The organism is Veillonella infantium, assembly GCF_002959895.1.
Taxonomy (GTDB): Bacteria; Bacillota; Negativicutes; order Veillonellales; family Veillonellaceae; genus Veillonella; species Veillonella infantium.
Map to the genome: position 1 here is coordinate 57,672 of NZ_PPDD01000014.1, position 57,671 is coordinate 115,342.

The 57,671-nt window shown below is 38.6% G+C and carries 49 protein-coding genes (2 of these 49 cut by a window edge); 46 read left to right on the top strand and 3 right to left on the bottom strand.

Annotation, left to right across the window (positions count from 1 at the left end):
* From VCHSUH03_RS08785 to VCHSUH03_RS08990, 42 genes are all read left to right on the top strand, one after another.
* A protein-coding gene (locus VCHSUH03_RS08785; RefSeq protein WP_105094761.1) for a TolC family protein crosses the window boundary here: on the top strand, positions 1-309 show its end. It extends 1,152 nt beyond the left edge of the window; only the last 309 of its 1,461 coding nucleotides appear in the window; the start codon falls outside the window, past its left edge; it ends in the stop codon at positions 307-309.
* Positions 310-639: 330 nt separating this feature from the next.
* On the top strand, positions 640-4,926 hold the full coding sequence (locus VCHSUH03_RS08790; RefSeq protein WP_105094762.1) for a translocation/assembly module TamB domain-containing protein: 4,287 nt from the start codon (positions 640-642) through the stop codon (positions 4,924-4,926).
* A 177-nt stretch (positions 4,927-5,103) separates the two neighbouring features.
* Positions 5,104-7,305 (top strand): BamA/OMP85 family outer membrane protein, encoded by a 2,202-nt coding sequence (locus tag VCHSUH03_RS08795; protein ID WP_105086179.1) that lies wholly within the window; start codon positions 5,104-5,106, stop codon positions 7,303-7,305.
* 107 nt (positions 7,306-7,412) lie between these two features.
* Positions 7,413-7,901: an OmpH/Skp family outer membrane protein gene (locus VCHSUH03_RS08800; RefSeq protein WP_105086180.1), complete on the top strand. Its 489-nt coding sequence runs from the start codon at positions 7,413-7,415 to the stop codon at positions 7,899-7,901.
* A gap of 29 nt (positions 7,902-7,930) precedes the next feature.
* Positions 7,931-8,902, top strand: a complete 972-nt coding sequence (locus VCHSUH03_RS08805) for a coiled-coil domain-containing protein (protein WP_105086181.1) — start codon at positions 7,931-7,933, stop codon at positions 8,900-8,902.
* 11 nt (positions 8,903-8,913) lie between these two features.
* On the top strand, positions 8,914-9,444 hold the full coding sequence (locus tag VCHSUH03_RS08810; protein WP_105086182.1) for an OmpH/Skp family outer membrane protein: 531 nt from the start codon (positions 8,914-8,916) through the stop codon (positions 9,442-9,444).
* A 31-nt stretch (positions 9,445-9,475) separates the two neighbouring features.
* The gene (gene lpxD, locus VCHSUH03_RS08815) at positions 9,476-10,507 is read left to right on the top strand and encodes a UDP-3-O-(3-hydroxymyristoyl)glucosamine N-acyltransferase (protein ID WP_105094763.1); all 1,032 of its coding nucleotides are present in this window, start codon (positions 9,476-9,478) and stop codon (positions 10,505-10,507) included.
* A 6-nt stretch (positions 10,508-10,513) separates the two neighbouring features.
* Entirely contained in the window at positions 10,514-11,416 is a 903-nt protein-coding gene (locus VCHSUH03_RS08820) for a lysophospholipid acyltransferase family protein (RefSeq protein ID WP_105086184.1), read from the top strand.
* A gap of 262 nt (positions 11,417-11,678) precedes the next feature.
* Positions 11,679-12,518 (top strand): UDP-3-O-acyl-N-acetylglucosamine deacetylase, encoded by an 840-nt coding sequence (gene lpxC / locus VCHSUH03_RS08825; RefSeq protein WP_105086185.1) that lies wholly within the window; start codon positions 11,679-11,681, stop codon positions 12,516-12,518.
* Positions 12,515-12,940 (top strand): 3-hydroxyacyl-ACP dehydratase FabZ, encoded by a 426-nt coding sequence (gene fabZ / locus VCHSUH03_RS08830; RefSeq protein WP_004695477.1) that lies wholly within the window; start codon positions 12,515-12,517, stop codon positions 12,938-12,940. Before lpxC ends, fabZ begins: the two co-directional genes overlap by 4 nt.
* Positions 12,941-12,959: 19 nt before the next feature.
* Positions 12,960-13,772 carry an acyl-ACP--UDP-N-acetylglucosamine O-acyltransferase gene (gene lpxA, locus VCHSUH03_RS08835; protein WP_174683260.1) on the top strand — a complete coding sequence of 271 codons (813 nt, stop codon included), beginning with the start codon at positions 12,960-12,962 and terminating at the stop codon, positions 13,770-13,772.
* Positions 13,773-14,139: 367 nt separating this feature from the next.
* Positions 14,140-14,976: an LpxI family protein gene (locus VCHSUH03_RS08840; protein ID WP_105086186.1), complete on the top strand. Its 837-nt coding sequence runs from the start codon at positions 14,140-14,142 to the stop codon at positions 14,974-14,976.
* Entirely contained in the window at positions 14,976-16,118 is a 1,143-nt protein-coding gene (gene lpxB / locus VCHSUH03_RS08845; RefSeq protein WP_105086187.1) for a lipid-A-disaccharide synthase, read from the top strand. The genes VCHSUH03_RS08840 and lpxB overlap by 1 nt, the downstream gene beginning before the upstream one ends.
* Positions 16,111-17,841: an ABC transporter ATP-binding protein gene (locus tag VCHSUH03_RS08850; RefSeq protein ID WP_105086188.1), complete on the top strand. Its 1,731-nt coding sequence runs from the start codon at positions 16,111-16,113 to the stop codon at positions 17,839-17,841. Before lpxB ends, VCHSUH03_RS08850 begins: the two co-directional genes overlap by 8 nt.
* Positions 17,842-17,843: 2 nt before the next feature.
* A complete protein-coding gene (locus VCHSUH03_RS08855; protein ID WP_105094764.1) occupies positions 17,844-19,148 on the top strand; it encodes a 3-deoxy-D-manno-octulosonic acid transferase in 1,305 nt (434 codons plus the stop codon).
* A 56-nt stretch (positions 19,149-19,204) separates the two neighbouring features.
* On the top strand, positions 19,205-20,317 hold the full coding sequence (lpxK, locus tag VCHSUH03_RS08860) for a tetraacyldisaccharide 4'-kinase (RefSeq protein ID WP_105094765.1): 1,113 nt from the start codon (positions 19,205-19,207) through the stop codon (positions 20,315-20,317).
* Positions 20,318-20,361: 44 nt separating this feature from the next.
* Positions 20,362-21,093 carry a 3-deoxy-manno-octulosonate cytidylyltransferase gene (gene kdsB / locus VCHSUH03_RS08865; protein WP_105094766.1) on the top strand — a complete coding sequence of 244 codons (732 nt, stop codon included), beginning with the start codon at positions 20,362-20,364 and terminating at the stop codon, positions 21,091-21,093.
* Positions 21,094-21,912: a 3-deoxy-8-phosphooctulonate synthase gene (gene kdsA / locus VCHSUH03_RS08870; RefSeq protein ID WP_024065882.1), complete on the top strand. Its 819-nt coding sequence runs from the start codon at positions 21,094-21,096 to the stop codon at positions 21,910-21,912.
* Positions 21,913-21,923: 11 nt separating this feature from the next.
* Positions 21,924-22,895 carry a KpsF/GutQ family sugar-phosphate isomerase gene (locus VCHSUH03_RS08875; RefSeq protein WP_060924938.1) on the top strand — a complete coding sequence of 324 codons (972 nt, stop codon included), beginning with the start codon at positions 21,924-21,926 and terminating at the stop codon, positions 22,893-22,895.
* A complete protein-coding gene (locus VCHSUH03_RS08880) occupies positions 22,895-23,416 on the top strand; it encodes a KdsC family phosphatase (RefSeq protein WP_105086193.1) in 522 nt (173 codons plus the stop codon). The genes VCHSUH03_RS08875 and VCHSUH03_RS08880 overlap by 1 nt, the downstream gene beginning before the upstream one ends.
* A gap of 14 nt (positions 23,417-23,430) precedes the next feature.
* A complete protein-coding gene (locus VCHSUH03_RS08885) occupies positions 23,431-24,360 on the top strand; it encodes a lysophospholipid acyltransferase family protein (protein WP_105086194.1) in 930 nt (309 codons plus the stop codon).
* Positions 24,350-24,886: an LPS export ABC transporter periplasmic protein LptC gene (gene lptC, locus VCHSUH03_RS08890; protein WP_105094767.1), complete on the top strand. Its 537-nt coding sequence runs from the start codon at positions 24,350-24,352 to the stop codon at positions 24,884-24,886. Before VCHSUH03_RS08885 ends, lptC begins: the two co-directional genes overlap by 11 nt.
* Positions 24,887-24,898: 12 nt before the next feature.
* Positions 24,899-25,621, top strand: a complete 723-nt coding sequence (locus VCHSUH03_RS08895) for an LptA/OstA family protein (protein ID WP_105086196.1) — start codon at positions 24,899-24,901, stop codon at positions 25,619-25,621.
* A gap of 9 nt (positions 25,622-25,630) precedes the next feature.
* A complete protein-coding gene (lptB, locus tag VCHSUH03_RS08900; protein WP_105086197.1) occupies positions 25,631-26,350 on the top strand; it encodes an LPS export ABC transporter ATP-binding protein in 720 nt (239 codons plus the stop codon).
* Between the two features lie 9 nt (positions 26,351-26,359).
* Positions 26,360-27,451 (top strand): LptF/LptG family permease, encoded by a 1,092-nt coding sequence (locus VCHSUH03_RS08905; RefSeq protein ID WP_105086198.1) that lies wholly within the window; start codon positions 26,360-26,362, stop codon positions 27,449-27,451.
* Between the two features lie 83 nt (positions 27,452-27,534).
* Complete coding sequence (locus VCHSUH03_RS08910; RefSeq protein ID WP_105086199.1) at positions 27,535-28,749, top strand: DUF3084 domain-containing protein; 1,215 nt, start codon at positions 27,535-27,537, stop codon at positions 28,747-28,749.
* Positions 28,750-28,863: 114 nt separating this feature from the next.
* Complete coding sequence (locus tag VCHSUH03_RS08915; protein WP_105086200.1) at positions 28,864-29,391, top strand: RuvC family protein; 528 nt, start codon at positions 28,864-28,866, stop codon at positions 29,389-29,391.
* Entirely contained in the window at positions 29,381-30,250 is an 870-nt protein-coding gene (locus tag VCHSUH03_RS08920; protein WP_105090307.1) for a YitT family protein, read from the top strand. The genes VCHSUH03_RS08915 and VCHSUH03_RS08920 overlap by 11 nt, the downstream gene beginning before the upstream one ends.
* Positions 30,251-30,259: 9 nt before the next feature.
* Entirely contained in the window at positions 30,260-30,832 is a 573-nt protein-coding gene (gene lepB / locus VCHSUH03_RS08925) for a signal peptidase I (protein ID WP_105094768.1), read from the top strand.
* A 611-nt stretch (positions 30,833-31,443) separates the two neighbouring features.
* Positions 31,444-32,706: an S-layer homology domain-containing protein gene (locus tag VCHSUH03_RS08930; RefSeq protein ID WP_105094769.1), complete on the top strand. Its 1,263-nt coding sequence runs from the start codon at positions 31,444-31,446 to the stop codon at positions 32,704-32,706.
* 607 nt (positions 32,707-33,313) lie between these two features.
* The gene (locus VCHSUH03_RS08935; RefSeq protein WP_105086203.1) at positions 33,314-34,525 is read left to right on the top strand and encodes a putative porin; all 1,212 of its coding nucleotides are present in this window, start codon (positions 33,314-33,316) and stop codon (positions 34,523-34,525) included.
* A 288-nt stretch (positions 34,526-34,813) separates the two neighbouring features.
* A complete protein-coding gene (locus tag VCHSUH03_RS08940; protein WP_105086204.1) occupies positions 34,814-35,626 on the top strand; it encodes a Cof-type HAD-IIB family hydrolase in 813 nt (270 codons plus the stop codon).
* Between the two features lie 12 nt (positions 35,627-35,638).
* On the top strand, positions 35,639-36,553 hold the full coding sequence (gene rapZ, locus VCHSUH03_RS08945; RefSeq protein ID WP_105086205.1) for an RNase adapter RapZ: 915 nt from the start codon (positions 35,639-35,641) through the stop codon (positions 36,551-36,553).
* Between the two features lie 12 nt (positions 36,554-36,565).
* Entirely contained in the window at positions 36,566-37,915 is a 1,350-nt protein-coding gene (locus VCHSUH03_RS08950) for a gluconeogenesis factor YvcK family protein (protein WP_105086206.1), read from the top strand.
* Between the two features lie 15 nt (positions 37,916-37,930).
* Entirely contained in the window at positions 37,931-38,878 is a 948-nt protein-coding gene (gene whiA / locus VCHSUH03_RS08955) for a DNA-binding protein WhiA (protein WP_105094770.1), read from the top strand.
* Between the two features lie 12 nt (positions 38,879-38,890).
* Positions 38,891-41,872 carry an ATPase gene (locus VCHSUH03_RS08960; RefSeq protein ID WP_105094771.1) on the top strand — a complete coding sequence of 994 codons (2,982 nt, stop codon included), beginning with the start codon at positions 38,891-38,893 and terminating at the stop codon, positions 41,870-41,872.
* Between the two features lie 352 nt (positions 41,873-42,224).
* Positions 42,225-43,175, top strand: a complete 951-nt coding sequence (locus VCHSUH03_RS08965) for an aspartate carbamoyltransferase catalytic subunit (RefSeq protein WP_105094772.1) — start codon at positions 42,225-42,227, stop codon at positions 43,173-43,175.
* Positions 43,159-44,445, top strand: coding sequence for a dihydroorotase (locus tag VCHSUH03_RS08970; RefSeq protein ID WP_039969456.1), 1,287 nt, complete (start codon positions 43,159-43,161; stop codon positions 44,443-44,445). Before VCHSUH03_RS08965 ends, VCHSUH03_RS08970 begins: the two co-directional genes overlap by 17 nt.
* On the top strand, positions 44,445-45,512 hold the full coding sequence (gene carA, locus VCHSUH03_RS08975) for a glutamine-hydrolyzing carbamoyl-phosphate synthase small subunit (protein WP_105086210.1): 1,068 nt from the start codon (positions 44,445-44,447) through the stop codon (positions 45,510-45,512). Before VCHSUH03_RS08970 ends, carA begins: the two co-directional genes overlap by 1 nt.
* A gap of 1 nt (position 45,513) precedes the next feature.
* Positions 45,514-48,714, top strand: a complete 3,201-nt coding sequence (carB, locus tag VCHSUH03_RS08980) for a carbamoyl-phosphate synthase large subunit (protein ID WP_105094773.1) — start codon at positions 45,514-45,516, stop codon at positions 48,712-48,714.
* 4 nt (positions 48,715-48,718) lie between these two features.
* A complete protein-coding gene (locus VCHSUH03_RS08985) occupies positions 48,719-49,486 on the top strand; it encodes a dihydroorotate dehydrogenase electron transfer subunit (protein WP_105094774.1) in 768 nt (255 codons plus the stop codon).
* Positions 49,486-50,436 carry a dihydroorotate dehydrogenase gene (locus VCHSUH03_RS08990; protein WP_105094775.1) on the top strand — a complete coding sequence of 317 codons (951 nt, stop codon included), beginning with the start codon at positions 49,486-49,488 and terminating at the stop codon, positions 50,434-50,436. The genes VCHSUH03_RS08985 and VCHSUH03_RS08990 overlap by 1 nt, the downstream gene beginning before the upstream one ends.
* Positions 50,437-50,643: 207 nt before the next feature.
* Here VCHSUH03_RS08990 and VCHSUH03_RS08995 read toward each other — a convergent pair whose 3' ends face one another.
* Complete coding sequence (locus VCHSUH03_RS08995) at positions 50,644-51,534, bottom strand: LysR family transcriptional regulator (protein WP_105094776.1); 891 nt, start codon at positions 51,532-51,534, stop codon at positions 50,644-50,646.
* 195 nt (positions 51,535-51,729) lie between these two features.
* On the opposite strand from VCHSUH03_RS08995, the gene VCHSUH03_RS09000 reads away from it, so the two are divergent.
* Positions 51,730-51,918, top strand: a complete 189-nt coding sequence (locus VCHSUH03_RS09000) for a hypothetical protein (RefSeq protein WP_105094777.1) — start codon at positions 51,730-51,732, stop codon at positions 51,916-51,918.
* A gap of 21 nt (positions 51,919-51,939) precedes the next feature.
* Here VCHSUH03_RS09000 and VCHSUH03_RS09005 read toward each other — a convergent pair whose 3' ends face one another.
* Entirely contained in the window at positions 51,940-52,593 is a 654-nt protein-coding gene (locus VCHSUH03_RS09005; protein WP_105094778.1) for a YigZ family protein, read from the bottom strand.
* Between the two features lie 402 nt (positions 52,594-52,995).
* Here VCHSUH03_RS09005 and VCHSUH03_RS09010 point away from each other — a divergent pair, with 402 nt between their 5' ends.
* Entirely contained in the window at positions 52,996-55,170 is a 2,175-nt protein-coding gene (locus VCHSUH03_RS09010) for a heavy metal translocating P-type ATPase (RefSeq protein WP_105094779.1), read from the top strand.
* A 198-nt stretch (positions 55,171-55,368) separates the two neighbouring features.
* Positions 55,369-55,896 (top strand): ECF transporter S component, encoded by a 528-nt coding sequence (locus VCHSUH03_RS09015; RefSeq protein WP_005383003.1) that lies wholly within the window; start codon positions 55,369-55,371, stop codon positions 55,894-55,896.
* A 126-nt stretch (positions 55,897-56,022) separates the two neighbouring features.
* Here the strand turns inward: VCHSUH03_RS09015 and VCHSUH03_RS09020 are convergent, their stop codons facing one another.
* Positions 56,023-57,348, bottom strand: coding sequence for an FAD-containing oxidoreductase (locus VCHSUH03_RS09020; protein WP_105094780.1), 1,326 nt, complete (start codon positions 57,346-57,348; stop codon positions 56,023-56,025).
* A 189-nt stretch (positions 57,349-57,537) separates the two neighbouring features.
* Between VCHSUH03_RS09020 and ylxM the strand changes: the two genes are divergently transcribed.
* Positions 57,538-57,671: the beginning of a YlxM family DNA-binding protein gene (gene ylxM, locus VCHSUH03_RS09025; RefSeq protein WP_105094781.1), read on the top strand. Its footprint extends 202 nt past the window's final position; 134 of the gene's 336 nt are visible here — the first part of the coding sequence; the start codon lies at positions 57,538-57,540; the stop codon falls past the right edge of the window.

The window sequence follows — 57,671 nt, forward strand, 5'->3', positions numbered from 1 at the left end:
TTGCGTTCTGCTGAACAAACTATTCAAAGTACACAAACTGCAGTAGCTCAAGGTCAAGAAAGCTTCCGTATCGCTACACTTCGTTATCGTGCAGGCGTTGGTACTAACCTAGACGTTCTTGATGCAGAAACTAAATTGACAACAGCTCGTAACAATTATGTACAAGCTCTTTATAACTACAATATTAGCATTGCAGCGCTTGAGCAATTAACAGGTGTTCCATTGAATACTCCAGTTGGCCAAAGTGGTGAGGTTATTGCTAATAGTGGTGCCCTTGAACAATTAGCAAAACTTGGTAGCAATCAATAATATAATATGTAACCTAAAAAGACGACTTCGGTCGTCTTTTTTGTTATTGCAGTATTTACTTGAGTAGTTTATATGTGTATTTCATATTAGCTCAGATTGGTTGTGGTATGGTAAACAAGTAATTAATTGCCCATATATGTATAGTCGTATAACTCAACGTACTTATATTAGAGCGATTGTATTAGCTGTGTACTTATAGCAGAAATTGATTAGTGTGAAATAATATTAGTTTTATAAAATTTACCCCTAAAACACTATGGTTATTACTGTGTCTGTGGTAAGATTAGTATATATATTTATATTATTCATAATGTGTATGGGAGTATCATTATGACCCGTAAAAAGTGGTGCCTTATAGGTGCAGCGATTTTAGGTTTATCTGGTATTGGTGCCAGCATTAATCCTATCGCTCAAACTTATGTAGCACCTATGGTTAAAGAACAAGTAAATAATGCCATAAACGGCTCGGTGGACTATGATTCTCTTCGTATCAATTGGAATGGCGATGTAGTTCTGAACGATGTGGTGATTAAAGATCGGGATGGTCATTTAGTAGGAACTGCACAAGATGTAGCTGTTGGGGTTAAATTATCAGCGTTGCCAAGCATAATTGGTGGTAATACATCAGGGGCAACAGCTATATCTAGTGTCAAAGTGGAGTCACCTGATCTTCACATATGGCAATTGGTCGATGGATCTTGGAGTGTAGAAAAGTTAGTAAAACCATCAGATCCGAATCAGTCCGGCAGTTTTGATGGCGATATTACCATTAATAACGGTCGTGTAGCGCTACGTACTAAAGATGGGATAAAGAGAAATGTTGAAAAGCTTGATGGCACTATTGCACTCAATATGAGTGGTATGTCTAAAGGTGCTTTTACTGCTGATGTGGATGGTTCATCTGTTCTTGTAAATGGCAACATAGACATGGATGATGTATCTAATTTTGATGTGTTTGTACAAGCCGATGAAATTGATACGGCTGGTATCATGAGTTTTGTACCACTTCGTAAAGATTTATCTGTAACGGGTGGGAAATTACAAGATTTACATCTTAATGTTAAAAGTAAAGATGGCCAATATGTTATGAGTGGCAATGTAGGCTTTAAAGGCTTAACGGGTACTTATAAACGGGGAAATACGCTTTATACTATTACTGATGGTGAAGGCCGCATTATGCTAAATCATGACCAGATCGTTATTAGTCACAGCTCTTGGCGTATTAATGATCAGGAAGCAAAGCTGAATGGTCTCATTACATTGGGAAAAGAGGAAGAGTATTTAAATCTTAATGTTGTAGCTGATAAGGTGAATTTAGAAGCCATTACCGATGTTGGGGTTACTGGTATTGTTGGCGGTCGCGCGCATATTGGCGGAACCACTGTAGCGCCTCGAGTAGATGCAACAATAGGTAGCGATGGCATTTCTTATAAAGGGTATCATGTTGATCGCCTGCAAGGCGATATTGTTTATGATGATGGATTAGTTCGTCTTGAAAATACTCGCCTATCAGTTGGCGAAGGTAATGCTAAGGTCAATGGTCAATATGTAGTTGATACAGGTGACTTTGATGCTACCGTAAAGGCTCAGAATTTACCTTTGGATACTTTTACAAAAGATATGTCCACTCCGGTTACTGGTAATGTGGATGGTGAGGTTCGTATCTTAGGTAAAAACAATCAAGTTACGGATGTAGTGGGCGCAGTTGAAGGGCGTCAAATTGGCATTCGTGGTGTAGTAGTTGATGCAGCAAAAGCTAATTTTACCCATAGTGATAATCGAACAAATCTTACTCTTGTAGGCAATATGGGAGATGGTGTGTTTAGCGGATATGGCTATATCCAAAACGGCAATGTAGATGCTACAGTTTCTGGTGATGCATTACCATTGGCATCGTTAAGCCCAATTATCGGACAAGATGTAGATGGTACGTTGAATACGTCTATTACAATAAAAGGTGTTTTGGACAATCCAAATGTGATCGGCACTGTATGGGGCCAAGAGGTTCACTATAAAGGGGCTCGATTTGATAATATCCATGGGGATATTCAGTTGGATAATCATGTTCTTACCATCACAAGTGGACATGTTGGAGATGCTAGTGGCGGCTATGATGTAACAGGGTGGTATAACATTAATACTGATGCATTAGACTTAAATGCACGAGCTCGAGCAGTACGCATTGAAAACCTAATCCGTACAGTTACAAATATTCCAATTACAGGCTGGTTTGAATCAGATAATCATATTACAGGCACTGCGGCGAATCCTATTATAGAAGGTCGTGCTCATTTATGGGATGGTTCTGCCTATGGCAAGCTCGTAACAAATGCCTTTGTAAAATACAACTATAAAAATGACATATTAGAGCTGTATCGATTTGATATCGAAGGTTATGGTGCGACTATCACTGGTGGCGGTACAATCTCTAAAGATGCCATTAATGTAGACTTTGAAGGTAAGAAAATTGATATGGGTAGATTGCTCATCAATACAGACTATCACGTTGATGGTTTATTATCGGGGCGCGGAATTATCACGGGCTCTATGGATAACCCTCAATTTAATGGATACATATTATCTGATGCACTATCGATTAATGGGGAATTATTAAATGATATTCATGGTCATGTGTATGCAGATAAAACGGTAGTGAATGTACAAGACTTTACCTTTGCTGAAAAAGATGGTGGTCGTTATGTTGCTAAAGGCGGCATGAAGATCGACGATAGTAAACAGCTATTTGGCGTGTTAGATGTTACTAATGGTAGTGTAAACAGTTTATTAAACTTGCTAGATCGCTCAAATGAGCATCTTGATGGTAAATTAAACGGTTCCGTTGAAGTTGGTGGGACAAAGGATAATCCTAGTGTTACTGTTAACGGTAAGATTAATGATGTTAGTATTGACGATAAAATTGTAGGCGATGCGACTATCGATGCTAGCTTAGCTAATCGAAAGTTTAAAATTACTACCTTAAAGCTACCTGTAGATGAAGGCCTCATTGCAATGGGGGGCACATTGGATCTTGATGGACAAGCTGATTTACAAGTTGCATTAAAGGATGTTGATATTGTACCATTCTTGCCACTTATAGGTAAGGATATCCAAGCTACGGGTTGGGTGACCGGCGTTGTGAATGTTACTGGAGAAACCAAAAATCCAAAGGTTGAACTATCTGGTGCGGTAGAATCTGGTTCTTTCAATGGAATTGGTATTGATGAGGGCTTTGCATTAGCTACAATGCAAGATCATGTTATTCAAATTCAACGCATCCAAGGTACAAAGAGCGGTTATAAACTCAGTATTTATGGTAAAATTCCATTGGCTGCACTCTATACATCTGGTTATTTAGAAGCTAGTGATGCTAAATCTATGGATGTAACGATTGACTTTAACGAAGCTGATATGGCGGTTATTCCTTTAGTAACAACGCGTGTTAAGGATGCTACGGGCCCGTTGAAAGGTGCTATTAGACTCACTGGGACTATAGATCAACCTGAAGCATATGGTACAGTTTCAGTTCGAAATGGTACGATGAAGCTTGCTGATGCGTATAGTGAAATTACAAACATTGATGGGGATTTGATATTCTCTGGACAACAAGGAGACTTCCAATCTCGAATTACAATGGGGAAAGGTACTGCAGGTTTAGCTGCTAAAGTAAATTGGTCTGGTCATGAGCTCACAAATTATAAGGCGGCGGTTCAACTGGATGGCTTAGAAATTGGTAGTGAGTATATTAAGGGACCATTAAATGGGGAACTTTATATTGCTGAACGCGATGGGCTACCTACATTGATAGGTAATTTGGACTTGGAAAATATCCAATTCAAGATTCCGCTTTCCTTACAATCTAGTGAAAGTAGTACCAATATGGGGGTAGATGTTACTGTCCATGCTGGTAAAGGGGTACGTTTATATGATCGTACTTTATATAACATGTTCATTGGTGGTGATGTTCATTTTGGTGGCACGTTGCAAAATCCAACTGCTAGTGGGCAGTTTGATGTTAAGTCTGGTACGTTTAAGTATTTAAACCATGTGTTTAATATTACTAAGGGCGATGCACACTTTGTAAGTGGCTCTTATTTACCAAATTTGCAATTAGAGGCAGAAACTAATGTAAGCAATTATAATATCATGCTTGGTGTAAAGGGCACTGTGGACCATATGGATTTAACTTTGACGTCTAATCCTAGCTTGTCTAGAAATCAAATTATCTCTATGTTGACCTTTGGGCGTGGTGCGGATTCTAATAGTAGTACATTGACAAATGAGGATGTGAATGCTGTTGCTACAGCAGGTCTACAAATGTTTGCCTTTGGTTATGTACAAGATGCATTACAAAACACATTGGGGTTGGATAGGATTAATATTACGACTGGGTCCATTGATCCTGATGAGCCGACTAATAGAGAAACAGCAGGCAATTATAATATTGAAATTGGCAAGTATATTGTTCCGAAAGTTATGCTTACTTATTCTCAGGGTATCAATAATAAACAAAATAAATATGGTATAGAGTATTCTGTTAAACGAAACCTCAAGTTCACTGCATGGCATACATCGCAAGGGAACAATTATATAGGCGGTCGTTGGACAAGAAGCTTTTAAGTTTATGGCTAGAGTGTGCAAATCCCATAGGTATGCACATTCTAGTCATATTAATTTCATAAAATTTGTTTAATATAGTACTCATTCCCAGTATTTTATGCTATAATAATAAAGATTTATTGGTCTTTATAAAATAAGATGTAAACTTTTTATGGGGATGAGTTCTAGGAGGAATTTATGTTTAAACCAAAAGCCTATAAAAGTATGCTTGCAGCGTCCGTGTTGACTGCTGTCATGGGGACAGGCAGTGTATTTGCTGCTGAGGTACAAGCTGGCTATACTCCAGATTTAAATAGCACAACAACAACTAATGCTGCTACTACTAATGATGCAGCTACAACTCAAGCTGTTTACAATGCTGATGCAACTACTACAAGTACACAAGATGAAACTGATGCAGCTATCTTAGCTGCTCGTGGTGATACAACTATATCTAGCGATGGTACTGTAGTTAAAGGTTCTGATGGAACAGTTACAGTAAATAATGCTGCTTTGAAAACAGATGACAAACAAGTAAAAATGGTGTCTAAAACTACTGGTGGTACTGACCTTGATAAGGCTGCTGAAAATGGTCAAACTCAAGCTGTTACAACTGTAGAGGCTCAATATGTTACAGCTGCAAATGCAGAGTCTATTAATCCATATGTAGGTAAATTGATTACTGGTTTATCTATCTCTGGCGTAACAGCTGAACAACAAGCACAATTATTACCTATCTTAACAGAAAAAATCGGCGATGCTGTATCTGTTGATGGTGTATTTAAAGACGTGACTAACTTAGGTAATACTGGTTACTTCTCTGAAGTAAATCCTGTATTCACTACCGTACCTGAAGGGGTTAAATTGGACTTTGCAGTCACAGTAAACCCAATTACTACTGGTGTAGTTTTCGAAGGCAATACGGTTTATACATCTGAAGTGTTGACTAAATTCATGGATTTACAACCAGGTCAAGTTCTTAACTCTGTATACGTAGGCCAAAAAGTTCAAGGTATCAACGCAGCATATGCTCGTGATGGCTATATGTTGGCACATGTAGATGGTATTCGTGTAGATGACCAAGGTGTGCTTCATGTTCATATCGTAGAAGGTATTGTAGAAGATATCGTTCCTGCTGGTAACAAGAAAACTCGTGACAAAGTTATTACTCGCGAATTCGTTCAAAAGAAAGGTAAACCTTTCAATAAGTTCTTGGTACGCCGTTCTGTAGAACGCGTATACAACTTAGGCTTCTTTGACGATGTAAATGTCCGTATGTTGCCTGGTGAACAAGATCCTAACAATGTAATCATTGAAATCGATGTGTTGGAACATAAAACAGGCACTATTACATTAGGTGCTGGTTACTCCAAATCTGATGGCTTGATGGGGATCATTGAATTTGGTGAAGATAACTTCCGCGGTACTGGTGATAAATTCAAAGTTCACTGGGAAATCGGTGGTAAGAAAAAATACAAAAACTACCAAATCTCTTACTTGAAACCTTGGATTGACAGCAAGGGTACATCCCTTGGTTTCTCCTTCTTCAACCGTGAAGATGAATATACAGATTACAACGAAGATGGTAATGAAGTAGCAGAATATAACAAGAAATCTCGTGGTTTCAATATCTCCTTCGGTCGTCAAACTGGGGAATATACACGTGACTACTTGACATTAGAATCCCGTAAAGATACTTATAAATGGGATAGTGACGATAGCTCTGGTTATCGTTATGACACAGATGCTATCTCTAATACAAGTGGTAGCGGTAATGATTGGAATAATACTAATCCAAATACTGGTGGTAGTTGGAATTTTGCCTCTAATAATTACGTAAAAAATAACTTTGGCCGTATTAACTCCATTACATGGCAAAAGGTATACGATTCCCGTGATAATATTTATGATCCGACACGTGGTCGTCGTATTTCCTATACAGCTCAATGGGCTGGTCATGGTTTAGGCGGTGATTTCGACTTCTATAAATTCACAGCTGAAGCACGTATGTATAAAAAACTAGGTGCTAAGAACGTTTTGGCATTCCGCGCACGTGGTGGTTTTATCCAAGGTGATGCACCTTATAGCCAATTATTTACATTGGGTGGCGCTGATTCCTTACGTGGTTACGAAGATGATCAATTCCGTGGTAAGTATATGTATAATGCGACATTGGAATTCCGTTTCCCAATCGTTAAAAAGGTTAGTGGTGTGTTGTTCACTGATATCGGTGATGCATGGGATGCACCAAATGTTACGTGGTACAATGGCAAGAAAACCTTTAACTATGGCGTTGGTGCTGGTGTTCGTATTACTACACCAATTGGCCCAGTTAAACTTGATTATGGCGTGGGTAAACACAAAAATAAATTCCACTTCAGCTTCGGCACACAATTCTAATATAGTAAATATATATGGTGGAGGCCTCGTTTCTAAAGAGGCTTTCACCAATATCTCTATATGGCATCCTTTGATGCAGTAATTTAAAGAAATGAGGGCACTCTATTATGATGCGAATGATGAACAACAAGGCGAATGTGAAAATTTTTTCTATCGTCATTGCTGCTATTTTTATTATTGGTATTGGCGCTTTAGCGTATACACAAATGGCTACGCCAAGTGGTAATAGCGGTAATAGTACAATTGGTGTTATCGATACATCTCGTATGATGTCTCAAGATAATCCAATTTATATCTCTGCAGCTCAAGAATATATGAGTTATCAAAGTCAATTACAACAAGAAACACAAGCAAAAATTGATGCAGCACAAGATGATGCGACTAAACAAAAATTAGCTGAAGAAGCACGTCAAAACTTAGCAAAAAAAGATCAAGAAATTGCTAAATCCGTTCAAGATAAAGCGATGGAAGCAGCAAAAGCTGTGGGTGATGCAAAAGGCCTTAGCGTTGTAATGACTAAAGATACTGTATTATACGGTGGTGTAGATATTACAGATCAAGTATTGAAAAAATTAGCTAATGATGCGAAAAAATAAACTGTAGTTCTATGTAAGGGAGAACGACAATGAACGGGAAAAAACGATATATAGGATTTGCCATATTTCTCGTTGTTGCATTATGTGCTATGGTTTGGGCCTATGGATTTGTGACGAATCGTCAGCAGAGTCCTGATGGGGTATCAATAGGTGTTGTACGTATTGATGATGTATTAGAGTTTAATCCTTCTTATGAGGATTATAAACAAGCAAAAAATGAATTGGACCTTTTACAACGTCAATATGAACTTGAGCAACAAGCTCTAAATGCCAAGTCAGAGACACAAGAGGAACAGTTGAAATCTCTTGCATTAGATTCAACCTTGTCAGATGCTCTTACGGTGGAATTGCAAACTCGTATTGCAACAAAAGAAAATGAATTGAATCAGCAATTAAATGCGAAACGAAATGAACTCACTCAAAAATATTTAGCCCAGTTAAAAGTTAGTGCTAATGAATATGATCTTGAAATTGTAAATCTTCAATTAGATTTATATGCTTATGATGCTCGTGTATACATTGATGATGCACAAAAAGAAGCGGCTATGGCAGAGAAGGCTAAGAAAGAGGAACGATTGAAGGAGTTATTAGCTAAGAGAAAACCATCTAATCTAGATGTAGACTCTATTAAGGCTAAAGTACAAGCAGAACTTGCTCCTATGCAACAAAAAGGGCAAGAAGAGCTTAACCAATATGCAGCATCTTTACAAAAGGAATTGGCTGCAAAACGGGATACTATGGTACAACAACAAGCACAATCTATTATTGCTAATAATAACTTACCTGTTGCTCAGGACTGGAATGATTCTTGGGCTAAAAAGCTTTCAGATAAAGAAGCTGAAGTGAGTGCACTTCATGAGGCCATTTTAGAAGATGTCCGTATGCGTGTAGCAATTATTGCAGAGGAACAACATTTAGATTTAGTCATCATCGATGATGGTGGTAATATTAAGGGGCTTGATATTACTGATGCTGTAAAAGCGTCCTATCGAGTTCAATAAGGAGTTATATTATGAATAAACGTATTAAATCTTTAGTATTAGGTGCATCCTTAGTGGCTTCTATGGCTATTTTAGGTGGTTGTGGTTCTAATAATATCGGTTATGTTGATAGCGTGAAAGTAGCAAACAGCACTGAAAAAGGTATTGAAATCACTAAAGAAATCAATGCTAAAAAAGCTGAGTTGGATGCTAAAATTGCAGCCGCTGATGAAGCCTCTAAACAAAATGTATTTAATCAAGCTAATCAAGAATTAAACGCCTTTGCCAATGCAAAAGCACAAGAATATCGTCAATATCAAGAACAAAAAGTTGGTGAACTTGTAAAAGAGAAAAAACTTGATGTTGTTATCGAAAAAGGTGCTGTTGTTGGTGGTGGCACTGATGTGACTGATGATCTGATTGCGAAGATGGGCAAAGCTTCTGATGACCAAATTAAAGAAGCTCAAAATGCAGCTAAAGCACAAGAACAACAAGATGCACAACAAAATGCTCAACAAGCAGGTCAAACTACAGCAGTTAATACTGAGGAAAGTGCACAATAATTAAGGATTATTACAGGGGGAGGAGTTTACCTTGGAAAAAACTTTACAGGAACTCGCAACATTAGTAGGTGGTCGTGTTATAGGCGATGCATCTATTGTTATTACTGAGACACGTAGCTTTGAACAAGCTGTAAAACAATCCATAACTTTTGCAGTAGGTGAATATGTTGAACATATTGCATTATGCCAAGCGGGTGCTGTGATCGTTGAATCTGAAGTGAAAGATGCACCGATGGCTCAAATTGTAGTTGATAATGCAAAAGCAACGTTTGCACAAGTGTTAGAACTCTTCCATCCACCTGTTGTTGTTCCTAGAGAAGTGCATAGCACTGCTATTATTGGCGAAAATGTAACGATTGGAAAAAATGTTGCTATTGGTGCCTATTGTGTTATTAATGATAATGCAGTCATTGAAGATAATGTAACAATTCGCCCATATGTTTATATTGGACATAATGTGCGTATTGGTGAAGGTTCTGATATTTATGCAGGCGCTATTGTTCATGAAAACTGTATTTTAGGTAAACGCGTTGTATTGCGTGCTAAAGCAGTAATTGGTGGCGAAGGCTTCGGTTTTGCTACAGAGAATGGCGTACATACTCATATTCCACAAGTTGGTAATGTTATTCTTGAAGATGATGTTGAGGTTGGCTCTTGTACAACAATTGACAATGCTACAATGGGATCTACATTAGTTCGTCGTGGTACAAAAATCGATAACCTTGTACACCTTGGTCACAATGTGGAAATTGGTGAAGATTGCTTCTTAATTGCTCAAGTTGGTATTGCAGGTAGTACTAAATGTGGTAATCATGTAATCTTTGCAGGTCAAACTGGTTGTACTGGACATATCACAATTGGAGATAATGTGCAATTTGCTGGAAAGACTGGTATTACAGGTAATGTACCATCTAATTCTATTATGGGGGGCTATCCTATGAGACCACATAAAGAATGGTTAAAATTGGCCGCTTATGAAAACCGTTTGCCGGATATGGTTAAAACAGTAAAACAATTACAAAAAGAAATTGACGCTTTGAAAGCACAGCTGAAGGAGAGCTAATAATCCATGTATAGGTTTATGAAAATCTTTAGTGCCTTTATTTGCTTATTACCTAAAGGTTTGCAATATGCTATTGGTACATTGCTTGGTGAAATTGCGTGGCTAGTAGTGCCGCCTAAACGCAAGCGCCTAGCGATAGGCCAAATTCTATTCTGTAATATTACCGATGATCCCAAGGAAGCTCGACGCATTGCGAAAGCTAGTACAACACGCTTTGGTCGCATGATTATCGATGTATTACGCTATCCTGAAATTAAGGATGGTGCATACAAAGATATGGTAGAGTTTATTAACAAAGAGTACTTAGATGATGCTTTAGAAAATGGTCGAGGCGCAATTTTGGCGGCTGTTCATAGTGGCAACTGGGAACTCCTTGGGGGGGTTCTTGCTTCGGAAGGGTATCCGTTGATTTCTGTAGCAATGAAACAGAATGGTGATGCCGATAAGTTTATCAATGAATATCGTCGGATTATGCACCAACATGTGACTTATAAAACTGGTGTGCGGGAAATGATCAATGAACTAAAAAAAGGTGCTTTTTTAGGCCTTATTATGGATCAGGATCCTGGTGATGATGGCGTTCTTGTACCATTCTTTGGTTATGAAACATTGACAGCTGCTGGTCCGGCTGTACTGGCTCGTATGCAAGATGTACCAATCATTTTTGTGACTATACATTATAGTCCATTTTCTGAAAAATATGAGATTGAAGCACATCCACCGATTTATGTGGAGCGTACAGATGATAAAAAACGCGATATAGCTGTTACTACTACTCTACTTAATGAGTTTATTGAAGATTATATTAGGCGTTATCCTGAAGATTGGTTCTGGCTTCATAACCGTTGGAAGTGGACACGTCGTTTCTACGGCGAGCAGATTGATACTCCGCCAGATGTATATCGCTAATTATTAAATATAAAGAGATTTTACATGTTTATTTGTACAGTATCGATTTAGATACCGCATGAATAAAGCATAGTAAAGTCTCTTTTTATTTTGCAGTGTATAAAGTAGTATTTATAATTAAATTTATATAAAGTTAATTATGTGAAAAATGCTTTCAAAATCATTGAATATATGGTAAATTTCTTGTATCACCTATGCAAATAGGGTATAATACATATTGGTGTATAGTAAACGTGAATTCAGATTATGAAAGGACTTTCTTATGAGTAAGCCACAACAAACAATTAAACAGGCTATTTCATATCAAGGGATTGGCCTTCATAGCGGTGAACCAGTGAATATGGTTTTTAAACCTGCACCTGAAAATACAGGAATTGTGTTTATCCGCACGGACATTGAAGGTCATCCTTCTGTGCGAGCACACATTGATAATGTGACGAACACTATGCGCGCTACTACATTGGAAAATGGTGAAGCGAAGGTTTTCACTGTAGAACATGTTATGGCTGCGTTCAGTGCTATGAATATTGATAACTGTTATATCGAGATGGATTCTCCTGAACCTGCTGTAGGTGATGGTAGTAGTGCTATTTTTGTAGGCCTTATAGAAGAGGCTGGCATTCAAGAACAAACAGCACCACGTCATGTATATAAAATAACTCGCTCCCATGCTATTTATGATGGTGATCGTTTTATAGTTATTTTGCCATACGATGGCTATCGCATTACATTTACATCGGTTAACAGTCATCCGTTACTTGGTACGCAAAATTGCGATTTTGAGGTTTCACCAGAATACTTTAAAGAGCATATTAGTGCTGCTAGAACTATCGGATTTATGAAAGAATTAGAACAATTACAGGCTATGGGCCTTGCAAAAGGTGGTACCTTAGATAATGCGTTAGTTTATGATGATGAGAAGTGTTTGTCTGTACCTCGCTTTGATGACGAATTAGTTCGTCATAAGGCATTAGACGTAGTAGGCGACTTATTCTTATTAGGACGAATCGAAGGTCATGTAATTGCTATGAAATCGAGTCATGAATTAAACTCAAAATTGGCTCGTAGTATAATGGAAGAAATAAGGGAGACACAGCCATGATTCTTAATCACGAAGACATTTTAGAAATTTTACCTCATCGTTATCCTATGCTTTTGGTAGATCGCATCGTTGAGTTAGAACCTATGAAACGCGCTGTGGGCATTAAAAATGCTACATTTAACGAATTGTTCTTCCAAGGTCACTTCCCAGGTAATCCAGTAATGCCAGGCGTGTTATTGACTGAGGCTATTGCACAAGTTGGTGGTATTGCTTTGTTATACCCTGAAGAAAACCGAGGTCTTACACCTATGTTTACAGGTATTGATAAAGTTCGTTTCCGTCATCCTGTAAAACCTGGTGATCAAGTACGTATGGAAGTTGATATTGTAAAAATCAAAGGTAAAATGGGTAAGGTTGAAGGCCGTGCCTATGTTGGCGACAAATTGTGCGCTAGCGGTGAATACATGTTTGCCCTTGTATAATGATTGAGGAGTGATTGTAGTGATAGTTGTAGGCATGGAAAATGCAGAATCCAACATCCATAGTACAGCCATAGTCCATCCAAATGCTAAATTGGGCAAAGATGTAATCGTAGGTCCTGGTGCTGTAATCGGCGAACATGTCGAAATCGGCGATGGTACACAAATCGGTGCACATGTTGTAATTGGTGGTTGGACAACCATTGGTAAGCGTTGTGAGATTTATCCTAACGCATCTATTGGGTTGGAACCGCAAGATTTAAAATTCAAAGGTGAAAAAAGCTATTGTAATATTGGCGATGAAACGGTTATCCGTGAATTTGTTACTATTAGCCGCGCTACTGGAGAAGGTGAAGAAACACGTGTAGGTAATAACTGCTTGCTTCAAGCATGTACACATGTGGCTCATAACTGTATTGTTGGTAATAATGTAATTATGAGTAACTGTGCAGGCTTAGCTGGTCACGCTATCGTTGAAGATCGCGTAGTTATTGGTGGCCTTGCAGGTATTCATCAATTTGTTAAGATCGGTCGAAATGCTATGGTTGGTGGCATGGCTAAGGTGGTTCAAGATATTCCGCCGTACGTTATTGCTGATGGTCAACCGGCGCGTGTTATCGGCCTTAACTCTGTTGGTTTATCTCGTGCAGGCATTTCAGAAGAAGTACGCCGAGATTTGAAACAAGCATTCCGTATTATTTATCGTTCTGGTTTTAGCTTATCTAAGGCTATTGAAGAAATGGAAATGCAGCTTGATTCTTCTGTAGAAATTGAAAATTTATTACGCTTCTTGCGCAATGCCGATCGTGGTATTATGCGTACACGTCGCGACTAATTCAAAAGACCTCGTACAATGTACGAGGTCTTTTTGTGTAATCTATAAATATTAATATTTTTATATGATCTATAAAATTTAGAGTTTTAATTGGATAAGAATTTTATAATGGTAGTTCATTAATATAAAATATTTTGATAAAAATATTTGAATAAATTTTACGTTTCTAAGTTGTAAAATTGGTATTAAAATAATTCTGTTAAAATGTTGAAGAAATAGGCATAAAACATGGTGTTTTAATGGTAAAAAGTGTCCATTTATAGTACAATATATTGTATATGATTATGTCTTTTTTGAGGCATTATTTATTGTAAATTTGTAATTACTAATTGATATATAGGCCGTAGGTCATCTAGGAGGTATAGTCTTGGCAAAGGTAGGATTGATTGCAGGCATTGGAGTTTTACCTGTAGAATTCATGCGTGCCGCTCATGTATTAGGTCACGAGGTAGTTGTTATCGGCGTGGTTCCAGATATAGACCCGGCTTTGAAGACTGAGGCCGATGCTTTCTATGATATCAGTGTTGCTAAACTAGGTAAAATCTTCAAAACCTTGAAAAATGAAGGTGTTGTAGAGTTAACTATGTTAGGCAAAGTTACTAAAGAAATTCTTTTTAAGGGCCTTGCTTTCCCAGATTTGAAAACATTAGGCGTGCTTAAACGTTTGAAAAATCGTAAGGATGACACGATTATGCTTGCCATCGTTGATGAAATTGAAAGAGAAGGGTTTAAAGTTTTAGATCAAACCGTATATCTTAAACCATTTATGCCGAAGGTGGGGGTGCTTTCCAAAGCACAACCAACTGATGAACAATGGGCGGATATTTGCTTTGGCTTTGAATTAGCAAAACAAATGGGGGGGCTTGATATTGGTCAAACCGTTGTTGTTAAGCATAAAGCGGCGATGGCAATTGAAGCTATTGAGGGTACTGATAAGTGCATTTTGCGTGGTGGTGAGTTAGGTCGTGGCGATGCAGTTGTAGTTAAAACAGAAAAGCCAAATCAAGACGTGCGTTTTGATGTACCTGCTGTGGGGATTAAAACATTAATGTCTATGATTGACAGTGGCTGTAAAGTGTTAGCTGTTGAAGCAGAAAAGACTATTTTTGTTCAGCAAGAAGACGTACTTGATATGGCGAATCGCCATGGTATTGTCATCTGTGCTGTAGACCAAGAATTTGTGAATTCCAGAAAGGATGCATAATGAAAGTCATGTTTTCCGCCGGAGAAGCATCCGGTGATACTCATGCGGCCAGCGTTGCTAATGCACTAAAAGAAATAGATCCTTCGGTCGATATGTTTGGTATGGGTGGCACCTTGATGGAACGCGCTGGTGTTCGCATCGTATATGATATTAAAAATTTAGGTGTTATCGGGATTGTAGAGATTGTTAAATCCTTACCAAAATTCTTTAAACTTCGCACATATTTAAAACGCGTCATGATGAAGGAAAAACCAGATATTCTCGTATGTGTAGACTATCCTGGATTTAATATGAAGCTGGCAGCCGTAGCCCATGAATTAGGGATTCCTGTTCTATATTACATTGCTCCTACAATTTGGGCATGGCATAGCAGTCGTGGTAATACAATTCGTAAGTATGTAACAAAGGTTGCATCCATATTCCCCTTTGAAGCTGAAGCGTATCGCAAATATAAATGCGATGTAGAGTTCGTGGGGCATCCATTATTAGATATCGTACATCCTACGATGACTAAAGAGGAGGCTGAAGAATACTTTGGGGCTCGTAAAGAAGCTAAAAAAGTATTGCTTATGCCTGGTAGTCGTAAGCAAGAGGTTTTATCCTTGCTTGATACGATGTTAAAAAGTGGCGAGCAATTGATGGCAAACCATGAAGATATTCAATTCTTCTTGCCTCGGGCACATACCATCGATCGTAGTGAACTAGAAACTTTCATCGATGCTCATAAGGTGCCTGTTACGATTACAGAAGACCATACGTATGACTTGATGCAGATTTGTGATGTATGCCTGGCCGCATCAGGAACTGCTACGTTGGAAACGGCAATGATGGAATTACCGACCGTGTTACTGTATCGTGTATCCCCAATTACTTATGGTATTGGGAAAATGGTAGTAAATGTATCACATGTAGGCTTGCCTAATATTGTGGCCGGTAAAGAGGTAATTCCTGAATTATTACAAGATTCTGTTACACCACAGGCTATTGTATCTTTAGTGGAACCTCTTCTAACTGATGTTGAGAAAAATAAAGCTATGCGCAGTGAATTACGTGAGGTGCATCATAAATTAGGTGAGCCTGGTGCTGTAAAACGAGTAGCACATCTTGTATATGATCTCGGTAAGGAGAAATGTAATGAATAGTTATTCTAGGCTTTTATACTTTGTAAAGCCTTATTATAAACGCATGATCTTTGCAGTATTTTGCATGATTATTGCGGCTGCGGCGTACTTGGTAGTGCCTTGGCTAATTAAAAATGTAGTAGACCAAGTATTAGATGACAAAAATATGTTTATGTTGAACCTCATTGTAGGGGCTATCATTCTTATATTCTTAATTCGTGGCTTTGCTACCTATGGTCAAACCTATAATATGTCCTACATTGGACAACGTGTCATCATCGATGTCCGTGAGGCTATTTTTAATCATTTGCAAAAATTAAGTTTATCTTATTTTGACCGTCGTAAGACTGGCGTCATCATGAGTAATCTTACGAATGACGTTGCTGCCTTGCAAACTGCCGTTGTAGATAATTTGATTTCCTTTATTACTGAATCCGTAACACTTATCGGTTCCTTGGTATCTATGCTTCTCATCGATTGGAAATTGACACTCGTTACCTTCGTTACAGTTCCAGTAGTCTTGATAATTATTAATGTGTTTGGTAAAAAGCTTCGCGTTGCAGGTCATGACGTGCAAGGACGTATAGCCGATATTACGGCACTTTTACAAGAGGTTATCAGCGCTATTAGAGTGGTGAAATCTTTTTCTCGTGAAGATTTTGAGCGCAAGCGCTTTGAAGATGAAAATGATCGTAACTTTAGAGCTGTTATTAAGGCTACCAAATTGACTAGCTTACTAAGCCCAATGGTTGAGTTCTCTGCGGCTATCGCTGTAGCGGTTATTCTATGGTACGGCGGCTATTCCGTAGTAACTGGTGCAATTACGGCTGGTTCTTTAATTGCGTTCTTGATTTATGCCATTAACTTGTCCAACCCGGTAAAACGCTTGAGCCAAGTGTATGGTAATATTCAAAAAGCCTTAGCAGCAGCTGATCGTGTATTTGAAATCTTAGATACTAAGACGGATGTTGTAGAAAAAGCTGATGCTACTACGTTGCCATCCATTAAAGGCGATGTAGAGTTTAAAGATGTTTCCTTCTCTTATGATGGTGAAAAAACGGCGCTTGAAAACTTCACCTTGTCTGTTAAGGCTGGTGAAAGTGTAGCCCTTGTTGGTCCATCTGGAGCAGGTAAAACGACTCTTGCTAACTTGTTACCTCGCTTCTACGATGTAACGGGTGGCGCTCTTACCATTGATGGTTATAATGTAAAAGATGTTACTTTTAAATCATTACGTGAGCAAATTGGACTTGTACCACAAGAAACAGTATTATTTAATGCCACGATTAAAGAGAATATCTTGTATGGTCGATTAGATGCTACTGATGAAGAGGTATATGAAGCTGCTAAGGCTGCTAATGTTCTTGAGTTCGTAGAAAAGATGCCTGATGGTCTCGACACAGTTGTAGGTGAGCGAGGTAGCTCCTTATCTGGCGGTCAACGTCAACGGATAGCCATTGCACGTGCTATTTTAAAAGATCCTCGTATTCTAATCTTGGATGAAGCCACATCTGCATTAGATACAGAGAGTGAAAAACTTGTACAAGAGGCACTAGATCGCCTCATGAAAGGGCGTACTGCATTTGTTATTGCCCATCGATTGAGCACAGTTCAAAATGCTCATCAAATTGTTGTACTTAATCAAGGTCACTTGGTAGAGCAGGGGACTCACCAAGAGCTATTAGCTGTTAATGGCGGATTGTACAATCATCTCTATTCCGTTCAATTCTCCAACAAAGGATAACCATGTACTGGATATATAATGTATTGCTCATATTTTATTGGATTGGCTTGATTCCGGTTATTTTATACCGTCTCGCCTTTGAAGATGGATTTTATGAGCGTATCAAACAGAGTGCAGGCTATATGCCAGCCTCATTACTAAAGAAAATAGAAGGCCGTCGTGCTATTTGGATTCATGCTGCTTCTGTAGGGGAAATTGTAGCTACTAGTCCATTAGTAAAAGAGGTAAAAAAGGAATTTCCTGAAGCCGTTGTGGTCGTATCTGTTGTAACGGCTACAGGTCATGCAATGGCACATCGCATTATTCCTGAGGCAGAAGGTATTATTTTCTTCCCTCTTGATTTACCTTATTTGACACGTAAGATTTTGCATATTATTAAACCTATTGCCATCTTGCTTGTAGAAACAGAAATTTGGCCAAATTTCTTGCGTATTGCGCAATCAGAAGATATTCCTGTTATGATGGTTAATGGGCGGATTTCTGATCGTAGTATGAAACGCTATAAATATATTAGTGCGTTCACAAAAGAAATGTTGCGTTCTATTGAACGTTTTTGTATGCAATCTAAGTTTGATGCAGCACATATTGAAGTGTTAGGAGCTCATACACCAGATATTACCGTAACAGGGAATATGAAGTACGACCAAACGTACGCTACTGTATCAGATGAAGAAAAACAATCTCTTCTTGAAGAGTTTGGCTTTGGTAATAATCATCCTATAATTATTGCTGGTAGTACACATAAGGGTGAGGAAGAAACAATATTTGAGACCTTTAAACAAGTATTGCAAGAATACCCTCAAGCTCGTTTACTAATTGCGCCTCGTGAGATATATCGCGGTCATGATGTTCAAAATCTAGCGAACCGTTATGAATTAAATGCTATTTGTCGTAGTGATATGACTGAGCCAGTTCATGAAGGAATACCTGTAGTTGTTTTGGATACTATTGGCGAACTCGGTCGTTTGTATAGCTTAGGGGATATTATTTTTGTTGGTGGTTCTCTTGTGAAAACTGGGGGCCATAATATTCTCGAACCGGCAGCACATGGTAAACCAATTCTTGTAGGACCGTATATGTTCAATTTCAAAGAGATTTTCGCTTTATTGCATTCTCGTCATGCTTGTGAGCAGGTAAAGAATGGTAAAGAATTAACTGATATGGTATTGCAATTATGTAAGGATAAGGATTTATCAACGAAAATGGGACAAAACTGTCTTGATATTATTCGTGAAAATCGCGGTGCTACACAACGCAATACACAAGAGTTACGTCAGTTGTTTGAAAAACACCATATTATTCCATAAGCTAGATATAATTTATTACATTCATCTATGATGTTACATAATAGGAGGAGTCACCTATGAGTGGGGAAGCATTATTTAAATCCATCGTTAGTGGTGAGAATCAATCCATATTAGGTGATATAGCTCGTTCCAGCTTGGGCTTTCTGAGTAAAGGTTACGAAAAGGCTGTATCTATACGAAACGCTCGATTTGATGCGGGAAAAGGGGTTACTAAAGTTACCGTTCCGGTTATCAGTGTTGGTAATATTACTGCTGGTGGTACAGGTAAAACCCCAATGGTGAGATTTATATGTGATGTGCTCACCCGAAAAGGATTCCATCCTACTGTGCTTAGTCGTGGCTATCGGGCTGAGGACAATAAGAAAAATATAATTATTTCTAAAGATGGTGCTATGTTGGTAGAGCCATTTATCAGTGGTGATGAAGCTTGGTTGTTGGCAAAAGTATTACAAAAGTCTAATGTGATTATCGGCCGTGAACGGGCCAAATCTGCACAAATTGCCATAGATGAGCTCGGTGCAGATTGTTTAGTTATGGATGACGGCTTTCAACATCGCGCATTAGCTCGAGATATTGATATCGTTCTTATTGATGCTTCTAACCCATTTGGTTATGACCATGTATTACCTCGTGGTTTATTACGAGAACCGCTTAGTGGCTTACATAGAGCTAGTATTATCGTTCTTACCAAGGTGGATCAAGTGGCACCAGGTGTTGTTTCAGGCATCCGTAAGCGTTTAGCTCATATGCTTCCCAATACACCTGTATATGAAACAATCCATAAGCCTCAATGTATGTATACATTAGATGAGTGGGCTAACGGAGAAAATGGTTCTCCAGTCGATACATATGAAAAGCATCGAATCATGGCGGTTAGTGGTATAGGGAACCCTCAATCCTTTACACAAACATTGACCGATATCGGATATAATGTGGTCCATACAATGCCATTTGGTGATCATCATAATTTCGAAAATGATGATGTTGTAGATATTTGGAAAGAAGCATTTGCGCATCAAGCAGATGCTATTTGTATCACTGAGAAGGATGCGGTGAAGCTGAGTCAATTGCATGCAATTGAAGACTTGAAAATACCGATTCTAGTGCTATCTATTGGAATTGAGTTCATCTCTGGAAAACAAGAATTCATAGAAAATTTAGAGATTTAGTGTATAATAATTAGATACACGAATAACAGAAATGGGGTTTTATTGTGAAGTTTGGATGCGTTATTCCTGCTCGTTATGGTTCTACAAGATTACCAGGGAAACCATTAGCGGATATTGCAGGTAAACCAATGATTGAACGGGTTTATGCAAGAGTGTCACAAGCGACAAAAACAGAGTGTACTATTGTTGCTACAGATGATGAACGTGTATATTCTGCAGTTCAAAACTTTGGAGGATCTGTTATGATGACAGACCCTAATCACCCTACAGGAACTGATCGATTAGCCGAGGTTGCTAATCATTATACAGACTTAGATGTCATTATTAATGTTCAAGGTGATGAACCTATGATTGAGCCAAAACTTATTGATGAATTGGCCCAACTTTTTGAAGAAGATCCAAACTTACAGATGGCAACTGTAGCCACTCCTTTATTGGAGGATGAATACGATGAACCATCAGCGGTAAAGGTTATTTTAAATAATCGCAATGATGCGATGTATTTTTCTAGATCCTTAATTCCCTATCCTCGTCATGATTTTGTACGTGCGCCGTTAAAACATATTGGTATCTATGCATATCGTAGAGATTTCTTATTAAACTATGCAAAGATGGAACCAACACCAGCGGAGCAAACCGAATCGTTAGAGCAATTACGCGCTCTCGAAAATGGCTATACTATTCGTGTTATTCTTACAGATAAACGATTTATCGGTGTAGACACACCGGAAGACTTAGCTCGTGTAAATGCAATTTACGAGCAAGAGGAGAAATAAATGAAAACAGTTCAAATTAAAGATATTACAGTCGGTGGCGGTAAAGGTCTTTTTGTCCTTGCGGGACCTTGTGTTATTGAAGATTATGACCGTACATTAGCTATTGGCAAACGAGCAAAAGAAATTTGTGAACGCTTAGGAGTTCCATATATCTTTAAAGCTTCTTTCGATAAGGCTAACCGTTCTAGCTATGGTTCTTTCCGTGGACCAGGTCTTGAGGAAGGTCTAAAAATCCTTGCTTCTATTAAAAAAGAACTCAATGTACCAGTTGTAAGTGATATTCACTCCATTGAACAAATCGAACCGGCTGCAGAAGTATTGGATGTTTTACAAATTCCAGCCTTCTTATGTCGTCAAACAGACCTTGTATATGGTGCAGCTAAAACTGGCAAATGCGTAAATGTGAAAAAAGGTCAATTTATGGCGCCTAAGGATATGGAAAATGTACTAAATAAAATGAAAGAAACAGGCAATGAAAATCTTATGCTTACAGAGCGTGGATTTAGCTTTGGCTATAACAATCTCGTTGTAGACATGAGATCCTTCCCAATTATGCGTTCTTTCGATTATCCAGTAGTATTTGATGCTACACATAGCGTTCAATTACCTGGTGGCGCAGGTACTAAATCTAGTGGTAATCGTGAATTTGTACCAAACTTGGCTCGTGCCGCTGTTGCAAGTGGTGTAGATGGTCTATTCTTTGAAGTACATGATAATCCAGAGGAAGCCTTATCCGATGGTCCAAACATGTTATACTTAGATAATTTTGAAGCTTTGCTACGAGATTTAGTAGCTATTGATAAAATCGTAAAAGGTTAGGGGCGGTATTTGTGACTATTTTAGAACAAGCAGCGCAGGTACTTCATGAGGAAGCACGTGCTATTGAGGAATTAAGTTCTCGTTTGGATCACAATTTTGTAAATGCTGTAAATATGATTTTGGCTTGTAAGGGTCGTGTAGTATGTACTGGTATGGGAAAATCTGGTCATATTGGTCGCAAAATTGCGGCTACTTTGGCTAGTACTGGTACACCGGCACTTTTCATGCATCCTGGTGAAGGTGTGCATGGCGATCTTGGTATGATTACAGAAGATGATGTAGTATTAGCTTTTTCCAATAGTGGTGAAACAGGCGAAATCATCAGTATCTTACCATCCTTACGTCGCATAGGTGCAAAATTAATTTGTGTTGTAGGTAAACCAGAATCTACATTAGCTAAGAATTCTGATATTGTATTGCTAGCTGAAGTAGAACGTGAAGCTTGTCCATTGGGGTTAGCGCCAACTACAAGTACTACTGTTGCTTTAGCATTAGGTGATGCCTTAGCAGTATGCTTATTAGAACGACATCACTTTACACCTGAAAACTTTGCTGTATTCCATCCAGGTGGTTCTCTTGGTCGAAAATTATTGTTGACCGTAGAAAATATTATGCATGGTGGTGAAGATAATCCTACGGTATTTAAAGGTGCAACAGTACGAGATGCACTCTTTGTAATGACCGAAAAAGGTTTAGGTGCTACTAATGTTATTGATGAAGAAGGTCACTTATTAGGCCTTGTTACCGATGGTGATGTGCGTCGAGGATTAGATTCTGGTAGTAATTTCTTAGAATGGCCTGTAGAGGATATGATGACCTCTATGCCTCGTACGATTACAAAGGACAAATTAGCGGCTGAAGCTCTTCATTTAATGGAGAAAAATCAACCACGCCCTATTACGGTGTTACCAGTTGTAGATACAGATAATAAATGTCTAGGCATTGTTCATATTACGGATTTATTGCGTAGAGGCATTGTATAATGAATATTCAATGGATTGTTCTTGATGTTGATGGCGTGCTATCTGATGGTACTCTAATCTATACATCAAGTGGGGAAGAGCTTAAGTCTTTCTCTGTAAAAGATGGTCTAGGATTAACGGCAGCTCGAAAAGTAGGTCTTAAGCTTGCCATCATCACAGCACGGATATCTCCTATGGTTGAGCGACGTGCTAAGGAACTTCATTTTGATGCATTGCTTATGGGGCATGCCAATAAGACAGAAGCATTAAGAACCCTTTGTAAAGAGCATCAAATCAATTTAGAAGAGATTGCTTACATGGGGGATGACCTAAATGATTTAGGGGCTCTTCAAATTGTAGGATTACCGATGGCACCCAATAATGCGGTACCAGAGGTCAAAGAATTAGCTAAATTTATATCTACTGTCAATGGAGGCCATGGTGCTGTTAGAGAGGCTGTAGAATATATCTTGAAAAATCAAGGTTTATGGGAAACTGTTGTAGCAGACTATGCACGAGAGGCCCATGCTCATGGACAATAAAGGAGGTGGGCAGAATGAATAACGAATGGCAATACCATTTAGTTAAAGGCATTAGCTGGCTCGTTTGCCGACTGCCGTATAAGCTCATTTTGCTCATAGGCGCTAGTTTAGGACCAGTATATGGGCTAATAGCGAAGAAGCAAAAACTTAGAGGTATAAAAAACATAAAGATTGGCATGAACATGAATGATCAAGAGGCAGAACAATTAATTGAAAAGTTGTTTAAAAATCTTGGCCGTAGTGTTATGGAAGTATTGTACATGCCAAACCTTACAAAATCCTTTATCGATAAACATATTGAAATGCGTGGTGTCGAATATTTAGAAGAAGCCATCGCAGAAGATAAAGGCGTTATTGTTCTTACTGGACATGTAGGCAATTGGGAATGGATGGGCGCTGCTATGGCGGCTCATGGATATCCATCTACCACAATTGTTAAAAAACAACCGAATGCTCAATTTACACGTCTCATGAATGAGTATCGTGAGATGGTAGGACTTGATGTATTTGCTAGTGGTGGCAACGAAATCGTTTCCGCTGCAAAGGCTTTAAAGAAGAAAAAACTGCTTGGCTTCTTAGCTGACCAAGATGGATATATACATGGTTTACCAGTTCCGTTTTTAGGTCAAGACTCCTCAGCGGTTATTGGGCCAGCTACATTTGCGAAAAAATTTGGTTCTCCCGTAGTTCCCATTTTTGCATCTCGCAAGGCTGAAGGTGGGCATATTGTTCACATTTTACCAGCATTGCATTATATTGACACTGGCGATGAAGATGCAGATATGTATCGCCTAACTGAGGAATGTGTACGCGTTACTGAAGACTTTATTCGCCAGCATCCAGATGAATGGCTTTGGTTCCAACATCGCTGGATGACTAAGATGGATCAAATTATTGATTATGATAAGAAGATAGCTGCACGGGAGAGGGCACATGAAAAATAATAAAAAATTAATTGCCATAGTGGCCGTTATAGTGTTGGCTCTAATTGGTCTTATCGTATATATTATGAAAGACTCTGGTGATGTGGGTACCACTCAAAATCAGAATGGTCAACTCGTTAATTTCCAAGGTGCTGACCTACAAGAGGAAAAGGATGGCAAATTAGTGTGGGCCTTATCAGCTGAAAAGATTGAATATGACCCACGGACAAAGGCCATCGTTTTGACTAATTTGAAGGGTCTTTTCTATCAAGATGATGTGACCACTACTATTACAGCTCCTCATGCTGTATTGACGGGGGACCGCAATTCTCTTGATATCGACCAAGGCGTTACAGCTACCAATACAGAAGGTGCAGAATTTAAAACAGAAGCCCTTCACTTTGATAACAAAACGAAAATGTTGACATCTAAGACGGCTTTTACTTATAACAGTAAGGATGTAACTATTACAGGCGATAAGCTTGAAGGTAATATGGCTTTGAAAATTATTAAAGCCATTGGCAACGCAAAATTAACGAAGAAGTAATTGAGGGGAAATATGATGAATAAGAAAAAACAGATTGGTATGGCTATTTTGGCTGTACTCATGACAGCATCTGTTACAGCTTGGGCTGCAAATGACCCATTGACTATTAGCGCTGATACGTTGTCTTATGATGGCAATACAGGTCGTGCTGATGCAACCGGTAATGTTGTTATTACTCAAGCTGATAAAACTATGACTGGTGCCAATGGTTGGTACAACACAAAAACTCAAGAAGCAAGTCTTGAAGGTGGTGTATCTTTGATTGGTTCTGATATGGCTATGTCTGCACAATCAGTGCACAGCTACAATAATAATAAATTTACTGCTAATGGCGGTGTTCATTTACAACGTAGTGATCGTCAAATTTTTGGCGATAAAGTTGAATATAATACAGATACAGAATATGGCCTTGTATCTGGCAATGCTCGTTTAATTGCAGAAGGTACTACATTAACAGGTAATCAAGTAGAAGGTTGGCTAAAAGAAATTCGCGCAGTAGCACAAGGGGATGTGACATTCTCTAATCCAGAACGAAATGTATCTGGTTCTGCAGAACGAGCTACCTATACACAAACACCAAATCAAAATGATGGAGTTGTACTCTTATCTGGCTCTGCTCATGCTGTTCAAAACGGTAATGTACTTAATGCACCAGAGCTTAAGATTCGCCTTGCTGATGATTCTGCTGAAACATTAGGTGGTCGTAGTACGCTTATCATTGTTCCAAATCAATAAGGATTAAATATGTATATAGAAACCAAAAACTTAGTCAAAACCTTTAACGGGCGCAACGTAGTAGACGGGGTTAGTCTACGCGTTGATAAGGGGCAAGTCGTTGGGCTCCTAGGTCCTAATGGGGCAGGGAAAACTACATCATTCTATATGATTGTTGGCATTGAACGACCTAGTTCAGGTATCATTACCGTTGATGGCAAGGATATTACGAATATTCCAATGTATAAACGCGCTGCTGAAGGTATTGGGTATCTTCCGCAAGAAGCATCAATTTTTCGCTCTATGACTGTTGAGGATAATATTCGAGCAATGTTACAGACAACATCGAAGAAATCTGATGAAATTGAAGCTATAGTGGAATCCCTCATTGAAGAATTTCATATTGGTCATGTTCGGGATCGTATGGGGATGCAGCTATCTGGTGGTGAACGCCGTCGTGTAGAAATCGCTCGTTGTCTTGCGTTAGAACCGAATTTTATTCTTCTCGATGAACCTTTTGCTGGCGTCGACCCTATCGCGGTTGCTGACATTCAACAAATCATTTTGCATGTAAAAAATCGCGGTATTGGTATCTTGATTACAGATCACAATGTGCGTGAAACATTGGGGATTGTAGATAAGGCTTATATTTTAAGTAGTGGTAAGATCCTCCTAGAAGGCACCCCTGAAGAAATTGCAAACGACCCAATCGCTCGTGAGCATTACTTAGGGGATAACTTTAGATTATAGGAGGGGACTATGAGATTATTAGATAAATATATATTAAAAGCCTTTGTAGGTCCGTTCCTATTTGGGGTATTTGCTTTTACCAGTATTTTTATTGGCACAGGCACATTGTTTAGAATTGCTCAATATATTACTGAATATGGGGCACCGCTTGTGCTTGTTATGAAAGCTTTTGTGTTGGCCTTGCCAAGTATTGTTATCTTAACATTCCCGATGTCAGTATTATTGGCTTCTCTTATGACCTTTAGTCGCTTGAGTAGTACTAGTGAGATTGTTGTTATGCGTGCCGGTGGTCTTAGCTTTTTACGCTTAGCGATGCCTGTATACATTATTGCCCTTATCATCTCAATTGGGGCTGTCGCATTTAATGAATTTGTTGTACCACGTACAAATAATATGTATCAAACGATTGTGCGCGAGCAGATTATGAAAAATGCGTCTCCTCAAACACAAAATCATATCGTTTTGAAAACAATGAATGGTAATGATTTAGGTACATTGATGTATGCTAAGAGCTATAATGCTGAAACTAAACAGTTATCTATGATTACGGTGCAACAGTTTGGAGAAGGTGGAAAACTACAACAAGTTGAAAATGCGGATACTGCTATCTGGAATGGTCAATATTGGGTGATGCAAAATGGTATCATTTATGATATTTCCGCTGGCGATGGTGTAGAACGTACAATGAAGTTCAAGGAGCAATCCTTGCCAATTAAGTCTGCACCAAAGGATATTCAACAAGATCAACGTAAACCAGAAGAATTAACAATCAAAGAATTACGTCATCAAATTAAAGCGTATAAGGCGGCTTATACGAATGCCAATAAACTAGAAATGGAAATGTATCAACGTTTTACAATTCCATTAGCTAGCTTTGTATTTGCTCTTGTAGGTGCTCCATTAGGTCTTCAAAAGCAACGTTCTAGCTCATCGATTGGTTTTGGTATCAGTATTTTAATCATCTTTATTTATTATGGAGTGATGACATTTGCTGGTGCATTAGGTAAAGGTGGTGCATTGCCAACCGTATTTGCTGCATTAATTCCAGATACATTAGGCATTATTGCTGGCCTATACTTAAATTGGCGTGTATCTAAGTAACCTGATATATAAATAAATTTGATTTAAGAAATAGCATATTTTCGCATCCAATAATTGTGTAATCTTATGAAAGGAGGGACTCGATGTTAGTAGGTGTTAAAATATTAGTTATTATCGCCCTTATGGGTGGACTTATTGCCTACATGGGGGATAAGTTAGGCACCAAAGTTGGTAAGCGTCGCATGTCCCTCTTTGGATTAAGGCCTAAGCATACATCGATTATTGTTACTATCGTAACGGGATTGTTAGTTGCTGCTGCTACAGTAGGTGTATTAACTATTACATCTCAAAGCGTACGAACAGCGCTCTTTGGGATGGATCAGTTACGAGCAGATATGAAGCAACTTAATGATGAGGTAGCTGCTAAGACGCAAGAGCTTATTCGAGGACAAGCATTGCTTGAGCAAAATAAGCAAGAATTAGCAGAACGAATGGCTGAAATAGAGCAAATTCGTAAAGAGGTTGATGCAACTAAGGCTGAGTTGGCTAGTGCACAAGCGGCTAAAGATGCGACTGAAGCTGAGTTAGCTACACTTCAAGCTTCATATGATGAAGTATCTAAAAAATTAGCTGATTTAGAGGCTACAAGAGCCAAGATGGAAGCTCATATTAAGGATTTACAGACAACGCAGGAACAGTTGCAAAATGGCATTATTCATTTGCGTGAAGGTACAATTCTTTTCCAAGTTGATCAATTATTGGCTCAAGCTGTTGTTCGACCTGGTTTAAGTGAAGAAGATAGCCATGTAGCCATCAAAAATATTATTGATGATACAAATAAATTGGTATTACGTCGTCTTGGTATAGAAGATCAAGGTCAGGCTGTTGTGTATGTAGATCGTCAAAATATTGAGGTAGCTACACAAAAGCTTAATAGTGCAAAGACTCCAATGGTGGTTCAAGTGGTTGCTGCTGGAAATATTATTGCTGGTGAACCAGCGGTAGCAGTTATTCAAGTTTACCCACAACAATTTATTTATAAAAATGGAGAAGTAATCTATTCTGCTGTAATGGATGGTGGCCCTAACGCTCAATCTGCTATGCTTCAATTCTTAAAGCAAGTAAATGAAAAGGCAAGAGAGAAAGGGATTATTCCGGATTCCTTATCTGGTGATATCGGAACGATACCAGGGGATGATTTGTTTACTGCTATTCGTCGTATTGCTACAATGCATGGCAAGGTTCATGTGGAAGCGTATGTTGATGGTGATACATATTCATCTGGTCCTGTACATCTTAAATTACGTATTACTCAAATGCCTGTTTTTAATGATAAGGCTAAAATGCCAGCTTATTAAATTGAATAGTATTTTGGTTTATATACTTTAAACGAAGGTCTTATGTAAATTTTTACATAAGACCTTCGTTTTGTGTTAAAATATAAATGCTGTATTAGAAATGAGGATAGTAATATGACTGATACTACGTACATTTTGGCTGTAGATCCAGGCAATGAAAAAACAGGTGTAGCAATTGTAACACCTTCTGGTACTATGGTATGTCGTAAAATTATTATGACAAAACAGTTCAATGGTGAAATTGAACGTATATTAACTGAATATTATGGTGTTGTTCATATGGTATGTGGAAATGGTACAAATCATAAATATTTATATCCATCTCTCCAACAAATTGGACGAAATCACAGAATTACTACTAGTTTAATTGATGAATCGCATAGTACTGAGGAGGCTCGAAAATTATATTGGCAATATAATTCACCTACAGGGTGGCGTAAGATTATCCCTACGTCTATGCAATTTCCACCAGAGCCTGTAGATGATTTGACTGCTTTTGTTATTGGTTTACGTTATACAAAACAGTTAAACCAAACTGCTAATGATATACAAAATAATATGATGGACTCTAGTGAGTTGGAAGAAAAGAGACTACATGCTATGGAGCAGTTGTACGGTAAAGGAGAAGTGCATGAAAAATGAAGCTTCAACGCATAAGTGGTCAAATTTTATTATGCGTTGCTTAATGATGATCTTAGGGGCTCTAATTTATACTATAGGCTTAGATTTATTTTTAGTACCGAATAGTATCATCGATGGTGGTGTAGTTGGTATTTCCTTGATGGCTGCAGAGCTTTCAGGAATTTCTTTTAGTATTTTCGTCGTACTCTTTAACTTGCCTTTCTTATATATTGGCTATAGAGCTAACGGCAAAAACTTTACTTTCTCTACACTATTTTCTATCGTATGGATGGCAATTTTCTCTACCTTTGCTCATGATTTTACACCTATCACAACAGATCCATTCTTAGGTTCTATCTTTGGTGGTATCATTTTAGGTATTGGGGTAGGCCTCATTATACGTAATGGTGGTTCTTTAGATGGCTCTGAAATTGTGGCAATCATCTTTGATAGACGTTCCACCTTCTCCGTTGGTGAAATCGTAATGGCCATGAATCTCATTATTCTCGGTGCCGCAGGTTTTGTATATAGTTGGAATAGTGCTATGTATTCCTTAATCGCTTATTTTATTGCTTATAAGATGATCGATATTACAATTACAGGCCTTGATGAATCTAAAGGGGTAATGATTATTACAGATGCAGAGAACTCTAAGAATCTTGCAGATGCATTAAATGCGAACCTCAATCGTGGTGTTACAATTATGTATGGTGAAGGGGGCTATTTAAAGCAACCTAAGCATGTTTTATATTCTGTAGTAACAAGACTTGAAATTATGAGGTTAAAAAATACTGTTTATGAAGTAGATCCATCGGCATTTATTACTATTCAAGATGTACATGATGTATTCGGTGGTAGATTTACAAAAAATGGTCATTAAGGGGTTAATATGAGTAATAAAATAGTAAAAGAAATATTAGATTGGATTTATGCTATTGTACTAGCGTTGATTATTGCTATGGTTATCCATATTTTCTTGATTCAACCAACACGTGTATCTGGTGAATCAATGGAGGATACATTACACAATGGTCAATATTTAATCGTAACGAAGTGGCATCATATTATGAATGAAATGCCAAATTATGGACAAATTGTAATCATTGATAGTCGTGTTAATCGTGCACGTACTTGGTTAGATGATGTTGAAGAACCATTGATGAACTATGCGTCGGTATTTAATAAAGCGGCACAAACAAATGATGTTTGGGTAAAACGCGTGATTGGCCTTCCTGGTGATGTATTGGAATTTAAAGATGGTCATGTATGGCGAAATGGTGAACAATTACAAGAACCATATACTAAAGATACAATAATGAATTATACACGATCTACACCTGTTACAGTTCCTGAAGGGCATGTATTTGTGATGGGAGATAACAGAAATCATTCAAGTGATAGTCGTTTTATTGGGCCTGTCCCAGTTGATCATGTGCTTGGGTTTGTATCCTATGCAATTTAATGCTTCTAAAAGCCTCTCTATAGTAGTAATTACTGTAGAGAGGCTTTTTGTATTTAAATAAGGGGGTATTTATAGCTTAATATTATTAATGACATATTTAAGCGAAAATATATGATGAATGGCATTGATAAGGTTATTACTAATAGAAATTAGAAAGACAAAATAAAGATATTAATAATAGAAAAGTGGAATATAATTATATTTCAGTCTGATATATTAGCGTTATATATTAAATAATGTGAAATTTATTATTTTTAGTAATTCAGAGTTATAGATTTATCATCTAAAATATATGAATTTTAGATAAATAAAATGAAATTGTACAAAATTTAATTTTGAGAAATACAGGAGAAATCTATGTTTATATGTTTATTTTTATTCATGAAAGAAATTTCATCAAATTTAGTTGTATAAAATGCTTTACAAAAAATTTGGACGGTGATATATTCTAATCACAGTAAGGCACCACTAATAAAGAGGTGAGGCTGTGATAGAAAATATAGTCGAGGAAACGTGGACACTCCTAATATATCTTTCATAGTTATACCACTTATACAGTGAATGTCTTCTGATAATATAAATTCTTATTTATAAGAAAGAAGGAATTCATTATGAAAAAACAATTTGCAACAATTTTTGCAGCAACAGCAGTATTAGGTGTAACAACAGCATTCGCTGCTAACCCATTCTCCGATGTAACTCCAGATAGCTGGGCATACCAAGCTGTATCCCAATTAGCACAATCTGGTATCGTTAATGGTTACCCAGACGGCACTTTCAAAGGCCAAAACAATATCACTCGTTATGAAATGGCTCAAATGGTAGCTAAAGCAATGGCTAACCAAGATCGTGCTAATGCAGAACAACAAGCAATGATTAATCGCTTGGCTGACGAGTTCTCCAATGAGTTGAACAGCTTAGGCGTTCGCGTATCTCGTTTGGAAGACCGTGTAGGTAATGTAAAAGTAACTGGTGATGCTCGTATCCGTTACCAAGGTTCTGAAGATAAAGGCGTTTACAAAAATAACAGTAAATCCTTAACAGATGGCCGTGCACGTGTTCAATTCAACGGTAAAGTAAATGATAAAACTGAAGCTGTTGTTCGTGTAAAAGGTAATTACGAATTCGGTGATTCTACAAAAGGTGCTGATGCAACAATTGATCGTGCTTATGTAGATCACAAATTTGGTAATAGAGTATCTGCTAAAGGTGGTCGTTTCCAACAAACAATTGGTGGCGGTTTAATGTACGATGATACATTTGATGGTGCTCAATTGAACGTAGGTAATGACAAAGTTCAAGTACAAGGTGCTTATGGTTACATGATGGCCGGTGCTGCTGATGGTAACTCCAAATCCGATAACCCTTCCGTAGCTTATGTAGGTGTTAAAGGTAAAGTTGGTCAAGAATCCACAGTTGGTGGTTTCTACTCTAAATTATCTAGCGGTAACTTGAACCATAACGGTTCCACAGTAAGCTCTGATGGCCAAGACGTATACGGATTCAATGCAGACTTCCGTAAAGATAAAGTTTGGGTTGGTGGTGAATGGTTAAAAGCTTCCAACGTAAATGATTCCCAAGCTTGGACAGCTGGTGTTGGTTATGGTAACTACGACATCGCTAAAAAAGGTACATGGGATGTGAAAGGTCAATACTTCAACCAAAAAGCTAACGCTCCAATCGTAAGCTCCACTTGGGATCAAGCATATGACTTAACAAATACATCTAATGGTTACAAAGGTTATATGGCTAGCGTAAACTACGCAGTACAAGATAACGTAGGTTTATCTGCAGGTTATGGTTTCAACTCTAAAGACCAAAAAGGTAATGATCTTTCCGATTTCTACCGTGCAGAATTAAACTACAAATTCTAATTCCCTCACAACAAAAAAAAGACTTCTTCGGAAGTCTTTTTTTGTTGTATATAAAGAGATGATATTTTCTTTTGTATATAATAGTATATATATAGTAAAATAAATCTATATATAGTAAAAGATAAAAAGTTATTTGATTAGTATATATATTGATTTATTCCACAATATATTGTATGAGGTGTTTATGAACTATTTATACATAAAATAACCTTCTTCTAATTAATATATATATTATTAATTAGCAATACTTAATAATATATATGATAATAAATCTCATTTAATACAAAAAAAGATAAATTTGATATTTTTAGCAAAAAAAAATATATCTCATAAACGTAGATAATAAGTGAATTTTAGGGCATTTTAAATTATAAAATTTTTATAATGAGAATGAAATTGAGAAAAAAGGGTTTACACGAAAATTTGGTTGTGCTAATATCACCCTACAAGAAGTAACAAACACATGAAACGAAGAACTTCGATGTAGAATGTGGCGAGGAAACGTGGACACTCCCAAAAATTCTTATTCTGAAGAACAGAGTAGAATGTGAATGTTATGACTTGTAACATTTTATATTTCTATTTTTCAGAAAGAAGGAATTCAACTATGAAAAAACAATTAGCAGCAATCTTTGCAGCAACAGCAGTTTTGGGCGTAACTACTGCATTCGCAGCTAACCCATTCTCCGATGTAACTCCAGATTCTTGGGCATACCAAGCAGTTTCCCAATTGGCAGCAGCTGGTATCGTTAATGGTTACCCAGATGGTACTTTCAAAGGCCAAAACAACATCACTCGTTACGAAATGGCTCAAATGGTAGCTAAAGCTATGGCTAACCAAGACCGCGCTAACGCTGAACAACAAGCTATGATCAATCGTTTGGCTGATGAATTCTCCAACGAATTGAACAACTTGGGCGTTCGTGTAGCTCGCTTGGAAGACCGCGTAGGTAACGTAAAAGTTACTGGTGATGCTCGTCTTCGTTACCAAGATGCTGAACATGCTAAATCCAAATTCGACGCTCGTGCTCGTGTACAATTCAACGCAAAAGTAAACGATCGCACTGACGCAGTTGTTCGTTTGACTTCTGGTAACTTCGAATTGGGTAACTCCCAAAACGGTGGTAACTCCAACGCTACAATCGACCGCGCTTATGTAAACCATAAATTCGGCGAACGCGTATCCTTGAAAGCTGGTCGTTTCGGCCAAACTATCGGTGGCGGCTTAGCATTTGATGGTACTTTCGACGGTGCTCAATTGAACGCTGGCAACGACAAAATTATGGCTCAAGCAGCTTACGGTTACATGGTATCCGGTGAAGCAGCTGGCTTAACTAAAGACCAAAACGTAACTAACACTTACCTTGGCTTAAAAGGTAAAGTAGGTAAACACACTATGCTTGGTGGTTTCTACGATCGTGTAAACCAAGATAGCACTAATGGTTACAAAAATATCTACGGCTTCAACGCTGATGCTAACTTCGACAAAGTTTGGGTTGGTGGCGAATGGTTGAAAGACTCCCACGTTGATGAATCTCAAGCTTGGACTGCAGGTCTTGGCTTTGGCGACTACAACATCGCTAAAAAAGGTTCTTGGGATGTTAAAGGCCAATACTTCAACGCTAAAGCTAACGCTCCTATCGTTGATACTACTTACAACCACCTTTACACTACAAATGCTAAAGGTTGGATGGCTTCCGTTAACTATGCATTGCAAAACAACGTTGGCTTGTCCGCTAACTACGGTTTCGACTGGAAAACTCAAGACGGTGCTGATCTTAACGACTTCTACCGTGCAGACCTTAACTACAAATTCTAATTTGATAGTTAACCATATAAAAGGGACTCCTTCGGGAGTCTCTTTTTTTATGAATAATCTATAGATTCCTATAACAAATTGATATAGAATGCCTTTTATTATGCAATTTTGATAATTAAAGATCAACTTATATACAAATAATACTTATCTTTTATTTTGTGATTTATAAGCTCTGTTACTGGGAGAAGTAAAATATTTTTGATAGAGGATTACTGTATATTTCTATCTATATAAGTATTATAAATGGTATAATAAAGAGTATTAGATTTTCTTGTGAAGGAGGTAAGAATGAATCCTTCTTTTTCTCATATAAAAATGGTAGCCATCGATTGTGATGAGACGTTAGTTCGAAGTGATAATACAGTTTCTGCGTATACAGTTGATGTATTGCATCGCTTGCAGCAGAAGGGAATTGGTATAACAATTGCAACTGGACGCATGTATCAAACGGCAAAACCAATTGGATTAGCATTACAACTTGGTAATGTTCCTATGATACTGTTCTCTGGTGGTTTAATCCAGGAGTTAGAAACGGGATATAAGCTATTTGAACAAACTGTTCCTATAGATGTCGTATATCGTGTTTTTCAACTCGGTCAACAATATAGTTGGCATATACAATCGTACGTAGATGATCATTTACTGTGTCATCATAAAAATTGGCAATCCGATCATTATGAACAGCAAACAGGGGCTGTAGCTGAGTTTTTAGGTGATACAATTTATACACTTTCTTCAGAACCCAATAAGCTCATTGCTATCGATACAGAAGAAGGAATCGATAGAATTATTGATATCTTGACCCCATTAGTTGGTAATCAAGTTACATTAGTGCGTAGTCAACGAGATTTCCTCGAAATCACTGCACCGAATGTATCAAAAGGGCGTGCATTAGCTCAATTAGCTCTAGATAATAATCTTAGTCTTGAAAATATAGTTTCCTTTGGAAATGCAGAGAACGATATTTCTATGTTAAGTGAAACGGGATATTCGGTAGCTGTTTCAAATGCAACAGAACATGTAAAATCTGTGGCTAATGAAGTATGTGGTCATCATAATGAAGATGGTGTAGCTCACTGGATAGAAAAGAATCTTTTATAATGGAGTAAAACTATGGAAGCATTTCGTTTATTAATTGTTACAGGCATGTCTGGTGCCGGCAAAACTCAGGTTCTACAAGCATTAGAGGATATGGGCTATCTATGTATTGATAATATTCCTCCTATACTGATTCCTAAGCTAAGTGAAATTTGTCGACAAGGTGGAGAACGTACAAACCGTGTAGCTTTAGTTGTAGATATTCGCGGTGGTGAATTCTTTGAAGCCCTTTCATCATCTCTTGAAACATTAAGAGAAATGAAGGTAGATTATGAAATTGTCTTTATGGATGCTACAGATGAGACGTTAATTAGACGATATAAAGAAAGTCGTCGCAGCCATCCACTGGCTCCAGATGGGATGATCACTACAGGTTTGAAAGAAGAACGTCAGATATTAAATTCTGTACGACATAAAGCAGACTTCATTATTGATACAACGAATATGAAAACTGCGAGCCTCAAAGAGTATTTAAAAACTCGATTCACTCAAGTTGACGAAGGACATGGCATGTCTATTACAGTTGTAAGCTTTGGCTTTAAATATGGATTACCATTGGATGCGGATATGGTTTGGGATGTTCGATTTTTACCAAACCCATTCTACATTCCAGATTTCCGTCATAAAACAGGTCGTGTGAAAGCTGTAAATGAATATATTCATTCTTTTGAAGTTACAGAGGAATTTAAAAAGCGTTATTTTGATACCATTGATTTTCTTGTGCCTAATTATGAACAAGAAGGGAAGTCTCAATTTATCGTTGCTGTAGGCTGTACAGGTGGTATGCATCGATCTGTGGCTATGGCAGAAGCATTATATTCGCATCTATTAGAAAACGGCTATCGCGTTTCTGTAGAACATCGAGATATGATGAAAAATAATGTAGAAGAAGATTATAATCCTCATGAAATTAAAACATTTGGTAACTAGATAGGGGTTCATATGTTGCGAAAAAGATGGTTTCGGTGGCTTATTCCGGGCCTAAATATAAAACGTTGGCTTGCCCTATTTAGTTGTGGTGTAGGTCTTTTAATCATAGGCATTTCATTGATATTTAATTATCAATGGCTTGCCGTTCTTGAAGATATTGTATTAGCCTTTTCTTATAATATGACGGGCTTTTACAATTATAATGTGCTCATTGCTGTAGGCGCTGTTGTACTATCGATTGGCGCTGTGTTAATGTTAATCGGTACGAGTAAGGTTATTAAAACGATTATTCGTGCTGTATTACCTAATCCTGATAGTAAGGTGTCAGATATTATTTTCCAAAATATACGCCTCGATAAAGGTCCTAAAATCGTTGTTATCGGCGGTGGTACAGGATTGTCTAATCTATTGCGTGGATTGAAAACACACACATCTAATTTATCAGCTATTGTTACAGTAGCTGACGATGGTGGTTCATCAGGTCGTTTACGGGAAGATTTTAAAATGATTGCCCCTGGTGACTTACGAAACTGCTTGGTCGCATTAGCAGAACAAGAAGGGGTTATGGAAAATCTTTTCCGCTACCGCTTTGAAGGGGAAAATGAGCTATCTGGACATAGTTTTGGCAATCTCTTTATTACAGCACTTGCTCAAGTATACGATGGCGATGTGGAGGAAGCACTTGAAGCAGCTAGTAAATTACTACGTGTACGCGGTCGTGTAATTCCTTCATCTACAGAGTTCATTAAATTGGTAGCTGAGATGACAGATGGTACCATTGTAGAAGGTGAAAGTAATATTCCAAACTCTGGTAAAACCATTCGCCATATGTATAGCGAACCGGCGCAACCAAAGCCGGAAGGTGCTGCGTTACGTGCTATCGATGAAGCAGATGTCATCATTTTTGGACCGGGTAGTTTATATACAAGTATCATTCCAAACTTGTTAACTGATAAAATTGCATCTCATATACGTGCTAGTAAGGCAAATAAAATTTATATTGCCAATGTTATGACTCAACCTGGAGAAACTTCAGGTTATACGCTTAGTGATCATGTGGAGGCACTCATCGCTCATGGTGGGGAAGGTATTGTAGATACCGTACTGGCAAACGATGGTCCACTACCAATTCAAATGGTAGAACAATATAGTGCCGTAGGTTCAGAGCCTGTAGCATTAGATACTAAGAAACTACAAGCTAAAGGGATTCGCACGATTCGGGCTACTTTAATTAGTCCGAAAAAGCCAGCTGTTCATGATCCAGAACGGTTGGGTAAAGTAATTATGGATATTGTTCACGCCATGCAATCGGATACTGAACCACATATCTTAGAGTATTATCTCCAACGAGATGATCATTAATGAGAAGGGATACCTATGTCATTTGCTGAAGATGTAAAAAATGAATTATGCCAATATGAATCCTCTAGTGATGCAGATGTGGCCATGAAAATTGAAGCGTCTTGCTTATTGCGCATGGGTGGATCTATCATTTTAGGGATGAAGGGCGCTGTTGGTATTAGATTAGCTACTGCAAATAATGCAGTAGCTCGTCGCTTGTTAGGCATCTTAAAGAAACAATATGAATTGCCTACCAATGTATTAGTACGACAAGGGCTTAACTTGCGTAAGAAAAATATGTATACCTTATCTGTGGAGCCATCCATAGAAGGGCGACAGGCTTTAGAAGATCTTGCTTTATGGCCTGTAACTGAACAAATTCCTCGTAGTTGGCTTAAATCTATGGAGGCACGACGTGCTTTTTTACGGGGTGCTTTTTTAGGTGGAGGATCTGTTAATAAGCCACAAAGTGATTATCATCTTGAGTTTATGACGGGGAATGAGAATTTTGCAAAGGAAATTATACATGTATTGCGGTTATTTCATATTCATGCAGGTTTGACTGAGCGTAAGGAAGAGTATGTAGTATATCTTAAAGAAGGGGACGCTGTAACGAATTGCTTGCAGATTATGGGGGCTCAATCAGCCTTGATGGAGTTTGAAAATGTACGCATTATGAAGACTGTGCGAAATCAAATCAATCGGCAAGTAAACTGTGAGACAGCCAATTTACAAAAGGTTGTAGATGCTGCAGTACGTCAGGTAAAAGCAATTCGAATCATCGATAGAGAAATTGGCATTGATGCATTGCCTGACAAGTTGAGGATTGTAGCCAGACTGAGATGGGACAATCCAGAAGCGAGCTTAAAAGAGCTAGAAGAATTGATGGATGGCGAATTATCCAAGTCGGGTATTGGTCATCGTTTAAAGAAAATCGAAGCATTAGCACTTATGTATGACCCTATGGGGCTTGAAGAAATATAGAGGTATTAATATATGTTTTCTTATAAATCAAAATATTGTGTAGCTGCGGCCATGGCCGCCATGGCTGCGCTTACAGGCCATGTAGAGGCTCGTGATATAGATTTACAATCAATTGGATATTTTCAGTTTTCTCCGTTGCCACCAAGCTTGGTGTCTCAAACGGATACATTGCTATTATCGGATAGCCCTGAATATGTAGGCCCAGTAGGCGGTACACTTAGTGCTGGTACCATTAATGGGAATGGCCGTATTTATTTTTATCACGTAAATGAAATGGATCAACCCCATAAGATTGCTATTGTACTAGAAAATCAAACGGCATATCCTAATACTGTTCATGTAATGAGACAGCTTAAATCTGTGGCAACGCCAGATTATTTTGCTGCTGGTCGCGATTTATCCCGCAAGGATTTAGAGCATCCTTTAGATGAAAGTCCTAATGCGAGACCTTTATATTCGCTAAGCATTCCGCCCCAAGGTCGACAATTAATCTTTACTGATTTAGAAAATACACCGGTATATCAAGATGCATTATTTACAGGCATTGTAGATATTAAAACAGAGGCGCCAATCTTTGCTCGCGTTATGATGCTACCTATGGGCATGGACGCCGTTGATGCATCACATTGGGCTAAGAACTTACCTATTGATGAAATTCAATTGCGCGGTACATATACTGGTTCTAAGCGTAATATGGAGGTTACCACGCCTTTTGATACTGCTTTAGGCGGTGCTTTTGTTGAAGTTGGTAATGACCGTGAGGATGCCTTTATCAATGGTGTAGATGAAATGCAAAATAAAGCATTTGTTCGTGACCGTGGTAACTATGGTGTTTCATACACTTTAAAAATTCCTACAAAGGGTAATGAACCGTTTAGATTGTATTTTAACCCTCTTGGTGGGCCATATTCTGGCTCCTTTACGGTAAAAGCACTTCATCAACAAGGTGCCCGTAGAGGTCAAACCGATACGCGTACCTATCATATCGGTGGTGCTGATGGGATTACTGCACTAGGGGACGGTACTATATTAGATAGCCGTCTTATGGGTAATTATAATGCAGGCGATTTGTTAACATTAAACTTCATGCCGGCAGGTGCATCTAATTTGCCAATACGATTCTTATTGATTCCTGAATCTCTTGCAAATCCACAAAAACATCAGACTATTGCGGTCAATGTACCAAAAGATGTAACAGACAGTTTGGGTCATCCAACTCAAAGTGGTACACAAATTCCTGTAGGTCCTATCAATGGTAAAGATAGCAATAAGGGTACTGTAGATACATCTAAATCTACTATGACTCCTGCAAAACAGGCAGAAACAATTGCTCACGAAGAAACAAAAAAATTGAGCGATAAAGCAGCTGCTGATGCTAAAAAAGAGGCACAACTTAAAAAAGCGAAAGAAGCTGAGGAAGCATTAGCTCGTAAAAAAGCGGAAGAAGCTAAATTAGCTGCCGAAAAAGCAGAAATAGCACGCAAGGCTGCAGAAGCAAAACATGCTGAAATTGAGCGTAAAATGGCTGAGAAAGCTGAGGCGGATCGCAAAGCTGCTGAATTGAAGGCGGCTCAAGAAGCACAAGCTGCAAAAGAAAAAGCTGCCTTAGAAGCTAAAAAAGCTGAAGAAATGCGCCAAGCAGAAGAAGCTAAACGATTAGAAGCTGAAAGAAAGGCTGAGGCGGATCGTTTAGAAGCGGCACGTAAAGCAGAGGAAGCTCGTGTAGCGGCAGAAGCAAAACGTCTTGAAGAAGAACGTAGAATGGAAGCGGCTCGTATTGAAGCTGCTCGTAAAGCTGAAGAAGCTAGACAAGCCGCAGAAGCTAAGGCTCGATTTGAAGCACAGCGGGCAGCAGAAAAGGCTGCATTAGAGGCAAAAAAAGCTGAAGAAGAACGCTTAGCGGCTGAAGCGAAAGCGCGTTTAGAAGCACAGCGAAAAGCAGAACAAGAAGCATTAGAAGCACGTCGCGCAGAAGAAGCACGTAAAGCTGCAGAGGCTAAAGCGGCATTAGAAGCACAACGTGCAGCTGAACAGGCTGCGTTAGAAGCGAAACGTCAAGAAGATGCTCGTAAAGCTGCAGAAGCAAAAGCAGCCTTAGAAGCACAACGTATTGAAGCTGCAAGAAAAGCTGAAGAAGCACGTCGTGCAGAAGAAGCGAGAAAGGCTGAGGAGGCAAGAATCGAAGCGGCTCGTAAAGCAGAGGAAGCTCGTGTTGCAGCAGAGGCTAAACGTGCAGAAGAAGCGCGTAAGGCTGAAGAGGCAAGAATTGAAGCTGCCCGTAAAGCTGAAGCGGTTCGTATGGCCGAAGAAGCACGCCGCGCAGAAGAAGCACGTCGCTTAGAAGCAGCTAGACTTGAGGCACAACGCAAGGCCGAGCAAGAACGACTTGAAGCGGCTCGTAAAGCTGAAGAAGCTCGTGTTGCGGCAGAAGCAAAACGTCAGGAAGAATTGCGTAAAGCAGAGCAAGCTAGATTGGCTGCAGAACGTGCAGAGGCTGAACGCCAAGCAGCAGAGGCAAAACGCATTGCTGAAGAACGTTACCAAGCTCACTTAGAAGCGGAACGAAAAGCTGAAGAAGCACGTCAGCAAGCTCTTGCGCAAGCCGAAGTTGAACGTAAAGCAAAAGAGCGAGCTGAAGCGATTCAACGTGTCAAAGAACAACAAGAAAATGCTCGCCGTCGCGCAGAACTTGCACGTCAACAAATCGAAGCAGAGCGTAAGGCAGCACAAGCTGCTAAAACAGGACCTTCCTTCAGTGAACTTGATGATGTACATGAGGATACACCAAGTGTAACTATTCCAAATGCTGTATCTATTGATGAGTTGACTAAACCTAGACCGACTGCATCTCAAAATACACGTCGTCGTGACCAACGGCAACCACAGCAAAATCCAATGACTGATGGTCAACAAGGTCAAGCTCCTTATAGTTCACAGCAAGGTCAACAAAATGATGATCAAAATCCGCCAAAATTATATCCTATGGGTCAGTGATATTAGCTTATAATAATGAAAATTATTTGTATCTAATTATAGATTGATTATAAGGAATCAATTGGTGAAGTATAGAGAGGACAAGCCATTTTTGAGGGTTTGTCCTCTTTTTAAAATACTTATGAACTTTTGCTTTCACATTGACTTTCAAGAGGAGATTCAGTACAATAAATAAAGAAAATGCATCCATGGTACGAGAGACCATTGCATATTACAAAACCTTTTAATTTAGTCCAGAGAGGCTGAGAAAGGAATATAGTTGAAGCGCCCCATAAGGGCTTCTTTGTGCAAACTATTTGACCTTTTGCCCTGGGCAAAAGGTCTTTTTTGTTACGTGAGTTAGGAGGAAATCATGGGACAAGTTAGCCTAAAAGGCAAACATTTATTAGGTTTGCAAAATGTGTCACCTGAAGAAATCAAATTGATTTTAAATGTGGCAAAAAAAATGAAGAAAATCGTTCTTTCTGATGACAAGAAGGTTCCAGTTTTAAAGGGGAAATCCATTATTAACCTCTTTATGGAGCCAAGTACTCGTACCCGTAGTTCCTTTGAATTAGCTGGTAAATATTTAGGGGCTGACGTTATCAATCTTTCTCCTAGCGGTTCTTCCATGGGTAAAGGTGAAAGCTTCCGTGATACTTTGCTAACATTATCCTATATGGGCACGGATGCTATCGTAATGCGTCATAGTGCAGAAGGGGCTCCTCTATATGCTACTAAAGCAGTAGATCCTATTATTATCAATGCTGGTGACGGCGCTCATGAACATCCAACACAAGCATTATTAGATATGTACTCCATTTTAGAGAAAAAAGAATCTATTGAAGGCTTAAAAGTTGTTATCTTAGGCGATATTATGCATAGCCGTGTAGCAAGATCTAACATTTATGGCCTTACAAAAATGGGTGCTAAAGTCCATTTGGCTGGCCCTCGTACAATGGTATATCCAGAGCTCGAAAAATTAGGTGTTACCGTTCACCACGATATTCGTGAAGCAGTGGCTGATGCAGATGTAGTTAACGTACTTCGCATTCAATTAGAACGTATTCATTCTGCATTGTATCCTACAAATAGAGAGTATGCTCGTATCTTCGGTATTAATAATGATGTATTGAAATTGGCTAAAGATGATGTAATGGTAATGCATCCAGGTCCTATGAACCGGGGCCTTGAAATTGCACCAGATGTAGCATATTCTGATCAATCCGTAATTCAAGAACAGGTACGTAATGGCGTAGCTGTACGTATGGCGGTATTGTACTTAACTATTATCGGAGGTGACGGTAGTGAGCTTGCTTATTAAAAATGGTACGGTAGTTAATCCGGCAAAAAAACAAAACGAAGTAGCAGATGTTCTTGTAAAAGATGGTAAAATTGCAGCCATCGGACAAAACTTGAGTGCTGAAGGCGCTGAAGTATATGATGCAACAGGTCTTATCGTAGCACCTGGCCTTATCGATATTCACACACATTTACGTGAACCAGGCCAAGAGGCGAAAGAAGACTTCCACTCCGGTACACAAGCGGCTGCAGCAGGTGGTTTCACACGTGTTGTAACTATGGCTAATACAAATCCAGTTGTAGATAATGCTGCTCTTGTAAGAGGCTTACAAAAACAGGCTGAGCTTACAGGTGTTGTAAAAGTAGAATTTATTGGTGCTGTATCAAAAGGCCTTGAAGGCAAAGAACTTGCTGAAATGGGTGATATGGCAGAAGCCGGTGTAGTCGCCTTCTCCGATGATGGTCACTATGTAGAAAATGCTGCGTTTATGCGTCGTGCCTTAGAATACTCCTCCATGTTCAATAAAATGGTTATTGACCATGCAGAAGACATTACATTGACTAAAAATGGTCATATGCATGAAGGTATCGTTTCTTATGAATTAGGTGTTATTGGTCGTCCTGCAGTAGCTGAAGATTTGGCTGTTGCTCGTGACATCTTGTTGTCTGAAATGACAGGTGGTCACATTCATATTGCTCACGTAAGTAGTAAAAATACTGTAGATATGGTTCGTCGTGCAAAAGCAAAAGGTCTTAATGTAACATGTGAAGTTACAAGTCAACATTTATCTTTCACAGATGAATATTTACGCGAGTATAACCCAGCGTTCAAAATGGCTCCTCCAATTCGATCCGAAGATCATCGCCAAGCATTATTAGAAGGCTTGAAAGATGGCACAATTGATGCAATTATTACAGACCATGCACCACATGCGTATGAAGAAAAAGACCATGAGTTCTGCTGTGCACCAAATGGTTTCAGTGGTCTCGAAACATCTTTGGCAGCGGTTATTACTAATGCATATGGTCCAGATAAACTCAGTATTGACCAAGTTGTGTACTATATGAGTACACGTCCAGCTGAATTAATGCGCCTTGATGCAGGTGTTCTTGAGGTTGGTAAACCAGCAGATATTACTGTATTCTCTACAACAGAAGAGTGGACAGTAGATCGAAATAAATTCTATACAAAAGGTAAAGTCAGTCCATTTGATGGTATGACTGTTACAGGTAAGGCCAAACTTACAGTAGTTGATGGCAAAGTAGTTATGAAGGAGGGCGTAGTCTTATAATGAAAGGCAAGTTAGTTCTTGAAGATGGTTCCGTGTTTGAAGGTTCCTTATTAGGTGGCGCTCCTACATTAGGGGAAGTTGTATTTAACACAGGTATGACAGGGTATCAAGAAATCTTGACTGACCCATCCTATGCGGATCAAATTATTACATTAACATATCCTTTGATTGGTAATTATGGTACATTGAATGCTATTACTCAAGGTCCTAAACCATATTGTAAAGGATTTATCGTAGGCGAACTGTGTGATTTTCCATCTAACTGGCAAAATGAAGGGCTATTTAGCGAGTATCTTCGTTTACACGGCATCCCTTGCCTTTATGATGTAGATACACGTGCTATTACACGTGTTATTCGTAATCATGGTGTAATGAAAGGCGTACTTGTACGTTCTGATTACCCTATGGAAGATATCCAAAAATTATTTAAACAAGACTTGCCAACAGATCAAGTTATGCGTGTAACTACAAAATGGCAAGGTATGCGTGGCGATAAAAATGCAGAGTTCCATGTAGCTGTAATGGACTATGGTGTAAAAGAAAATATCCTTCGTTCTTTAGAAGCAGCTGGTTGCCGATTAACAGTGTTCCCTGCAGATGCTAAGGCTGAAGATGTATTAGCAGCAAATCCAGATGGTGTATTCTTATCCAACGGCCCTGGAGACCCTCAAGATCTTGGCTATGCCGTAGAAGAGGTAAAGAAATTGTTCGGTAAAAAACCTATCTTCGGCATTTGCATGGGCCATCAAGTATTGGCACAAGCCTATGGTGGTGCAACATTTAAATTAAAATTTGGTCACCGTGGCTCTAACCATCCAGTACAAGATTTACGTACAGGCCGCGTATATATTACATCTCAAAACCATGGCTATGCAGTAGATGATACTTCCTTGCCAGACTTTGTAGAAATTACACATCGCAGTGTAAATGATGGCACTGTAGAAGGTATGCGCCATAAAGAATTGCCTATTTTCTCTGTACAATATCACCCAGAAGCGTCCCCAGGACCTACTGATAATCTATATTTATTTGACGAATTTGAAGACTTAATGAGAAAGGGAAAATAATATGACCACAGAAGCAAAAAAAGTACTTGTAATTGGTTCTGGTCCAATTATTATCGGCCAAGCTGCAGAGTTTGACTATGCTGGTACACAAGCATGCCGTTCCCTTCGTGAAGAAGGTTATAAAGTAGTATTGGTTAACTCCAATCCTGCTACAATTATGACTGATACAGATATTGCAGACCGCGTATATGTAGAACCAATTAGTCTTGAATTCGTAACAGAAGTAATCAAAAAAGAACGCCCTTGGGGCTTATTGGCTACATTAGGTGGCCAAGTAGGTCTTAATATGGCCGTACAATTGTCTGAAGCTGGCGTATTAGAAGAATACGGTGTAAAACTTCTTGGTACAACTCTTGAAGCAATTAAACAAGCCGAAGACCGTGAGCTATTCAAAGAAGCGATGAAGGAAATCAACCAACCAGTTCCTGAATCCGATATCTTTAATGATCTTGAAGAAGCTGTAGCCTTTGCTAATCGCATTGGTTATCCTATCATCATCCGTCCTGCATATACATTGGGCGGTACTGGAGGCGGTATTGCACATAACGAAGATGAAATGTATGAAATCACACGCCGTGGTTTAAAACTTTCACCAATCCACCAAATTTTGGCGGAGCGTTCAGTTGCAGGTTGGAAGGAAATCGAATACGAAGTAATGCGCGATAGTGCAGATAACTGTATCATCGTATGTAACATGGAAAATATCGATCCTGTTGGCGTACATACTGGTGACTCCATCGTTGTGGCACCAAGCCAAACATTGAATGATATTCAATACCAAATGCTTCGTACTGCATCTGTAGAAATCATTCGTTATTTGAAAATCGAAGGTGGTTGTAACGTACAATACGCCTTGAATCCTAATAGCAATGAATATATCGTTATCGAAGTAAACCCTCGTGTATCCCGTTCCTCTGCATTAGCATCTAAAGCAACTGGCTATCCAATTGCGAAGGTAGCTGCAAAAATTGCAGTAGGCATGACATTGGATCAAATTACAAATGCTGTAACAGGCGAAACAAAAGCATGCTTCGAGCCTACACTGGACTATGTAGTAACTAAGTTCCCACGTTGGCCATTTGAAAAATTCAATTTGGCAGACCGTACATTGGGCACTCAAATGAAGGCTACTGGCGAAGTTATGGCTATCGACCGTTCTTTAGAAGGCTCTTTACTTAAAGCAATTCGTTCTTTGGAAATTGGTTTAGATCATATTGAACTTAAGAAAATTACTCATGAGTCCATGGAACAATTGATTGAACGTTTACATTTAGTAGATGATGAACGTATCTATGTTGTAGCAGAAGCCCTTCGCAAGGGGATTAGTGTAGAAAAAATTCATTACATTACAAAAATTGATACATTCTTTATTGAAAAAATCAAAAATATTGTTAATGTAGAAAAAGCGTTAGCTGAACATGGTTTAACAGAAGAGGTATTGCGCAAAGCAAAACGTTATTCCTTCACTGATTCTGTTATCGCTCGTTATGCTAATACAACTGTAGAAGATGTTCGTGCAAAACGTAAAGAATGGAACATTCTTCCAACATATAAATATGTAGATACATGTGCTGCCGAATTCGAATCTAAAACACCGTACTACTACAGTGCTTATGCACAAGAAGACGAAGTTAAACCACTAGGTGAAAAATCCGTTGTAGTACTGGGTTCCGGTCCAATTCGTATCGGTCAAGGCGTAGAGTTCGACTACTGCTCTGTGCATTCCTCTTGGGCACTTCGTAAAGCGGGTTACCAATCCATTATGATTAACAATAATCCAGAAACAGTGTCTACTGACTTTGATATTTCTGATTCCTTGTACTTCGAACCATTAACAGTGGACGATGTAATGGAAATCATTGATAAAGAAAAACCAGCTGGTGTTATTGCTCAATTCGGTGGTCAAACGGCGATTAACTTGGCAGGTCCATTAGCTAAGCGTGGTGTCAAAATCCTCGGTACATCCGTAGATAGCATTGATATGGCAGAAGACCGTGAACGCTTTGATGAATTGTTGGCAAAACTTGGTATTCCACGTCCAGTAGGTGCGCTTGTAACCTCCGATGAAGAAGCACAAGCAGCAGCTAAAAACTTGAAATATCCATTGATTGTACGTCCTTCTTATGTATTGGGCGGCCGTGCTATGGAAATCGTATACAACGATAAAGAGCTTGATGTATACATGAAGGAAGCCGTAGTAGCATCTAAGGAACATCCTGTTCTTATCGACCGTTATATGGTTGGTATGGAGGTAGAGGTTGACGCTATTTCCGATGGTACTGACGTTTGTATTCCTGGTATTATGGAACAAATCGAACGTGCCGGCGTTCACTCTGGTGACTCCATGGCCGTTTACCCAGCTCAACATTTGAGCCAAGAATTGATTGATCAAATCGTTGACTATACACGTCGTATTGCAGTAGGCCTTAATGTTAAAGGTGTACTTAACATTCAATATATCGTGGCTGATGGTGAACTTAACGTAATCGAAGTTAACCCTCGTTCTAGCCGTACTGTACCATTCATTTCTAAGGTTACAGGCATCAATATGGTAGAATGTGCAACACGCATTGCTCTTGGTGAAAGCTTAAAAGATTTGGGCTTGCCACTCGGTCTTGTACCTAATAAACCATATGTAGCTGTAAAAGCACCTGTATTCTCCTTCTCCAAAATGGGCCTTGTAGAAATCGCTCTTGGACCTGAAATGAAATCTACTGGTGAAGTTATGGGTATTGGTCGTACTTATTCTGAAGCATTGTTTAAAGCTATCAATGGCGCTAACATGCGTATCCCAGAAGATGGTACAATTCTCATGACTGTAGCAGACCGCGATAAAGAGGAAGCGAGTCAATTAGCAAAAGGCTTTATTGAATTGGGCTATCACATTGAAGCAACTGGTGGTACAGGTAAATACTTCAAAGAACATGGCGTTGACTGCAAGGTAGTTAACAAAATCTCTGAAGGTGATGACAACTGTGCTGACCACATTCGTCAAGACAAAGTCGATCTTGTACTTAATACATTGACTGCAGGTAAACGTCCTGAACGTGAAGGCTTCCAATTGCGTCGTCTTGCGGTAGAAATGGGTACACCATGCTTAACAAGTCTCGATACAGCTCGCGAAGTATTGCGCGTTGTAGCAAACCGAAAAGATGATGCTAACTACAACGTAGAAGCATTACAGGATTTTGAATTGGAGTAAAACCATGAGTGGCTATGTAGAACAGGGCGAAGTCGTTCGCAATGAGCAAATAGGCTCTGATGTGTGGATTATGGATATTCACGCACCAAAACAGGCAGCAGAAGCAAAGGTAGGACAGTTTTGTAATGTTCGCGTAGCGAACTCTACGGCGCCATTATTGCGTCGCCCTATTAGCTATGCTGGATTCGATGTACAAAAGGGGACTATTACCCTTTTGTATCGCGTCGTAGGCAAGGGAACTGAAATTATGACACATCTCGTGCCTGGTGATACATTAGATTGTTTAGGACCTTTAGGTGAACCATTTGTAACATCTAATAATATGCTACTTGTTGGTGGTGGTGTTGGTATTGCACCGATGCTATGCATAGCGTCTCACTTGCAAAACGGTGAAGAAGCACAAGTTATTTTGGGCTTTAGAAATGAAAGTGAAACCTTCTGGGCAGACTTATTCAAAGATACGCCTGTAGAGGTGCATATCACTACTGATGATGGTAGCGTAGGTACAAAAGGTTTCCCTACAGCGATTATGCCAGAACTTATTAACGCTAATACGTTCACATCTGTTATGACTTGTGGTCCTACACCGATGATGAAGGGTGTCGCACAAGTTGCTAAAGAGCTCAATGTACCATGCCAAGTATCTCTTGAAGAACGCATGGGATGTGGTACAGGCGGTTGTTTAGGCTGCGCTTGTGATGGTGCTGGTGGCAAACGTTATAAAGTTTGTAAAGATGGTCCTGTATTCCCAGCTGAGGAGGTGTTCTTTTAATGAGTGAACGCGATTTAAATAACACCGTTACGCCTAATCCAAAGCTTGCTGTAGATTATTGCGGGATTAAGATGAAAAATCCTATTATCGCTGCGTCTGGTACCTTTGGTAATGGTCCTGAGTATGCTGGTTATTTAGACCTTAGTAATGAAGTAGGTGCTATTTCTGTAAAAGGATTAACTCCTAAAGGTCGTCATGGTAATCCCGGCACTCGTATTGCAGAAACACCATCTGGTGTATTAAACTGTATTGGACTTGAAAATCCAGGGGCAGAACATTTTGTGACAGATATTTTGCCGGAACTCAAGAAATACGATGTACCATTATTAGCTAATATGTCTGCAGGCACAATTGATGAATTTGCGTGGATGGCAGAGACTTTATCCGTAGATGGTATTGCAGGCCTAGAGGTTAACGTATCTTGTCCAAATGTAGAATGTGAAGGCATGGCTTTTGGTATAGATCCAAAGGTAGTAGAACAGGTAACAAAATCGGTTCGTAAAGTAACAGATAAGCCCGTTATTGTAAAACTTTCACCAAATGTTACGGATATTGTGGAAATCGCAAAGGCTGTAGAAGCTGGTGGCGGTGATGGGGTCAGTCTCATTAATACCATTCTTGGTATGGCTATCGATATCCATCGTCGTAAACCTGTATTGGGTAATATTTATGGTGGTTTATCTGGGCCAGCTGTTAAACCGGTTGCACTTCGCATGGTGCACCAAGTGTATAAAGGGGTCAACATTCCTATTATGGGCCTTGGTGGCATTATGACAGGCACTGATGCTATTGAATTTATGATGGCTGGTGCACAAGCAGTCCAAGTTGGGGTTGCTACAATGGTAGATCCAACGGCGATTTCTCGTATTGCTCGTGAAATGGGCGATTATGTGGAACAATATAATCTAAACAATATTACTGATATAGTAGGTGCTGTACATCAAGGGTAGTAATAGTTTGTATCTAGTAAATGTAACGACTAAAAGTTTACTTGTGCAGCTTAGATGGCTTACCATACATATTAAGATGATAAAGAAAAGACCTAGTACATAATGTACTAGGTCTTTTCTTATGTATTGTATTGGTATATAACATAGGGTAGGTACCAATCGTGGAAACTGTTGATATCATAATAGTAATCATATGTAGAACTTTAATTATACATATGCTTTATAGAAATCAATAAATTGCTGTGCTACCGGAGATAAAGCATGTCCTTTGAGGGTAATAAATGCTTTTTTGAAATCTCCAGAGAATTCTGGTAATTTAATGCGGGCCATTTTACGATGGTTAATAAGCTCTTTACCATCCATAGGTACTAAAGAGACAGTTCTACCAGAAGATGCCCATTCGATGGCAGAACTCTTAGTTGTAGTGATAGCAACGGCATTGAGTTGATCCATATCTGTCAGGCTAGATTGCATAATCATTCGCACAGAACCGCCGGAGAGGGATAATGGGCATTTTTTTATATCATCCCAAGTGATTGTATCATGTTCACGGTCTATCCAGAATACATCACGACGGAAGATAGCATATAAGTGTTCTTCTTGTGTGAGAAGAATATCAAATTTGTCAGTGTCTACCATTTGGATGTTGGCAATTCCTAGCTCAGCATTGCCATTAATCAGTTGATTAACCACATTCGTCATCAGTCCTTCATAGATTTCAAAGTGAACTGATGGATATTTCATGGAAAAGGCTGGTAAATATTGTTGTACGATTGGTGTGGAACGAGATGCAGAGGTAGCGATTCTCAACGTACCTTCAATGCGTGAATTTAACTGATGTACCGCATTATACGTAGATTCTTCAATAGAACATAGTTGTTGGGCTTTTTCGTAGAAGATTTTACCTGCATCAGTAAGTTGTAAGTTCGATCCTCGTTGACCGCGCTTGATATTGATGAGTTGAGCCCCAAATTCAGCTTCTAAGTATTTTAATTGTTTACTTAAAGCTGGTTGTGTAATATGAAGAATCTCTGCGGCCTGTGTCATATTGCCCGTTTGAACGAGGGTAATAAAATTGTGGTAGTAAGATGTATCCATAGAATCTCCCTATTATACACAAAATAAGATAAATAAAATTTATAACGAACTAAGTAATAGTAATTTCACATTTAATAAAATGGTATATATACTATAGTTATCAAGGAAAGAGAAAGAATAATGTGTTTAAAATAAACTTTCTATCCTTATCACAAATTTTTATATAATATAGTGATTAAGAAAGTAGGTACTATCATGGGCGTAGTAAAAAGAACATTAAGTAAAGCAATTCGTAACTGGGAAGCACGTAGATTAATGACTGCACATAATACAGGTCTTAGCCGTAAAAAACAACTAGAACGCGTATGGCCTCATCCATTGACTAATGAAAAACGTCACGAACTAAGTCAAGGCATAAGTGGATTAGTCCATAGTGATAACTAATTAATGTGCGTGTCAGTAAGATTATTGTTCTAGCGATAGCACCACTTCAATAGAATCTAATATAGTACAAGTAGCAGCTCCATGACTCATGTCTTGGAGCTCTTTTTGTATGCGTTCTACATCAGTAGGAGGTACTAAAATAGTAATATCTACATGTTCGTCAAAACTTGCTTCATAATGTAGTTTTTGATCTTGCACATATCTTTCTATAGCTCCATACATGGAATAATCGATGGTAGCCTGCAACTGAGTTCGTGTTGTGTGTAGTTCTTTAGGAGCAAGACGTAAGGTTTCTGCAACGGAGTGTGAATATGCACGAATCAAACCACCTGCGCCTAGCTTAATACCTCCAAAATAGCGCGTTACTACGACGGCCACATTGGTAATACCTGTTTTTTTGAGTACTTCTAACATAGGTTTACCGGCTGTACCAGATGGTTCACCATTGTCAGAAGAGCGTTGTTGCTCTTGTTTTGGTCCTAATGCAAAGGCTGTACAATTATGACGTGCATCCCAAAATTCTTTGTTGATACGACCAATAAAAGTCTGCGCTTCCTCTTCCGTAGAACAAGGGCATACAGTTGTGATAAAACGTGACTTCTCAACAACATATTCATGGCGAAATTCCTTCGCTACCGAAGTAAATTCTACTGTAGGACTTATTGATTCAGACATATATTCACCTCCTTTAGAATCAAAGTTTATGTTTATTCATCATCACTTTATTATAATCTATTTATGAATGTTGTGTATAGGTGGGGACATGTTAACTCCCCTATGAAAAAGGAATAGTCCTCTAGATTTAGTAGGATATTGACGTAATGATAATTTATGTTATTATTGATTATAGACGCATGAATGAGTACTTATGTAATTGTTCATATATTAATAGATAGGTATTCAAATATTTAAATACTATTAATACTATTCTGTTAACGATGTTATGATATGTAACTATAAGTTTCTAACTTATATGGATATATAAGTTTCTAACTTATATGGATATATAAGTTTCTAACTTATATAGATATATAGGAACATATATCTTTGAAGATTCTGGTAGAAAGAAGTGATATGATGAGCAAGAAGAAACAAGAGTTTGATATTACTGGTATGCACTGTGCTGCTTGTGTAAAGCGCGTTGAAAACGTTGTTTCTAAGATTGATGGCGTAGAAACTGTAAAGGTTAATCTACTCACTCGTAAGGGAAGCGTTGAATATAAAGACGGTTCTACTGTAGAACCACAACAAATTATCGATGTCATTACAAATATTGGTTTCGGTGCTGCAGAGGCAGATGAAACAAAACAAGAAATAGAAAAAGTAAATTTAAAGCCTCATATTATCCGATTAATAGTTGCAGCTTGTATGGCTGTGCCTATGATGGTGAATATGACGCTCCATCGATTCGGTATTGAAGCCTTGCCAGTATGGGTAGAGTTCATTCTTGCTACCATTGCTCAGTTCGGTCCGGGCCTTATGTTCTATAAGAGTGCGTGGAGTGCGGTGAAGAATGGTGCCCTTACCATGGATGTTCTCGTTGTAATGGGTACGACTGTTGCTTATCTATTCAGTATTTATAACTGGCAGTTCCATCCAGAACTTGGTCCTCATGGTATTTACTTTGAAACCTCTGCATGGCTCATTACATTCATCCTTCTTGGCAAACTCTTAGAAGAAATTGCTAAGGGGCGTACATCTGAGGCACTTCAAAAATTAATTGCCTTACAACCTGCAACGGCTCATGTGTTGCGCAATGGTGAGTTTGTAGATATTCCTACATCTAAGGTTGTAACTGGTGATATCTTACAAGTTCGGGCCGGTGAAAAAATTCCAGTAGATGGTACTATTACTGAAGGTTATTCTACTGTAGACGAAGCTATGCTTACCGGTGAAAGCTTGCCTGTAGAAAAACAAGTAGGATCCGAGGTAATTGGGGCGACTATTAACTTGAGTGGTGCTTTCACGATGGAAGCGAAACGCATTGGGTCCGATACAATGCTATCTCAAATCATCAAGGTTGTAGAAGAGGCACAAACCTCTAAAGCAAGTATTCAACGTATTGCAGATATCGTTGCTCAATATTTTGTGCCTACCGTTATTGGTCTCGCTATATTGACTGGTCTTGTATGGTATTTTATTGTAGGCGATTCTGTTAATGTAGCTCTCATTAATGCTACAGCAGTGCTTGTTATCGCTTGTCCTTGTGCCCTTGGTCTCGCTACACCAACATCTATTATGGTAGGCTCTGGCTTAGGTGCGGAGCATGGTGTTCTCATCAAGAGTGCGGAATATCTTGAAAAAGCTGGTAAACTCGATGCTATCGTTATGGATAAAACTGGCACTCTTACACAAGGTGTTCTCGATGTAACGGCTTTCAAAAATTATAATGGTGATGAAAGCACAAATATGTCTATTATGATGGCTCTTGAAAGTGGCACATCTCATCCGATTGCAAAGGCTATGGTCTACTATGGTGAAGATCATGGTTATAAAGGTAAAGGTGTAGAACTTGAAAGCTTTGGTGATGTACCTGGTAAAGGTTTGCAAGGGGCATACCAAGGCGTATCTGTACAACTTGGTCATAGCCGTTGGATGTCTGAATTAGGTTACGATTTAAGTGCAGTTCAAGACGATATTCTTCGTTTTGAAGAACAAGGTGCTTCCGTATCTGTTCTCGCTGTAGATGGTGTCATCAGTGCATTATGGGCTGTAGAGGATGAATTGCGTCCAGAAACTATTGAGGTGGTAAAAGAATTACAGTCTCAAGGTATCGATGTGTGGATGCTTACCGGTGATAATCGACGTACGGCTCAATATATTGCTAAACAAGCAGGTATTACTCACGTTATTGCAGAAGTCTTGCCTCAAGATAAGGCTAGCAAGGTAAAAGAGTTACAAGATAAAGGTCTCGTAGTGGGCATGGTTGGTGATGGTATCAATGATGCACCAGCTCTTGTAACTGCAGATATTGGTTTTGCTATCGGTAGTGGTACAGATATTGCCGTAGAGGCAGCAGATATCGTTCTTGTAAGAAATGATTTACACACACTAGTACAAGCAGTACGCCTCAGTCGTAAGACTATGACTAATATTAAACAAAATCTATTCTGGGCATTGATCTTTAACTGCATTGGTATTCCATTGGCTGCTATCGGTGCATTAAATCCTATGATTGCAGGTACAGCAATGGCATTTAGCTCTGTAACAGTTGTAGGTAACTCCCTTCGCTTGAAACGAGCTAAGATTTAATTTAACTTGTATCGTATAACATATAAGATATAATAATTGATAGCGTTGATTAAAGTTTATAAAGCACCTATACCATGGTATAGGTGCTTTATTTTAAATCTGACTATATATTTAAATCCTATGAAATTAGTGTTTTTAGACTGAGTGAGATTTGTTATACTAAATATAGTTATTCAGCTAAAAGAGAGGAGCTAGATTATGAAATTAAAGACGCGCGATATTGTATATATTGGATTTATTGCTGCCTTATGTGCAGTAGCAACAACGATTCGCATTGAAATACCAGGTGGGGCCATGGTTCACTTAGGATCTGCTGCATTATTTACGTCATCCATTCTTTTTGGCGGTTTATATGGTGGTTTAGGTGCGGCTATTGGTTCTGCATTATTTGACCTCTTTGGTGGACATACGCAATACATTGTATTCTCTTTCTTCATTAAAGGTATTGCAGGCCTTATTGTGGGCGGTATGACAGCAGGCTATTTGCCACCATCCATTACAAAGCCCACAGCATCCTTTACACGCATTTTGATTGCTCTTATTATTGGTACAATTTGGACTGCATTTGGCTATTTCTTAGCATGGTGGTTTGTTCTTGAAAGTGCAGCCGTAGCAGCTAGCAAAATTCAATACTCCTTGATTACAAGTGCTGCAGGTATTGTGGTGGCTATTATATTGACACCAAAACTACAAAAGGTAGTACGTAGATTATTTACAAAGAACTAAATATATTAATTAATAATTCAAAATTAATCATTAGGCATAAATAAAAGAGTCTCCCATAACTTATGTATTCCAGTTAAGGGAGACTCTTTTATTTATTATATTAGATTATGTAGTTACTATTCTTACCTAGAAATTACAGAGATCATTTAAATTTTCTGCCATGGTAGGGTGTGTAAAGATTTGGTTTTTAAAATATGTATATGGAATGTTGTTATCCATAGCCATTTTTATGAGGTTAATCAACTCTTCAGCACCTTGAGAATAAAGTGTAGCACCAAGGATTAAATCGTTATCTGCATTTACTACAATTTTAAAAGCACCTTTTAAATAGTCGTTTACATGAGCTCTTGGCATAGTAGCTACGAGCATTTCTTTAGTTTTAACTGTATATCCTTTGTTGATAGCATCTTCTTCTGTAAGACCAACACGAGCGAGTGGAGGTGTTAAGAATGTTGTGTAAGGAATATTTTTGCGATCTTTTAATGTGTATTGGCCATTACCTGTAAGAGCACTAAATACAATGCGGAAGTCATCGAGAGAAATGTAGGTAAATTGAGGACCACCGTTTACATCGCCTACTGCATATACGCCAGAAACGGAGCTTTCACACGTATCATTCACTACGATAGCACCACGTTCGTTAGTAGTGATATCTGTATGTTCTAAACCGATGTTAGCTGTATTTGGTTTGCGACCTGTAGCATATAGAACAGCATCAAACGTATAGTTTTGACCATTTGCAGTAATAACAGGTTTATTGCCATCATTAGATACAGAGTTTAATGTTACATCGTTAAGAATAGTAATACCTTGCTCAGTCAAGTACTCGTTAGCTAATTCTTGTACGATTGGTTCCTCCCGTTTTAAGATGCCAGATTCAATATTAAATACTGTTACCTTTGTACCTAGTTTAGCGTATAAGCTAGCAAATTCAAGGCCGATAGGACCAGCACCGATAACGCCTAGTGTACTTGGTTGAGGCAATAATTGTTGAATTTCTGTGCTATTATAGAAACCTGTTGCAGTATCGATACCACTAATATTAGGTTTGATCGCTACAGCGCCAGTGTTAATAATGATAGTATCACTAGATAAAACTATTTTATCTTCTCCAGCTGTAACGGCGATTTCTTTATTACTAATGAATTCACCATGTCCAGTATATACATCGACATGTTCATTAGTGTCTAACATAGCGAAGTTTTTATTGCGTAAACGAGATGTAACTACCTCGCGTTGGTTTAATACTTGATCGTAAGATAAGCCTTTTGATGCGGCTATAATCATCGTTTTAGTTGGGATACATGCAATATTAATACATGTGCCACCATACATAAGTGGGTTTTCTTCGATCATAGCTACAGATTTGCCCATGGAGCCAAATTTAGCGGCTAATGTTTTACCGGCTTTGCCGAAACCTAGGACGATAAGGTCATAATGTTTGGTATTCATAAAATACCTCCTATCTTTTATATTGAAAATATTAGATGTGTTTATTATAGCATATTACAATAGATATAAAAGTAAAATATGAAAATAATTCTCTATAATTTAGATGTTAAGTATTTCTACTTGACACATCTTTTTTTATACTGTACCATATGTAAAGTAATATGACTTGACAGTGATGGAGGTGGCGAAATGGAAGAACGAGTACTTATCAGTTTGCTCTTAGATTTCTATGGGCCATTATTGACGGACAAGCAACGAATGTCCTTACAACTTCATCACGAAGATGATATGTCTCTTGGCGAGATCGCTGAGGAATTAGGCGT

Excerpts from the sequence above, each read along its gene's own strand:
- VCHSUH03_RS08790 (WP_105094762.1), top strand. The coding sequence starts at position 640 with ATGACCCGTAAAAAGTGGTGCCTTATAGGTGCAGCGATTTTAGGTTTA.
- VCHSUH03_RS08795 (WP_105086179.1), top strand. The coding sequence starts at position 5,104 with ATGTTTAAACCAAAAGCCTATAAAAGTATGCTTGCAGCGTCCGTGTTG.
- VCHSUH03_RS08800 (WP_105086180.1), top strand. The coding sequence starts at position 7,413 with ATGATGCGAATGATGAACAACAAGGCGAATGTGAAAATTTTTTCTATC.
- VCHSUH03_RS08805 (WP_105086181.1), top strand. The coding sequence starts at position 7,931 with ATGAACGGGAAAAAACGATATATAGGATTTGCCATATTTCTCGTTGTT.
- VCHSUH03_RS08810 (WP_105086182.1), top strand. The coding sequence starts at position 8,914 with ATGAATAAACGTATTAAATCTTTAGTATTAGGTGCATCCTTAGTGGCT.
- VCHSUH03_RS08820 (WP_105086184.1), top strand. The coding sequence starts at position 10,514 with ATGTATAGGTTTATGAAAATCTTTAGTGCCTTTATTTGCTTATTACCT.
- lpxC (WP_105086185.1), top strand. The coding sequence starts at position 11,679 with ATGAGTAAGCCACAACAAACAATTAAACAGGCTATTTCATATCAAGGG.
- fabZ (WP_004695477.1), top strand. The coding sequence starts at position 12,515 with ATGATTCTTAATCACGAAGACATTTTAGAAATTTTACCTCATCGTTAT.
- lpxB (WP_105086187.1), top strand. The coding sequence starts at position 14,976 with ATGAAAGTCATGTTTTCCGCCGGAGAAGCATCCGGTGATACTCATGCG.
- VCHSUH03_RS08850 (WP_105086188.1), top strand. The coding sequence starts at position 16,111 with ATGAATAGTTATTCTAGGCTTTTATACTTTGTAAAGCCTTATTATAAA.
- VCHSUH03_RS08855 (WP_105094764.1), top strand. The coding sequence starts at position 17,844 with ATGTACTGGATATATAATGTATTGCTCATATTTTATTGGATTGGCTTG.
- lpxK (WP_105094765.1), top strand. The coding sequence starts at position 19,205 with ATGAGTGGGGAAGCATTATTTAAATCCATCGTTAGTGGTGAGAATCAA.
- kdsA (WP_024065882.1), top strand. The coding sequence starts at position 21,094 with ATGAAAACAGTTCAAATTAAAGATATTACAGTCGGTGGCGGTAAAGGT.
- VCHSUH03_RS08880 (WP_105086193.1), top strand. The coding sequence starts at position 22,895 with ATGAATATTCAATGGATTGTTCTTGATGTTGATGGCGTGCTATCTGAT.
- VCHSUH03_RS08885 (WP_105086194.1), top strand. The coding sequence starts at position 23,431 with ATGAATAACGAATGGCAATACCATTTAGTTAAAGGCATTAGCTGGCTC.
- lptC (WP_105094767.1), top strand. The coding sequence starts at position 24,350 with ATGAAAAATAATAAAAAATTAATTGCCATAGTGGCCGTTATAGTGTTG.
- VCHSUH03_RS08895 (WP_105086196.1), top strand. The coding sequence starts at position 24,899 with ATGATGAATAAGAAAAAACAGATTGGTATGGCTATTTTGGCTGTACTC.
- lptB (WP_105086197.1), top strand. The coding sequence starts at position 25,631 with ATGTATATAGAAACCAAAAACTTAGTCAAAACCTTTAACGGGCGCAAC.
- VCHSUH03_RS08905 (WP_105086198.1), top strand. The coding sequence starts at position 26,360 with ATGAGATTATTAGATAAATATATATTAAAAGCCTTTGTAGGTCCGTTC.
- VCHSUH03_RS08910 (WP_105086199.1), top strand. The coding sequence starts at position 27,535 with ATGTTAGTAGGTGTTAAAATATTAGTTATTATCGCCCTTATGGGTGGA.
- VCHSUH03_RS08915 (WP_105086200.1), top strand. The coding sequence starts at position 28,864 with ATGACTGATACTACGTACATTTTGGCTGTAGATCCAGGCAATGAAAAA.
- VCHSUH03_RS08920 (WP_105090307.1), top strand. The coding sequence starts at position 29,381 with ATGAAAAATGAAGCTTCAACGCATAAGTGGTCAAATTTTATTATGCGT.
- lepB (WP_105094768.1), top strand. The coding sequence starts at position 30,260 with ATGAGTAATAAAATAGTAAAAGAAATATTAGATTGGATTTATGCTATT.
- VCHSUH03_RS08930 (WP_105094769.1), top strand. The coding sequence starts at position 31,444 with ATGAAAAAACAATTTGCAACAATTTTTGCAGCAACAGCAGTATTAGGT.
- VCHSUH03_RS08935 (WP_105086203.1), top strand. The coding sequence starts at position 33,314 with ATGAAAAAACAATTAGCAGCAATCTTTGCAGCAACAGCAGTTTTGGGC.
- VCHSUH03_RS08940 (WP_105086204.1), top strand. The coding sequence starts at position 34,814 with ATGAATCCTTCTTTTTCTCATATAAAAATGGTAGCCATCGATTGTGAT.
- rapZ (WP_105086205.1), top strand. The coding sequence starts at position 35,639 with ATGGAAGCATTTCGTTTATTAATTGTTACAGGCATGTCTGGTGCCGGC.
- VCHSUH03_RS08950 (WP_105086206.1), top strand. The coding sequence starts at position 36,566 with ATGTTGCGAAAAAGATGGTTTCGGTGGCTTATTCCGGGCCTAAATATA.
- whiA (WP_105094770.1), top strand. The coding sequence starts at position 37,931 with ATGTCATTTGCTGAAGATGTAAAAAATGAATTATGCCAATATGAATCC.
- VCHSUH03_RS08960 (WP_105094771.1), top strand. The coding sequence starts at position 38,891 with ATGTTTTCTTATAAATCAAAATATTGTGTAGCTGCGGCCATGGCCGCC.
- VCHSUH03_RS08965 (WP_105094772.1), top strand. The coding sequence starts at position 42,225 with ATGGGACAAGTTAGCCTAAAAGGCAAACATTTATTAGGTTTGCAAAAT.
- carA (WP_105086210.1), top strand. The coding sequence starts at position 44,445 with ATGAAAGGCAAGTTAGTTCTTGAAGATGGTTCCGTGTTTGAAGGTTCC.
- carB (WP_105094773.1), top strand. The coding sequence starts at position 45,514 with ATGACCACAGAAGCAAAAAAAGTACTTGTAATTGGTTCTGGTCCAATT.
- VCHSUH03_RS08985 (WP_105094774.1), top strand. The coding sequence starts at position 48,719 with ATGAGTGGCTATGTAGAACAGGGCGAAGTCGTTCGCAATGAGCAAATA.
- VCHSUH03_RS08990 (WP_105094775.1), top strand. The coding sequence starts at position 49,486 with ATGAGTGAACGCGATTTAAATAACACCGTTACGCCTAATCCAAAGCTT.
- VCHSUH03_RS08995 (WP_105094776.1), bottom strand. The coding sequence starts at position 51,534 with ATGGATACATCTTACTACCACAATTTTATTACCCTCGTTCAAACGGGC.
- VCHSUH03_RS09000 (WP_105094777.1), top strand. The coding sequence starts at position 51,730 with ATGGGCGTAGTAAAAAGAACATTAAGTAAAGCAATTCGTAACTGGGAA.
- VCHSUH03_RS09005 (WP_105094778.1), bottom strand. The coding sequence starts at position 52,593 with ATGTCTGAATCAATAAGTCCTACAGTAGAATTTACTTCGGTAGCGAAG.
- VCHSUH03_RS09010 (WP_105094779.1), top strand. The coding sequence starts at position 52,996 with ATGAGCAAGAAGAAACAAGAGTTTGATATTACTGGTATGCACTGTGCT.
- VCHSUH03_RS09015 (WP_005383003.1), top strand. The coding sequence starts at position 55,369 with ATGAAATTAAAGACGCGCGATATTGTATATATTGGATTTATTGCTGCC.
- VCHSUH03_RS09020 (WP_105094780.1), bottom strand. The coding sequence starts at position 57,348 with ATGAATACCAAACATTATGACCTTATCGTCCTAGGTTTCGGCAAAGCC.